The sequence below is a fragment of the Flavobacterium sp. genome, assembly GCF_040402895.1.
Classification (GTDB): domain Bacteria; phylum Bacteroidota; class Bacteroidia; order Flavobacteriales; family Flavobacteriaceae; genus Flavobacterium.
This window is the reverse complement of sequence record NZ_JBBALR010000001.1, coordinates 1-55,732: the sequence shown is the minus strand read 5'-3', so window position 1 is coordinate 55,732 and position 55,732 is coordinate 1. Positions and strand designations below refer to the sequence as shown.

The following is a 55,732-nucleotide window of genomic DNA, read 5'->3' as shown; positions in this document are numbered from 1 at the left end:
ATTTTTTTGTTGTAAATTTTATAAATAAAACGTCTGAATTCTTTAGTAAAGTAGCCTGCTTTTACACAAATAAAAAAAATATAGATTACTATTGTAATTCTAATGCCCCACCTTTTTATAAACTCTATTCTCAACTTATTTTTTACGCATAATTTATATCGTTTTTAGTTTTTTTAAATTATAAACTTTATTAATTAAATTATGTATAAACTTTTATTTTTGGCATTACTGCCAATATTTTCTTTAGCTCAAAGTAGTGTACGAGGAAAAATTATTGATAATGAGAACCATCCTATCTCAAATGTAAAAATCACAATTCAGGAATTAAACACCATTTTGTATTCTGATGAAAACGGCTCGTTTACTTTAATTCAAGGAAACCGAAACCTAATATTAATTTTAGAAAAAGTGGGTTTTCAGACACTTGAAATACAACAAAGTGTTACATCTGATTTTTCTATTCAATTAGAAAAATCAGCTTCTGAAAGCAATATTGCGACAGTAACTATTGTAAAGAAGCAAAATACCTTGGGGAGAAAACAAAAAGCAGTTACCAATACGCAACATTTATCGCAAGGTGAATTACAAAAAGCGGCTTGTTGCAATTTATCGGAAAGTTTTGAAACCAATCCGTCTATAGATGTAAATTTTTCTGATGCCGTAACGGGAAACAAGCAAATTAAAATGTTAGGATTAACCAGCCCGTATATTTTAATGAGTGAAGAAAATATTCCAGCGATTCGCGGCGCTCTACAAGCAACAGGTTTAAACTTTATTCCAGGAACTTGGGCAGAAAGCATACAAATTACTAAAGGCGCCGGAAGTGTGGTCAATGGCTACGAAAGTATTTCGGGTCAAATAAATTATGAGTTAATTAAACCACAAAAAGAAGATCCGTTTTTTGCCAATGTTTATGCCTCCAATGATGGCAGATATGAATTGAATACTCATTTTGCTAATAAATATTCAGATAAATTGAGTTCATTAGTTTTAGTACACGGCAATACTAGAAATAGTAAAAATGATATGAATCATGATGGATTTTTAGACAATCCGTTAGGAAAACAAGTTAATATTTTAAATCGTTGGCAATACAATAATGCAGAAAAAGGAATTGTATCATTCTTAAATATAAAATATTTTTCTGACGAAAAAACAGGAGGAACTATCAATGATAATTCGCACGAAATGGTAATGAATCCAAATTTATGGACGAGCCAGGTCAATACAGATAAAATAGAAATTTCCAACAAGATAGGCTATGTATATCCTGATATGCCTTTTCAAAGTATTGGATTTCAACAAGCCTTTCAGTACAATAAAATGCATTCGGAATTTGGCGATAAGGTGCATCATATTCATCATAAAAATTATTTTTCAAATCTTATTTTTAATTCGATTATTAACAATACTAAACATAAATTTATTACGGGTTTGAATTTTAATTTTGATAAATTTCAAGAACATTTAGAAGCCAATTTTATGGCAGAATATGACAGAATAGATACTTCAATTGGTTCGTTTTTTGAATATTCTTTCGATAATTTAAATAATTTCAGTTTTGTTTTAGGTGCCAGAGCGGACAATCATAACAGATTGGGCTTGTTTTTTACCCCTAGGGCTCATATTAAATACAATCCGTTTGAAAAAACCACGCTTCGTTTTTCTGCAGGAAGAGGAAAAAGAGCCTCAAATATTTTTGCAGAAAACATAAATGTTTTAGCCAGTTCTAGAGATATTATTATTAAAAATGATAACGGAAAATTATATGGTTTAAACCCAGAAATAGCATGGAATTATGGCACAAGTTTTATTCAGAAATTCTATCTTTTTGGAAAAGAAAATGAACTGGTTGTGGATTATTATAAAACGGATTTCAGCAATCAAATTGTGGTAGATTTAGAAAATGCAAGACAAGTAACTTTCTCTAACTTAAAAGGGAAAAGTTTTGCAGAATCATTTCAAATAGAATGGAATATTAATTTAATGACGCATTTAAATGTAAGAACGGCTTATAAATATTTAAATGTAAAAAACGATTATGCGACTGGATTATTAGATAAACCTTTACAAGCAAAAAATCGTTTCTTTGCTAATATTGCTTATGAAACGCATATTTTAGAAAAAGGACAGCAATGGAAATTTGATGCTACTTATAATTGGATTGGTCAGCAAAGATTGCCAAATACACTAGCCAATCCAATTGAGTATCAATTATCAGAGAATACGCCAAGTTATCAGCTTGTAAATGCACAAATAACTCGAACATTTTCAAGTACATTTGAAATGTATTTTGGAACTGAAAATTTAGGTAATTTTAAACAAAAAAACGCTATAATTGCATCGGATAATCCCAATAGTCCCTATTTTGATAGTACCATGATTTATGGACCTGTTTTTGGTACAATGTATTATGCAGGAATACGATTTAAAATAAAAGATAAAAAAGAACAAAATCATTAAAACTAAAATTATGAAAAAAATAGTATTAGTAGTATTTATTGCCTTTTTAGGTCTGAATACAAACGCACAAGAGCTACTAAATAAAAATAAAAAAGTAGATGTAGAAGTAAATGGCGTGTGTGATATGTGTAAAAAACGTATAGAAAAAGCCGCTTATTCTGTAAAAGGAGTTAAAAGCGCTGTTTGGCATGCAGAAGATCAAGTCATACATCTAATTATTGATGAAACAAAATGCACCGTTTTAGATGTAGAAAAAGCTATTGCAAAAGCAGGTCATGACACCAAAGATATCAAAGCTACTGACGAACAATATGCAAAAATTCATGGCTGTTGTTTGTATCGAACTGAAGCAAAGCATTAATTTTATAAAAAATTATTATATTTGAATTATTAACCAATTAAATATTTCATTATGCCTTTTAATTTTTATGCAATTTTAGCGGCAACTTTTGTATCATTAGTTGTTGGTTTTATTTGGTACAATCCAAAAGTATTTGGTACAATTTGGATGAACGAAACAGGAATGACTGAAGAGAAAGCACAACAAAGTAATCTACTTAAAGTCTTCGGATTAACCATCTTTTATTCTTTTCTAATTTCATTGACATTATCATCAATTGTAATTCATCAAATAGGAGCTTTAGGAATGATTGGTGGTCCTGATAATGTAGCTAAAGCCTTACCATCATACGCAGCGTTTATCGCAGACTACGGAAATGCATTTAGGAGTTTTCAACACGGAGCATTACATGGTTTTTTTACAGGATTATTTTTTGTTTTACCAATTACAGCAATCAATAGTTTGTTTGAACAAAAATCTTGGAAATATATATTAGTAACTTCAGGATATTGGATGGTTTCATTAACTATTATGGGTGCAATTATTTGCGGATGGAAATAATTAACATTTATTTATAAAATAGAAGTCCTACATTTGTGGGACTTTTTTATGCCTTGAAAAAAATTACGGTAAAAATATTCGAATCCATAAAAGACGTTCCAGAAAATTGGAATGCAGTTGCAGTTGCCAATCATTTTTTACAACTTCCTTATTTAGAAGTTTTAGAACGTTCGGCGCCAACTAACATGCAATGTTTTTACATTGGTTTTTATGAAAATTCAGATCTTATTGGTGTTTCGTTAGCCCAATATTTGGATTTGAATAAGTTAGATTCGTTTGGAGAAAGAGACAACTATTTTAAAAAATGTATTCGAAATTTTATTTTTCGAAATTTTGCTTCACATACTTTATTTATTGGAAATAACATGATCACTGGTCAAAATGCTTTTGCTTTCAATAAAGAAATTAGTTTTAAAGAAATTAGTTTTATTTTGAGACAAAGTTCAAAACAATTGGAAGCGTATTTCAAACAAAAAAGAATTAAAATTCACTTGGTTTCTTTTAAAGATTTTTATCAGAATTGTGCTATTGAATTTAAAAAAAATGCTTTCGAAAAAGTGTACGAATTCAAAACACAACCTAATATGATTTTCGAAATACCAACGAATTGGTTATCAAATGAAGACTATTATAACGCCTTTTCAAAAAAATATAGAGATCAATATAAACGAGCCCATAAAAAATTCGAAGGAATTTTAGTTGAAGAATTAGATGTAGAAGCAGTTGTTTTTCATGAAAATAAAATCAATGAATTATATCATTATGTAGCTAAAAATGCTCCTTTTAATACTTTTTTCCTGGCAGAAAATCATTTCTCCACTTTTAAAAAACAATGTGGAGCTAGTTTTAGAATTTTTGGTTATTTTTTAGAAGAAAAATTAGTAGGATTTCATTCTGTTTTAGTAAACGATGATGTTTTAGAAACTTACTTTTTAGGATACGATGATCAAGTTCAAAAAGATAAAATGTTGTATTTAAATATGTTGTACAATATGACAGAATTTGGAATTGCCCATCAATTCAATAAAATTATTTTCGGAAGAACCGCTTTAGAAATTAAAAGTTCTATTGGAGCAACACCGGTTATGATGTCGGGTTTCATTTATCATAATAACAAATTAGTAAATACATTTTTAGGAAAAATATTTAGAAATTTAGAACCTGAAACCGTTTGGCAGCAGCGTCATCCGTTTAAATAAGTAAAACACGTATTTAGTACTACTTTTTTATTGAAAAAAACGAATTGTTTTCTTATTTTTGAAAATATTTTTAACCCATGAAAAAATACATTTTATTTTTATTGCTTTTTTCTCAATGCATGTTTTCTCAGACTTTATTTGAGAAAGCGGAAAAGTTATACAAAGAAAAAAAGTTTGAAGAAGCCAAAGTTTTATTTGAAAGTTATTTGAAAACCGTTCCAAATCATTTAAAAACTATAGAATATTTAGGTGATATAGCTGGTAACTCAAAAAAATGGGATGTAGCCATTACATATTACAAGAAATTAAAACAACAAATTCCAAATAGTGCTACTTATTGGTTTAAATATGGCGGTGCCCTAGGAATGAAAGCCAAATCGGTAAATAAATTTAAGGCGGTTGGTATGATAAGTGATATAGAAACAGCTTTTTTAACCGCGGCTAAATTAGATAAAAAACATCTTGAATCGCGTTGGGCATTAGTGGTTTTATATATTGAATTACCAGGCATTATTGGTGGTAGTGAAACCAAAGCAGCAAAATACGCTGATGAACTTTTAGCCATATCAAAAGTAGAGGGTTATTTAGCAAAAGGTTATATAGATGTGTATTACAAAAGATATAAAGCTGCAGAAGTAAATTTGATAAAAGCACATCAATTAGGTAAATCAGCCATAACATATACAAAATTATTTGATTTATACATGTATAAATTAAAAGACAAAGACAAAGCACAAAACATTAAAAAGTAATTAGGTAAAAGGTTCTGGGTAAATGGTAATTGTTACCTTTCACCAAATATCTTTCACCATTAATCATACAAAATGCGTACACATTTCATTGCTATTGGCGGAGCTGCCATGCACAATTTAGCATTAGCGTTACATAATAAAGGCTATCAAATCACTGGTAGCGATGATGCTATTTTTGAACCATCTAAATCCCGTTTAGAGAAAAAAGGATTATTGCCAATTGAAATGGGTTGGTTTCCAGAAAAAATCACTTCCGATATTGAAGCAGTTATTTTAGGAATGCACGCAAAAGAAGATAATCCAGAATTGTTAAAAGCGCAAGAATTAGGATTGAAAATTTATTCGTATCCAGAATTTTTGTACGAACAATCTAAAAACAAAACTAGAGTAGTAATTGGTGGTTCTCATGGAAAAACAACGATTACGTCTATGATTTTACACGTAATGCATTATCATAATATTGAAGTAGATTATATGGTTGGCGCCCAATTAGAAGGTTTTGATACGATGGTGCATCTTACAGAAAATAACGATTTTATAGTTTTAGAAGGTGATGAATATTTATCTTCTCCAATGGATAGACGTCCGAAATTTCATTTGTATCAACCAAATATTGCCTTGCTTTCTGGTATTGCTTGGGATCATATTAACGTGTTTCCTACGTTTCAAAATTATGTAGAACAATTTAGTATTTTTACTTCACTAATTACAAATGGTGGTATTTTAGTTTATAATGAAGAAGATACAGCAGTAAAACAAGTAGCTGAAGAAACCACAAATCCAATTCGTAAAATGGCGTATCAAACTCCAAGTTATACGGTTGAAAATGGAACTACATTATTAGATACGCCAGAAGGACCCATGCCAATTGAAGTTTTTGGCGCACACAATTTAAATAATTTAGCAGGTGCCAAATGGATTTGCCAATGTATGGGTGTAGATGAGGTTGATTTTTATGAAGCCATAGCTACTTTTAAAGGTGCAAGCAAACGATTAGAGAAAATTGCAGAAAGCAGTAATAAAGTAGCTTACAAAGATTTTGCCCATTCACCAAGTAAAGTTTCAGCCACTACAAAAGCTGTAAAAGATCAGTATCCTGACAGAAAATTAATTGCCTGTTTAGAATTACATACTTATAGCAGTTTAAATGCAGAATTTCTAAAAGAGTACGAAAGTGCCTTAGACGCAGCAGATGTAGCTGTGGTTTTTTATTCGCCAGATGCGGTAAAAATTAAACAATTAGATGAAGTTTCTTATGAACAAATTGCACAAGCATTCAACAGAAAAGATTTAATCATTTATACCAATCCAACAGAATTTAAAAATTATTTATTTGCTCAAGATTTTAATAATTCCGCTTTACTTTTAATGAGTTCTGGTAATTACGGCGGATTGAATTTTGATGACGTGAAAAATTTGATGCATTAATTTAAGAATTTGAAGATTTGGGTCACATTTTCAAACCTTCAAATTAACCAATTTTCAAATCATTTCCCATATTGAAAATGCCCCACAATCGTATAACTAAATAAACAATCTTCTAACACTTGTCCACCGCCAACATTGTGAACAATTAAATTACGTTTGCCATCTTTCGATTTTAAATGGGTAATAATTCCAATATGCGGTAGTTTATCATTGATCATCCAGGATACAATTTCGCCCGTTTTATAATCGTTAGCGTTTTGAGTAATTGATAACGTTTTTCCTTTTCTACTAAAGAAAACTTCTAAATTTGGGACTCTTCTATGATCAATATTTTTATCTGTAGTTTTCAATCCCCATTTTTTTAAATTAGGATATTTTGTGAAATTTGCCACCATATCTTCATGAACTTCTTTTTGTAAATCGATATTTAATTTTCTGTATGCTCGAATAATCACATCTGTGCAAACACCAGTTTTGGCAGGAACATCGCCATTTGGATATTTTAATTTTACATAATTTGGGGTATATATTACTTCTTTATCAATAATTTGAATCGCTGCATTTGATAACTTTTCTGAAAAAGTATTAGGTTTTTTTATCGAACTAATTTCTTGATTTTTGGAAATGAAATTAGTGCTTTCCGAAACCGATTCATGTTTTTTACAGGAAGCAAAACTTAAAAATAAACTTAAAATGAAAAAGTGATTCATAATTTTGTGTTTTAATTGCTAACGTAATTACAATCATTTTATTTTGAAAAACTTAAAAATAATTTTAAATTTGATTTTTATAAACGCCAAAATATTTTTTATGTATACGCCAATTAATCAGTGGGCTGAAGATGATCGTCCACGAGAAAAACTACAACTAAAAGGTAAATCTACTTTATCTGATTCCGAATTATTAGCTATTTTAATAGGTTCAGGCTCTAGAAATGAAAGCGCAGTTCAATTGTGTCAGCGTATTTTAGCAGCATCAAACAACAATCTCAATCAACTTAGTAAACTCTCTATTCATCAATTAATTCAATTTAAAGGCATCGGCGAAGCTAAAGCCATAAGCATTGTCGCTGCTTTGGAATTAGGAAGAAGGAGAAGGCTAGAAGAAGCTACAGAATTACCTAAAATCACTTCCAGTAAAAATATATTTGAAATTATGCAACCCCTAATTGGCGAATTACCTCATGAAGAATTTTGGGTGTTGTATTTAAACAATTCTAACAAAGTAATTCATAAATCGCAAATCAGTAAAGGCGGCATCACAGGAACAGTTGTAGATAACAGAATGGTTTTTAAAACCGCATTTGAATACCATGCCACATCAATAATCTTATGTCACAACCATCCTTCTGGAAAACTTCAGGCAAGTGAGCCCGATTTGCAATTAACTAAAAAGCTAAAATTAGCAGGTCAAACTTTAGATGTTTTAGTTTTAGACCATATTATTATTACTGAATTTGGTTATTTGAGTTTTAGAGATGCTGGGATTTTTTAGAATAGGTACACAGATTTTAAGGATTTAACAGATTGAAAAGGATTATTATGGATAACTTTAAGCATAAATTTATTACTGAAAAAATATTAAAAGCTTATTTTAATGTTTACAATTCGTTAGGATTTGGCTTTTTAGAAAAAGTGTATGAAAAAGCTTTGTTGATTGAATTACAAGAATTAGGTTTAACTGTCGAGTCTCAAAAACAGATAAGTGTTTATTATAAACATAAATTAGTTGGAAATTATTTCGCTGACATTATTGTTGAAGAAAAGGTAATTTTAGAATTAAAAGCTGCCGAATTTTTATTAAGTTCACATACAAGTCAATTGTATAATTATTTAAAATCTACTGAAATAGAAGTTGGTTTGATACTTAATTTTGGAGAAAAACCTGAATTTAAAAGAATTGTATTTACTAATGACAGGAAAATTAATTTGAATCAAATACGAAAATAAATCTGCGAAACAATTTTTTAAAAATTGCAAATCAATTTTCCGTAATGTTATATTAAATGAATCAGCAAAATCATATAAATCTGTGTACCTATTTAATAATTAAGATAAATAGTTAATGTACTTTTGCAAAATAAATTTACAATTAATACAATGAACGAATTATATCAATTTTCCAATTCCGATTTAGCATTGGTTTCACAGATTAAACAACATCAAAATATTTCGGCTATTTTTTATCATTTTTGGATTAATTTAGTCAATCCGGAAGAAAAATTTGTTTTTGTAGATACTATTGAAATTGTTTTTGATAAAACCAATACTTATTTTTTCAAAATTAATGAGGAAGATACGGGTTATATAATTTCTTTAAACTACAATTTTGAAGAAGAACAAAAAATGTTGGCCGAAAAATTTCAAGACGTGCTTTCGTTAAAAAGAGTAGATGTTAGCGCAGCTACTATTTGGAAAAATAAAATTAAAACCCCACTTTTATCTGTAAATACTATTATTGATTACGAAAACAGAAACGAAAACTTCATTCATTTTGATTTTATTGATGGCTCATTAGCCATTTATTACAACGAAGAAAAAGGTTTATTAGTGGAAGATTACGAAGCATAACTGACTTTTAGTTGATTGAGATAAAATTTTGTTAATACGTTTTCAATCTTATTCAATATTCTTATCTTGCAACATAATATTATACAAAATGATAAGCACTAAAAATATCACGTTTTCTTACAATAAAGATCAAAATTTCATTATGCCTGATTTGTTTTGCCAGGCAGGAAGTACCATTTTGGTTACAGGAAATTCTGGTAAAGGAAAAACTACCTATTTGCATATTTTAGCTGGATTGCTAAAGCCAAAATCAGGTGAAATTTTTATTGATAATAATGAAATTTCGCAACTAAAAGGAAGTAAGGGTGACAAATTTAGAGGCAAAAATATTGGTGTGGTTTTTCAAAAATCGCATTTTATTGCATCACTTTCTGTTTTAGAGAATTTAGAAATGGCAAGTTGGTTAGCCACAGGAAAAAAACATACAAAACGCGCCAAAGAATTATTAAACAAATTAGATATTTTAGAACAAGCGCACAAGCAACCAAGTCAATTGAGTGTTGGACAACAACAGCGTGTTTCTATTGCAAGAGCATTAATAAATGAGCCTAAAGTGTTGTTAGCCGATGAGCCAACATCCAGTTTAGATGATAAAAATGCAGACAATGTAATTGAGTTATTGGAAACTTTGTCTAAAGAATATAAAGCTGCTTTAATTATTGTTACACACGATAGTCGTATTAAAGCCAAATTCACCAATCAAATTACAATGGTATGATCGGAAAATTAGCATGGAAAAATATTTGGTTTAAACCATTAAATACCATTTTGAGCATTTTGTTATTAACAGCTTCGGTAGCCATTATAACCGTTTTAATTTTAGTTGAAAAACAGTTTGAGGAAAAATACCAAAGCAATTTAGATGGTGTCGATTTGGTGTTGGGTGCTCAAGGTAGTCCTTTACAACTTGTGCTGTCATCCGTATATCAAGTAGATGATCCAACAGGAAATATTAGTTATGATTCGGTAAAAGTTTGGATGCAACATCCGTATGTAAAAAAAGCTATTCCGTTAGCGTATGGGGATAATTATGTAGGATTTAAAATTGTTGGAACTACTCCAGATTATATAGAAAAATATCAAGCTAAAATGGCGGAAGGCAAAGTGTTCGAGCATAATTTTGAAGTAGTTGTTGGAGCTGATGTGGCTGAAAAATTAAATTTAAAATTAGGAGATACTTTTAAAGGAACACACGGTAGTGCTGCTGAAGGTGAAGTTCATGACCACGGTGAATATATAATTGTAGGAATTGCCTCTAAAACTGGAAAAGTCATTGATAATTTAATTTTATCAAATATTCCAACCGTCTGGCAAATGCACCACGAAGAAGGTCACGAAGAAGGTCACGAAGAAATTGCCGAAAATCCTGCACACGGAGAACCTGGACATGTACATGAAGATGAAGAGCATGTTCATTCTGAGGTATGCAATCATGACGAACACGAATCTGATATGACTATCGATGAGCCAAACATGGAAATCACCTCGGTGTTAATCGAATTTAAGAATAAAATGGGTGTTTTTATGTGGCCAAATATTATCGCACAGAATACAAAAATGCAAGCCGCTTTACCTACTTATCATATGAACAGATTGTTTGATATGTTTGGTGTGGGATTAAATGCCTTGAAATATTTAGCATTCGGAATTATGTTAATTTCTGGAATTTCTATTTTCATTGCATTATTCAATACCTTGAAAGAGAGAAAAGCCGAATTTGCTTTAATGCGCGTAAACGGAGCCAAAAAACACCAACTGCTTTTAGTAGTATTACTGGAAAGTATTTTACTTTGTATAGTTGGCTATTTTTTCGGAACTATTATAGGTAGATTAGGAATAGTGCTGTTGTCAAAAGCATCAGAGTCAGATTTTAAATTAGGATTTGATCCTATGGAAATTATTTGGGAAAAAGAAAGTCTTTTATTTGGTTTAACTTTGTTAGTTGGATTAATAGCAGCGGGTATTCCTGCCATAAAAGCCTATACATTAAACATATCAAAAACGTTAGCAAATGCGTAATTCAGTAAAAATAATAATGGCCTTATTAATAGGCGTTTTCTTATTCAGTTTTCAAAATCAAAGCCAAGTAACGTCGTTTACTTCTTCAAAAAAAGTTGTTGCAGCAGATACGTTAACTTGGAAATTGTTAGGCGAAATTAAATATTTGAAGAAAAAACACGCTTCGTATGGCGAAGTTGATTTTCCGATTATCAATTCCAAATTAAAAAAATTAGCTAAGAAAACAATTGTAATGAGTGGGTTTATTGTCCCAATTGATAATAAAAATTATGCCTTAAGCAAAAATGTTTTTGCGTCTTGTTTTTTCTGCGGAAAATCAGGACCAGAAACCATTATGGGCATAAAATTTAAAGGCGCTACACCAAAACTAAAAACGGATACGTATTTAACAATAAAAGGTACCTTTCGACCAAATGAAGACGATGTAGAAGATTGGATTTATAATTGTGATAATGCCGAAATTGTAAAAGGAAAATAAATTTGGAAGCTATAAAACATATTTTTTTCGATTTAGATCATACGCTTTGGGATTTTGAAAAAAATTCGGCTTTAGCATTTGAAAGAATATTTCAAGAACTAAATTTCGACATCAATTCTCAACAATTTATGGATATTTATAATCCAATTAATGTTGCGTATTGGAAATTATATGAGAAAAACGAGATTGATCAAGAAACACTTCGAGTGAGTCGCGTTAAAGATGCTTTTGAAGCGTTGAACTATTCCATTACATTAGATGAAATTAATATCATTTCGAATTTATTTATTGACTATCTAACTTCAAATAATCATTTAATTAAAGGCACAATTGAAACGTTAGAATATCTAAAAGATAAATATGTTTTACATATTATTACCAACGGATTTTCATTTGTTCAAGATGTGAAATTACAAAAAAGTAATTTGGATAAGTATTTTGTTTCCATTACAAATTCTGAAGCTGCAGGGCATAAAAAACCGCACGAAAATATTTTCAAACACGCACTAACTACTGCAAATGCCTCTAAAAATGAAAGCATTATGATTGGTGATAGTTTTGAAGCAGATGTTTTAGGTGCAATAAATTTCGGAATTAACGCCGTTTATTTTAATCCAAAAGCGGAAATGATTTCGCAAAATCAAATAATTCAAATACAAAGTTTAACCCAATTAAAAAATATATTATGATGAAAAATTTCGCAATTTTAGTTTTAGTTTTATTTTCAATAAATTTAGTTGCTCAACAAAATAAAGTAATTATTATTTCTAATAAATACGAATTTCAAAAAGAAAAAAACACGTATAATATTAATACTATGCTAAAAGCAATTTTAGTTTCCAATAATTATCAAGTATTTTTTGATGATGAAGAATTGCCATTTGAGATTGCTCAAAATAAATGTAATGCTTTAACAGGCGTTTTAATTGACAATAGTAATTTGCTTGTAAGAAAAATTAAATTTCAAATTAGAGATTGTCAAAACAATTTGTTGTATGAAACGGCAGAAGTAAAAACAAGAGAAAAAGATATTCAAAATGCTTATATTGAAACAATTAAGTTATTAAGTCCAGAGTTAAAAAAATATGATGCCACAGTAATTCAAGAGAAAGAAGTTGTTGCAACTGAAGAACTAGTTGATGTACCAAAAATTTCAGAATTTAAAACCTATTTAAATTGTAAATTAAAACAAACATTTGGTAATCCTCAAGCTGAAGTAACAGATTCTAATGATAATATTCTTTTGTCATTGCAAAAAACTAAAAACCCTAACGTTTTTATTGCTGTAAACACTAATGTTATTAATACAAATAAAGAGTTTGTAACTGGTATATTTACTAAAACAGGAAATAAAGGTGTGTTTGAGTATTATTTGAATTATGAATATATGGTTGAAGAATATTTATTTTAGTAAAAAGATTAATTTCCCTAAAACCCAACACCCAATTAATACCCATATTTATTTCTCCATCGGTTTTTTAAAAACTGACGAATTTCTTTTTCTCTAGCGTTTTCTCCAGGTTCAAAGAAAGTAGTTTCAGAAATTTCGTTTGGTAAAAATTCTTGTTCGGCAAAATTATTAGCAAAATCGTGCGAATATTTGTATTCCTCGCCATACCCTAATTCCTTCATTAATTTAGTTGGGGCATTTCTTAAATGTATCGGCACAGATAAATCTCCGGTTTGTTTTACTACTTGTTGCGCTTTTCCAATAGCCATATAACTGGCGTTGCTTTTTGCAGAAGTAGCCAAATAAATCGCACATTGACTCAAAATAATTCTGCTTTCTGGATAGCCAATGGTACTTACCGCCTGAAAGGCATTATTTGCCATAATAAATGCTGTTGGATTGGCATTTCCAATATCTTCACTAGATAAAATTAACATTCTTCGTGCGATAAACTTTACATCTTCGCCACCTTCGATCATTCGAGCTAACCAATATACTGCTCCATTTGGATCGCTTCCACGAATTGACTTAATAAATGCTGAAACAATATCATAATGTTGTTCACCTGTTTTGTCGTACAATACCGTGTTTTTTTGAACCAATTGCATTACTTTTTCATTTGTAATTTCAATGGTGTTGCCTTCTGTAGCATTAATAACCAATTCGAAAATATTTAGTAATTTCCTGCCATCACCGCCTGACAATCTTAATAATGCTTCTGTTTCTACTAAATTTATTTTTTTCGTTTGCAAGTATTCGTCAGAAGAAATTGCTCGCTGTAAGATGTTTTCTAAATCTTCCTTTGTAAACGCATTTAATATATATACCTGACATCGTGACAAAAGTGCAGGTATGACTTCAAAACTTGGATTTTCAGTAGTAGCGCCAATTAAAGTTATCCAGCCTTTTTCTACTGCCGCTAAAAGCGAATCTTGTTGCGATTTACTAAAACGATGAATTTCGTCAATAAATAAAATAGGATTTTTTGTTGTGAATAAACCACCACTTTGTTTGGCTTTTTCAATTACGTCTCTTATGTCTTTTACACCTGAATTAATAGCACTCAACTCGTAAAACGGACGTTTACTTTCCTGTGCCATAATTTGCGCCAAGGTAGTTTTTCCTGTTCCTGGAGGTCCCCATAAAATTAAACTCGGAATAAATCCTTTTGAAATTTGTTGGGTCAAAGAGCCGTTTTCGCCTATCAAATGTGATTGGCTAACGTAATCAGATAAAGTTTTCGGACGAATTCGTTCTGCTAAAGGTATTGTCATAAAGCAAATTTAAACAATGCAATCTTCTCAACCAATTTTTTTTAATTTTAATATAATATGCCAAATTTTCATACCTTGTGCTTTGGCTTCATTTTTGATTTTGATTTGTTATGATAAAATCGTCCATAGATAAGAATTTTTATTTTTCACTTTCCGTGTTACTATTTCCGTTACTCTTTTTAATGTTATTATGGATGACGTATTATTTGAATTTGCATTATTTTCCAGAAATGTATCAATACGGAATTTTACCTAAAACTATTAAAGGTTTACGAGGCATTCCATTGCATATTTTTATTCACGGAAATTTCAAACATGTACTTAATAATTCTATCCCGATTTTCTTTTTGGTGATGGCTTTGAAGTATTTTTACCGCCAACAGTTTTTTAAAGTGTTGTTTTTAGGTGTATTATTTACAGGGTTAGGAACTTGGCTTTTGGGTAGAAATTCGTATCACATTGGCGCCAGTGGATTGGTGTATTGTTTGGTGAGTTTTATCTTTTTCAAAGGAATTTTAACCCATTATTACCGATTAGTTGCTTTGTCTTTAACCGTTGTTTTGGTGTATGGTGGAATTATATGGTATATGTTTCCCAATGCAGAAACGTTAAATGGAGGCGTGTCTTGGGAAGGGCATTTTGCTGGTTTTGTAACAGGAATGGTCATGGCGGTTTTTATGAAAACAGCTCAATTTTCAACACCTATTTTTTACGATTGGGAACATCCAGATTTTGATCCAACGGACAAACCTTTCTTCAAACAATTTGACGAAAACGGTAATTTTATCAATCCTCCAAAACCTAAAATTGATGAAGAAACAGAAGTGGATTCGTATTTTAAATCTTCAGTAAAAGTGATTTATGATTTTTTGAAAATGAAAAATAATTAGATGATTTTCTAATTATACAAGACGCTGCCTTATTACTTCGTATAAAAAAGCACCACAGGCAACAGAAACATTTAAAGATTCAATAGTTCCATACATTGGTAGTTTTGCTTTTTCATCTACCACTTTTAATACAGAAGGGTTTACACCGCGTTCCTCGTTACCCATAATAATCGCTACAGGAACTTTAAAATCGATATCATAAATGGTGTTTTCTGTTTTTTCTGTTGCTGCTACGGTTTTGATATCGCAACTTTGTAAATGAAAAACAGCATCTTTAATATGGTCTACTTTACAAATAGGTATATTAAAAACAGCACCAGCACTTGTTTTTACAGTATCGCCATTTACTGGTGCGGAACCTTGTTTTTGAACAATAATTCCATTAACGCCTACACATTCTGCCGTTCTAATAATTGCTCCAAAATTTCTCGCATCAGATAATTGGTCTAAAATTAAAAACAAAGGCGTTTTACCACTTTCTAAAGTTTGTTCAATTAAAGTATCTAAATCGTGAAAAGCAATTGGCGAAATAGTTGCCACAGCTCCTTGATGATTTAATGAAGTAAAACGATTCAGTTTTTCTACAGGGACATAACTAAAGTTTATATTATTTGCCTTTATAGCTTTCATTAAATCTTTCATTAAGTCGCCCTGAGCTTCTTTCTGAATAAATACTTTGTCTATAACTGCGCCCGAATGTATGGCTTCAATAATGGCTCTAATTCCAAAAATCTGATTGTCGTTTTTCATAGGTGCAAATATAGGTAAGTTTATTCAAATTTATTTTAAAAATACGTTTTAAAACTAATTTGCACGATAGAATTAGAAAGCTTTATGGTTTGATTTCCTGTATTTCCATTGGCATACACTAAATTAAACAAACCGCCATTGCTTAGTAACCCAAAGCCAAAACCCAATCCATAAAGTTGGTCTTTTGTGCTGCTGGCTTTATCTTGAAAATATCCGAAATCAGTAATGCTATAAAAATACAAATTTGGCGAGGCAACATATCGGTACTCGGCAAAAAGACCAGTAAAGACGTTTCCTTGCAAGCTATTTTCGTTAAAACCTCTTATGGATTGAATGCCTCCAAATCGATACAATTCATTAGTGAAATAATCATTGCTTTGAAGATAATAGGTGTCTGATTTTATATGGATAAAATTCTTTTTGTTAAGTTCTAGCAATTTTTGGAGTTGAATTTGAGCAAAAAACTGATTGGTTTTTACAGCGCTTGTTGTTCGATTACCCATTCCGAATTTTGTAAAAAAGGTAAACTTATCTGGAAATAATGAATCATCAAAGCTGACTTTTTTGTGTTCATAACCAGAGGTAATAAATGTGGATTTTAAATCTTTAATTGTAGAAGATGTAATTTTTTGAATGGCTTCTGAAACATTATCTTTATATCCTATAAAAACTTTGGTGTTGTAATTGATCATATAACCCAAATCAAAATCGAAACTACTATTTTGAAAAATGGTATCTTGTTTAAAAATTCTTAAATTTGATTTCAACGCCATTGGACTCTTAAAAATGTAAGCCAAATCTAAATTGACATTAAACGTACTTTGTTTATTTCCGTCATTTTTCCAATACAAATTAAAGCGTTCTCCAGAATTTAAATTGTTGTATAAGTTCAAATCTACATAGCCATTAAATTGTAATTTCTGTGTGGCTTCTTTATTTCCAAATCCTAAAAAACCATCAAACGTATTGTTCTTTCTTTTTTCTAAATACAAATATACTTTTGTAGAATCTGTTGTTAGTAAAACTTCTGGATATTTTATCTGTGATACAAAAGGTAAGGCATTAAAATCGGTATGGATTTTTTTAATCACCTCTTTGTTAAAAGGTTTAGCATTGTATTTTCTTAAAAATACTTTTTTAATGCCTACCGGAAATTGGTTGTATCCTTGAAAAACCAATTCGTTTATCTTTCTGATTTTGTTTAATTCAATTACTAAATCAGCTTGTAACAGGTTGTTAGTTTTGGTAAAATTTCTTAGTTGCATTTTCGATTGGGCAAAACCTTTCTTTTCTAAAACATTTAATTTTTCATTAATGAAATTTTCTGTATTCGAAAGTAAAATGATTTCAGAAGTGGTTAAGCCTAAAATATCTTTTACTTCATTTGACAAGCTATCGGTTTTTATTTCAATATTTCGAGTTAAATTTCCTAATCTATATATAAAGGTAAAACTACTGTCGTTATTTTTTTTGGTTTGTTGTAATTCGTTTTCTAAATACCCAATTTTTAATAAGTTTTCATTGAATTTTCTTTGTGTTTCTAGAATGCTCTTTATTTCGATATGTTTTTTTATGTAGCCAATACTATCAATTATTTTATTTTCAAAGGAAGAGCTTCCTTCAATTTTTAAATAAAATTGCTGACTATAAATATGAGGAGAAAGGAATAATAGAAAAAACAAATATTTCATACTCCAAATATAACGTAATTTTTTTTGAATTTATTTTGTTGTTAAATTATAAAAGTAATACAAATTTGAGACTTTGGACATTTAAACTTTAAGACATTCGACTATATCTGGTTATCAAAAAGTTAGAAAATTAAAAATAAATAATATAGAGTTTGGATAATTAAAAATAATTTCTACCTTTGCATCCCTTTAAATAAGGTAACAATAAACAAAGTTTAATTAAAATTTAATTATGCCAACAATTCAGCAGTTAGTTAGAACAGGAAGAACCAAAATAACTAAGAAGAGTAAATCGGCGGCTTTAGATTCATGTCCTCAAAGAAGAGGTGTATGTACTCGTGTTTACACAACGACTCCAAAAAAACCAAACTCAGCAATGAGAAAGGTAGCTAGGGTTCGTTTAACAAACGGAAACGAAGTAAATGCATACATTCCTGGAGAGGGGCATAATTTACAAGAGCACTCGATAGTATTAGTTAGAGGTGGAAGGGTAAAAGATTTACCAGGAGTTAGATACCACATTGTGCGTGGAGCTTTAGACACAGCAGGTGTTAAAGACAGAACACAACGTAGATCTAAATACGGTACAAAACGCCCTAAAGAAGCAGCTAAAAAGTAATTATTTAACACTTTTAAAGAAAAGACATGAGAAAAAGACAGGCCAAAAAAAGACCTCTTTTGCCAGATCCAAAATTCAACGATCAGTTGGTAACACGTTTTGTAAACAACTTAATGTGGGATGGTAAAAAATCAGTTGCTTTTAAAGTATTTTATGATGCTTTAGAGATAGTTGAGACAAAAAAACAAGATGCAGAGAAATCAGCATTAGAAATTTGGAAAGATGCTTTAACAAACGTTATGCCTCACGTAGAAGTTCGTTCACGTAGAGTGGGTGGAGCTACATTCCAAATTCCAATGCAAATTCGCCCAGATAGAAAAGTATCTATGGCAATTAAATGGTTAATTCTTTACACTAGAAAAAGAAATGAAAAATCTATGGCTGGTAAATTAGCTGCAGAAATTTTAGCTGCGGCCAAAGAAGAAGGTGCAGCCGTTAAGAAAAGAATGGATACTCACAAAATGGCAGATGCTAACAAAGCATTCTCTCACTTTAGATTTTAATTCGTAAAGAAATGGCTAGAGATTTAAAATTCACAAGAAATATTGGTATTGCTGCACACATTGATGCGGGTAAAACTACCACTACAGAACGTATTTTGTTCTACACTGGAAAATCACACAAAATTGGTGAAGTACATGATGGTGCTGCAACAATGGACTGGATGGCTCAGGAACAAGAAAGAGGTATTACAATTACTTCTGCTGCAACTACTTGTACATGGAATTTTCCAACAGAACAAGGAAAGTTATTGCCAGAAAGTTTACCATACCACTTTAATATTATTGATACTCCAGGACACGTTGATTTTACTGTTGAAGTAAACAGATCGTTACGTGTATTGGATGGTTTAGTTTTCTTATTTAGTGCAGTTGATGGTGTAGAACCACAATCTGAAACCAACTGGAGATTAGCGGATCAGTATAGAGTGCCTCGTATGGGATTCGTAAACAAAATGGACCGTCAAGGTTCTAACTTCTTAGGAGTATGTCAACAAGTTAGAGATATGTTAAAATCTAATGCAGTTGCCATTACTTTACCAATTGGTGAAGAATTAGATTTTAAAGGAGTAGTTGACTTAGTTAAAAATCAAGCTATTGTATGGCATGATGAAACACAAGGTGCTACTTTCGATATTATCGATATTCCTGCTGATATGGTTGATGAAGTAAAACAATACAGAGATATTCTTATCGAAGCAGTTGCTGATTATGATGAGAATTTACTTGATAAATACATGGAAGATCCAGATTCTATCACAGAAGAAGAAATCAACAATGCGTTGAGAGCTGCTACTATGGATATGGCAATTATTCCTATGATTGCAGGTTCATCATTCAAAAACAAAGGAGTACAATTCATGTTAGATGCAGTATGTAAATACTTACCATCTCCAATGGATAAAGAAGGTATTACAGGAATTCACCCTGATGATGCTGAATTATTAGAAGAAGATCAAACTAAAATATTACGTAAGCCAGATGTTAAAGAGCCTTTTGCTGCTTTAGCATTTAAAATTGCTACTGACCCATTCGTAGGTCGTTTAGCTTTCTTCCGTGCTTACTCAGGTCGTTTAGATGCTGGTTCTTATGTGTTGAATACACGTTCTGGAAGTAAAGAAAGAATTTCTCGTATCTATCAAATGCACGCAAACAAACAAAATCCAATCGAATATATTGAGGCTGGAGATATTGGAGCAGCAGTAGGTTTTAAAGATATCAAAACTGGAGATACCTTGTGTGATGAAAAACACCCAATCATTTTAGAGTCTATGAAATTCCCTGCGCCAGTAATTGGTATCGCTATTGAACCAAAAACAAAAGCAGATGTGGATAAAATGGGTATGGCTTTAGCAAAATTAGCTGAAGAAGATCCAACATTTACAGTTAGAACTGATGAAGCATCAGGACAAACTATTATTTCAGGGATGGGTGAGTTACACTTAGATATTCTTGTAGATAGAATGAAGCGTGAATTCAAAGTTGAAGTGAACCAAGGTGAGCCTCAAGTAGAATACAAAGAAGCGTTTACAAAATCAGCTACTCATAGAGAAACATACAAAAAACAATCTGGAGGTCGTGGTAAATTCGGTGATATCGTATTTACATTAGAACCAGCTGATTTAGTTGATGGTAAAGCTCCTGTAGGATTACAGTTTATTAATGCGGTAAAAGGTGGAAACGTTCCTAAAGAATATATTCCATCTGTTGAAAAAGGTTTCCGTGAAGCTATGAAAACTGGTCCTTTAGCAGGATACCAAGTAGATAGTTTAAAAGTAACTTTAACAGACGGATCTTTCCACCCTGTCGATTCAGATGCACTTTCTTTTGAATTAGCAGCAAGAATGGGGTATAGAGAAGTAGCAAAAGCTGCTGGAGCAATCGTATTAGAGCCTATCATGAAAATGGAAGTTATTACACCAGAAGAAAACATGGGAGATATCGTAGGTGATATTAACCGTCGTAGAGGTCAGGTGAATGACATGGGTGATAGAAACGGTGCTAAAACTATCAAAGCAGATGTGCCATTATCAGAAATGTTCGGTTATGTAACTACATTAAGAACATTGTCTTCAGGTAGAGCCACTTCAACTATGGAGTTCTCACACTACGCTGAAACACCTTCTAATATTTCAGAAGCGGTAATTAAAAAAGCAAAAGGTAACGCTTAATTCTTAAGAAAATGAGTCAAAAAATCAGAATAAAATTGAAATCTTACGATCACATGTTGGTAGACAAGTCTGCTGAAAAGATTGTAAAAACTGTAAAAAGTACAGGTGCTGTAGTAACGGGTCCTATTCCATTACCAACACACAAAAGAATTTTTACAGTATTACGTTCTCCACACGTAAACAAAAAATCTAGAGAGCAGTTTGAATTAATGTCATACAAAAGGCTTCTAGATATTTATAGTTCTTCTTCAAAAACGATTGATGCGTTGATGAAATTAGAATTACCAAGTGGTGTTGAAGTAGAAATTAAAGTATAACTTTATTTCAATATATTTAAAAAACCGAGTTGAAATACTACTCGGTTTTTTTATATTTTAAAGGGAAAAATATTAGATTTTTGTTGTTTTTAAAAATAAGTTAATATTTATTTTTGAGAATAATAAAATATTTATATATTTGCACCCTTGAAAAAATTCAGCAATCGTGCTGAAAATCAATGTTTAATTAAATAATATGTATTTATGTCTGGGTTAATCGGAAGAAAAATCGGTATGACTAGCATCTTTGACGAGAATGGAAAGAACATTCCATGTACCGTTATTGAAGCTGGACCATGCGTTGTAACCCAAGTCAGAACCAATGCAGTTGATGGGTATGAAGCCCTTCAATTAGGTTTCGATGACAAAACGGAAAAGCATACAGTAAAAGCTGAAGAAGGTCACTTCAAGAAAGCTGGAACTGCTGCTAAGAAGAAAGTTGTTGAATTCCACGGTTTTGATGAGGAGTTTAAGTTAGGAGATTCAATTGATGTAAACTTATTCGCTGAAGGTGAATTTGTTGACGTAGTTGGTACTTCAAAAGGTAAAGGATTTCAAGGTGTTGTAAAACGTCATGGTTTCGGTGGGGTAGGTCAAGCCACTCACGGTCAACATAACCGTTTACGTGCACCAGGATCTGTTGGAGCGTCATCTTATCCTTCTAGAGTATTTAAAGGAATGAGAATGGCAGGAAGAATGGGTGGAGATAATGTAACCGTTCAAAACTTAAAAGTATTGAAAGTTGTTGCAGAGAAAAATCTTTTAGTAATTAAAGGGTGTGTACCAGGGTGCAAAAACTCTTATGTAATCATTCAGAAGTAATGGAAGTAAAAGTTTTAGATATCAACGGAAAAGAAACAGGTCGTAAAGTAAATCTTGACGATACCGTTTTCGCTATAGAACCTAACAAACATGCTGTATATTTAGATGTTAAGCAATACTTGGCTAACCAAAGACAAGGAACGCATAAAGCTAAAGAAAGAGCAGAAGTTGCAGGTAGTACACGTAAAATTAAAAAACAAAAAGGTACAGGTACTGCTCGTGCAGGATCAAAAAAATCTCCTTTATTTAAAGGTGGGGGTACTGTTTTTGGACCAAGACCAAGAAGTTATTCATTCAAATTGAATAAAAACTTAAAAAGATTAGCACGTAAATCTGCTTTTTCTATAAAGGCTTTGGAATCAAATATTCTTGTTGTTGAAGATTTTACTTTCGACACGCCAAACACTAAAAAATTCATTAATGTATTGAGTTCTTTAGGGTTAGAAAACAAAAAATCTCTATTTATATTGGGTGATACAAATAAAAATGTATATTTGTCGTCGCGTAATTTAAAAACAACTTCTGTTGTAACTAGCTCAGAATTAAGTACTTATGCGATTTTAAACGCAAAAAGTTTGGTTCTTTTAGAAGGTTCAATTGAAGCGATAGAAGCTAATTTAAGTAAATAATTCAGATCATGAGTGTTATTATCAAGCCAATTGTAACTGAAAAGTTAACTAAAGATGGTGAAGTTTTTAACCGTTTTGGTTTTATAGTTGAAAAAACAGCTAATAAAGTACAAATCAAAAAAGCTGTTGAAACAGCGTTTGGTATTACTGTAGTTGCTGTAAGAACAATGAACTATAGAGCTGATAGAAGTGTAAAATACACGAAAAGCGGATTAATCAGTGGAAAAACAAATGCTTACAAAAAAGCAGTTGTTCAAGTTAAAGAAGGAGAATCGATAGATTTTTATACTAATATCTAATATACAACAATGTCAGTTAGAAAATTAAAACCTATTACCCCAGGTCAGCGTTTTAGAGTTGTAAATAGCTTTGACACTATTACAACTGATAAGCCGGAGCGTTCATTGATCGCACCGAAAAAAAACTCTGGAGGTAGAAATAGTCAAGGAAAAATGACCATGCGTTATACAGGTGGTGGTCATAAACAAAAGTATCGTATGATTGATTTTAAAAGAACAAAAGCTGGAGTTCCTGCTAATGTGAAAACAATCGAGTACGATCCAAATCGTTCTGCATTCATTTCATTATTATACTATGCAGATGGAGCAAAAACATATGTTATTGCACAGAATGGTTTACAAGTTGGGCAAACTATAGTTTCAGGAGAAGATGCTTCACCAGAAATTGGAAATGCGTTACCTTTAAGTAAAATTCCATTAGGAACAGTTATTTCTTGTATCGAATTAAGACCTGGTCAAGGTGCGGTAATCGCTCGTTCGGCAGGTACATTTGCTCAGTTAATGGCTAGAGATGGAAAGTATGCAACAATCAAAATGCCATCAGGAGAAACAAGATTAATCTTGTTAACTTGTTCGGCTACCATTGGAGCAGTATCTAACTCTGACCACCAATTAGTAGTATCTGGTAAAGCAGGTAGAACTAGATGGTTAGGAAGAAGACCTAGAACAAGACCAGTAGCTATGAACCCAGTTGATCACCCTATGGGAGGTGGAGAAGGACGCTCTTCAGGAGGTCACCCACGTTCAAGAAAAGGTTTACCAGCTAAAGGTTATAGAACTCGTTCTAAGGTGAACCCGAGTAACAAGTATATTGTAGAACGTAGAAAGAAATAATAAGATATGGCACGTTCATTAAAAAAAGGACCATTTGTACACTTTAAATTAGAGAAAAAAGTACAAGAGAATATAGAAGGTGGTAATAAAAATGTTGTGAAGACTTGGTCTAGAGCATCTATGATTATTCCAGATTTTGTAGGACAAACTATCGCTGTTCACAATGGCCGTCAATTTGTTCCAGTTTATGTAACTGAGAATATGGTTGGTCATAAATTAGGAGAATTCTCACCAACAAGATCGTTTAGAGGTCACGCTGGTGCGAAAAATAAAGGTAAAAAATAAGAAGTCATGGGAGTTCGTAAAAGAGAAGCAGCTGACGCAAGAAAAGAAGCTAATAAGCAAATTGCGTTTGCAAAGTTAAATAACTGCCCTTCTTCACCAAGAAAAATGCGCTTAGTTGCGGATCAAGTAAGAGGTCAGAAGGTAGAAAATGCTCTTAATATATTAAGATTCAGTCCAAAAGAAGCTTCAAAAAAATTAGAGAAATTAGTTTTATCAGCTATCGCCAATTGGTCAGCTAAAAACGAAGGATCTAGTATGGAAGACGCGGGCTTATTTATTAAAGAGATTAGAGTTGATGGTGGTATGATGTTAAAAAGATTACGTCCTGCGCCTCAAGGTAGAGCACACAGAATTAGAAAACGTTCTAATCACGTAACCGTGGTTTTAGGAGCTATCAATAACACACAAAGTAATTAATTAACAGTATGGGACAAAAGACAAATCCAATAGGAAACAGACTTGGTATCATCAGAGGATGGGACTCAAACTGGTATGGTGGAAATGATTACGGGGATAAAATCGCCGAAGATTATAAAATCAGAAAGTATATCCATGCACGTTTAACGAAAGCTAGTGTATCAAAAATAATTATCGAGAGAACTTTAAAACTTGTAACCGTTACTATCACTACTGCTAGACCTGGTATTATTATCGGAAAAGGTGGACAAGAGGTAGACAAGTTAAAAGAAGAACTTAAGAAAATTACAGATAAGGAAATTCAAATCAACATTTTCGAAATCAAAAGACCAGAATTAGACGCTTACTTAGTCGGTAACTCTATTGCTCGTCAAATCGAAAGTCGTATTTCTTACAGAAGAGCTATCAAAATGGCTATCGCAGCAGCAATGAGAATGAACGCAGAAGGAATTAAGGTTCTTATTTCTGGTCGTTTAAATGGTGCAGAGATGGCGCGTTCTGAAGGTTTCAAAGAAGGAAGAATTCCATTATCAACTTTCAGAGCAGACATTGATTATGCATTAGCTGAAGCACATACTACTTATGGTAGAATGGGTATCAAAGTATGGATAATGAAGGGCGAAGTTTATGGTAAAAGAGATTTATCTCCATTAGTAGGTATGGACAAAAAAGGTCCAAAATCTACTGAAAGAGGTGGTTTTGATTCAAAAGGAAAAGGCGGTAAACCAGCTCCACGCAAAAGAAAGTAATTTTTTAAATTAAAGACAAAATGTTACAACCTAAAAGAACAAAATATCGTAAGGTACAAAAGGGAAGAATGAAAGGGAACTCGCAAAGAGGTCACATCCTTTCAAACGGAATGTTTGGTATTAAATCTATGGATTCTTCTTTTATCACGTCTCGTCAAATTGAAGCATCTCGTATTGCTGCAACTCGTTACATGAAAAGAGAGGGTCAATTATGGATTAAAATATTTCCAGACAAACCTATTACAAAGAAACCACTTGAGGTACGTATGGGTAAAGGAAAAGGGGCAGTTGAATATTGGGCTGCTGTTGTAAAACCAGGAAAAATTATGTTTGAAGTAGGTGGAGTGCCTATCTCAGTTGCTAAAGAGGCTTTACGTCTTGCAGCACAAAAACTTCCTGTAAAAACTAAGTTTATCGTTGCTAGAGATTTCGAAGCATAATAAAAATTAATTATGAAACAATCTGAAATAAAAAATCTATCTGTAGCTGACTTACAAGCAAAGCTTGTTCAGGTAAAGAAAACGTATAACGACCTTAAAATGGCTCATGCTATTTCTCCAATCGAGAATCCGCTTCAAATGAGAACATTAAGAAGATCAGTAGCAAGAATTGCAACTGAAATTACTAAAAGAGAGTTACAATAATTGTATTCTGCTGAAAGATGGAAAAAAGAAATTTAAGAAAAGAAAGAGTTGGTGTTGTTACTAGTAATAAAATGGATAAATCTATTGTTATTTCAGAAACAAAAAGAGTAAAACACCCTATGTATGGTAAGTTCGTGTTAAAAACTAAGAAATATGTTGCACACGACGAAACAAACAACTGCAATATTGGTGATACGGTAAGAATAAGCGAAACGCGTCCTTTAAGTAAAACTAAATGTTGGAGATTAGTTGAAATCATTGAAAGAGCTAAGTAATTATGGTACAACAAGAATCAAGATTAAAAGTAGCAGATAACACGGGAGCAAAAGAAGTTTTAACTATCCGTGTTCTAGGTGGAACGAAACGTCGTTACGCATCTGTAGGTGATAAAATTGTAGTTTCAATCAAAGATGCAGCTCCTAACAGTAATGTTAAAAAAGGATCTGTTTCAACTGCAGTTGTAATACGTACCAAAAAAGAAGTGAGAAGAGCCGATGGTTCATACATTAGATTTGATGATAACGCTTGCGTATTATTAAATGCTGGTGGTGAAATGAGAGGTACTCGTGTTTTTGGTCCAGTAGCTAGAGAACTTCGTGAAAAACAATTCATGAAAATTGTATCATTAGCACCTGAGGTGCTTTAATTCTCAAAGAAATGATGAAAATTAAAATAAAATCAGGAGACCTAGTACGTGTTAATGCTGGTGATCATAAAGGACAAGAAGGTAAAGTTTTACGTGTAATTCGCGATAAAAACAAAGCTGTTGTGGAAGGATTAAACATGGTTTCAAAACATACGAAACCAAGTGCAAAAAGCCCACAAGGTGGAATCGTGAAAAAAGAAGCTCCTATCCATATTTCAAATTTAGCATTAGTAGACGCTAAAACTAAAGAGACTTCTAAAGTAGGATTTAGAATGGATGGAGAAACAAAAGTAAGATTTTCAAAAAAATCTAATCAAGTTATATAGTTATGGGATACTTACCAAGACTAAAGGAAGAATATAAAAGCAGAATAGTTGCTGCTTTGAAAGAAGAATTTGGTTACAAAAATGTAATGCAAGTTCCAAAATTGGAAAAGATTGTTATTAGCCGTGGTGTAGGTGCTGCTGTGTCTGACAAAAAATTAGTAGATTATGCTGTTGATGAGTTAACTAAAATTACTGGTCAAAAAGCCGTTGCTACAATTTCAAAGAAAGACGTTGCATCATTTAAACTAAGAAAAGGTATGCCTATTGGTGCTAAAGTTACTTTACGTGGTGAAAGAATGTATGAGTTTTTAGATAGACTTATTACATCATCTTTACCTCGTGTAAGAGATTTTAGTGGAATTAAATCTACAGGATTTGACGGAAGAGGTAATTATAACCTAGGAGTTTTAGAACAAATCATTTTTCCTGAAATTGATATTGATAAAGTAAACAAAATTTCTGGAATGGATATTACTTTTGTTACTTCTGCTGAAACAGATAAAGAAGCAAAATCATTATTAACTGAATTAGGTTTACCTTTCAAAAAGAACTAAGTTATGGCTAAAGAATCAATGAAAGCCCGTGAGGTTAAAAGACAAGCTGTTGTAGATAAATATGCTGAAAAAAGAAAAGCTTTGAAAAAAGCCGGAGATTATGAAGCATTACAAAAATTACCTAAAAACGCTTCGCCAATTCGTTTACACAATCGTTGTAAATTAACGGGTAGACCAAGAGGGTATATGCGTCAATTTGGTCTTTCACGTGTAACATTCCGTGAAATGGCAAATCAAGGTTTAATACCAGGAGTTAAAAAAGCTTCTTGGTAATCTCGCAAAAAGTTATTACTTTTGCAAACCAAAAAATAATTTTAATTGATTAAAGGTTCAGGAAGTGAGTGCTTTTTGAAAACCATAATCGCAAATTTATACATATGTATACAGATCCAATTGCCGATTATCTTACTAGAGTAAGAAACGCAGCTAGAGTAAATCACAAAGTGGTTGAAATTCCTGCTTCGAACTTGAAAAAAGAAATCACAAAGATTTTATTCGATCAAGGATATATCTTAAGTTACAAATTTGAAGATGCTACCGTACAAGGTACTATCAAAATCGCTTTAAAGTATGATAAAGATACTAAAGAGTCAGTAATTAAAGATATCCAAAGAATTAGTAAACCAGGTTTACGTAAGTACGCAAGTTCTACAAACATCCCAAGAATTTTAAATGGTTTAGGTATTGCTATCGTGTCAACTTCTAAAGGAGTTATGACAGGTAAAATGGCTAAACAATTAAATGTAGGTGGTGAAGTAATTTGTTACGTATACTAATTTTAAAGACTATATAAGATGTCAAGAATAGGTAAAAATCCAATTGCAATTCCAGCAGGAGTAACTGTAGAAGTGAAAGATGCTGTAGTTACAGTAAAAGGAAAATTAGGCGAGCTTACTCAGGAATATTCTGATGTAACGATCAAAATTGAAGATAACAATGTTATCGTTGAACGTGCAACAGATCATAAAAATGAGAGAGCGAAACACGGACTTTATCGTTCATTAATCAATAACATGATTGTTGGAGTAGCAGAAGGTTTCACAAAACAATTAGAATTAGTTGGAGTAGGATATAGAGCATCAAACCAAGGGCAAAAATTAGATTTAGCTTTAGGTTTTTCTCACAATATAGTACTTGAAGTAGTTTCTGAAGTAAGTGTGGAAACCATCTCGGAAAAAGGTAAAAATCCGATAGTGAAATTAACTTCATTTGACAAACAATTATTAGGACAGGTTGCTGCTAAAATCAGAGCTTTCCGTAAACCAGAACCGTACAAAGGTAAAGGGGTTAAGTTTGTGGGTGAGGAAGTAAGAAGAAAAGCAGGTAAATCAGCTTAAAATATAAAGTTATGTCATTAACAAAATCTGAAAGAAGACAAAGAATACAGTTCAGAATCAGAAAGACTGTAAGCGGAACTGCTGCTCAACCTAGACTTTCTGTTTTTAGAAGTAATAAGGAAATCTATGCACAAATCATAGATGATGTAAACGGTGTTACTTTAGTTGCTGCTTCATCGAGAGATAAAGAAGTTACTACAGGTACTAAAATCGAAACTGCAAGCGCAGTTGGTAAATTGATCGCTGAAAAAGCGCTTAAAGCTGGTGTTTCTACTATCACTTTTGATAGAGGAGGAAACTTATACCATGGACGTGTTAAATCGTTAGCTGAAGGAGCTAGAGAAGCGGGACTTAAATTCTAAGGTATGTATCAAAATTATAAAAACGTAGAATTAGTGAAACCAGCAGGTCTTGAATTAAAAGATCGTTTGGTTAGTGTTAATCGTGTTACTAAAGTAACTAAAGGTGGTAGAGCTTTTGGTTTTTCAGCTATTGTTGTAGTTGGAGATGAAAACGGAGTAGTAGGTCACGGTTTAGGAAAATCTAAAGATGTTTCTGAAGCAATTGCGAAAGCAGTAGAAGATGCTAAGAAAAATTTAGTAAAAATTCCTTTGAATGGACAATCAGTTCCTCACGAACAAAAAGGAAAATTTGGTGGTGCACGTGTATTCTTAATTCCTGCCTCTCATGGTACAGGAGTTATTGCTGGTGGAGCTGTTCGTTCAGTTCTTGAATCAGTAGGGATCCACGATGTATTATCAAAATCTCAAGGATCATCAAATCCTCACAACGTAGTAAAAGCAACTTTTGATGCTTTGTTACAAATGAGAAGTGCTCTTACTGTTGCAAAACAAAGAGGAGTATCTTTAGATAAAGTATTTAAAGGATAAATCAAGGAGATATGAAAATTTTAGTAAAACAAGTTAGAAGTAAAATCAACTGTCCATTAGACCAAAAGAGAACATTAATCGCTCTTGGTATAAAAAAAATGGGTCAAGTTGTTGAGCACGATGCAAGTCCTGCTGTCCTTGGAATGGTTAATAAAGTTAAACACTTAGTTTCTGTAGAAGAAACTAAATAACAATATACATGTTATGAATTTAAGTAATTTACAACCAGCAGAAGGTTCTGTTCACAACCAAAACAAAAGAGTAGGTAGAGGTGAAGGTTCTGGTAAAGGTGGTACCTCTACAAGAGGTCACAAAGGAGCCAAATCTCGTTCTGGTTATTCAAAGAAAATTGGTTTTGAAGGAGGTCAAATGCCTCTTCAACGAAGAGTACCAAAATTTGGTTTTAAAAACATCAATAGAGTAGAATATCAAGGTATAAATCTTGATACGTTACAAGGTTTAGTAGAAAACGGTGTAATCTCAGAAGCTGTAGATTTTACAGTATTTGTAGATACTCGTTTGGCTACCAAAAATAGCTTAGTAAAGATTTTAGGAAGAGGTGAGCTAAAAACAAAGTTAAAAGTTAGTGCTCACAAATTTACTGCAACTGCAAAAGCGGCTATCGAAGCTGCTGGAGGAGAAGTAGTAATTCTTTAATTAGTATCACTATGAAGAAATTTATAGAATCATTTATCAATGTTTGGAAAATAGAAGAACTAAAAAATAAAATTTTAGTTACTCTTGGAATTTTACTTGTGTATCGTTTTGGTTCACAAGTAACATTGCCAGGTATTGATTCAACAAAATTGCAAAGTCTTTCTAATCAAACAGAAGGAGGTATTGGTTGGTTAATCAATGTATTTACAGGTGGTGCTTTCTCGGAAGCTTCTATCTTTGCATTAGGAATTATGCCTTATATCTCTGCATCGATTGTAGTTCAATTAATGGGGATTGCTATTCCTTATTTACAGAAACTTCAAAAAGATGGCGAAAGTGGTAGAAAAACTATTAACCAAATTACACGTTGGTTAACAATAGCAATCACATTGGTTCAAGGGCCAGGTTATATTTTTAATTTAAAACAAACCTTACCTGCTGAAGCATTTGTAAATCCAGATTTCTTTTCTTTCTTTCCTTTATTTGGGTCCGTATTAATAATCGTTTCGGGAACTATTTTCGCAATGTGGTTAGGAGAAAGAATTACAGAAAAAGGAATTGGTAACGGAATATCATTATTAATTATGGTAGGAATTTTAGCTAGAATGCCAGAAGCATTTATGCAAGAATTTGCAACTGCAATTAACAATGGTGGACCAATGAAAATCATTATTGAAGTAATTATTTGGTTATTAGTTATTATAGCTACTATATTATTAGTAATGGCTTTAAGAAAAGTTCAGGTTCAATACGCAAGAAGATCAGTTTCTGGTGATTTCGAATCGGATGCAATGGATGATAATAGACAATTTATTCCATTAAAGTTAAATTCTGCAGGTGTTATGCCAATTATTTTTGCGCAAGCAATTATGTTTATACCTGCTGCATTAGCTGGATTATCTAAGTCTGATACGGCTTTAAGCATTTCAAATATGTTTAAAGATCCTTTCGGTTTAGTTTATAATGTAGTTTTTGCCTTATTAATTGTTATTTTTACGTATTTTTACACCGCTATTACGGTGCCTACCAATAAAATGGCAGATGACTTAAAAAGAAGTGGAGGTTTCATACCAGGTATTAAACCAGGAGCAGAAACTGGAGATTTCTTAGATAAGTTAATGTCTCTAATCACATTTCCAGGTTCATTATTCTTGGCTTTAATTGCAGTGTTCCCTGCTATTATTCACGGATTGTTAGATGTTCAAGGTGCATGGGCTTATTTTTATGGTGGTACTTCGTTAATTATTATGGTCGGAGTTGCAATCGATACGATTCAACAAATCAATTCATACTTGTTAAACAAACATTATGATGGTTTAATGAAAAGTGGTAAAAATAGAAAAGCTGTCGCTTAATTAATTATGGCAAAACAATCAGCAATAGAACAAGACGGAAGCATTGTAGAGGCATTATCTAATGCAATGTTTCGAGTGGAATTAGAAAACGGACATGTTGTAATTGCTCACATCTCAGGTAAAATGCGAATGCATTACATTAAGTTGTTACCAGGAGACAAGGTTAAACTTGAAATGAGTCCTTATGATTTGTCTAAAGCTAGAATTACTTATAGATATTAAATAAGCCATAGGCGATAGGCAATAAGCAGTTAGCTTAAAGCATAAAGCATATAGCATAAAGCAAATTAAGATGAAAGTAAGAGCATCAGTTAAAAAAAGAAGCGCAGAATGTATTATCGTGCGTAGAAAAGGAAGATTATACGTTATTAACAAAAAGAATCCTAGATTTAAACAAAGACAAGGATAATTATGGCAAGAATAGCAGGGGTCGATATCCCAAAAAACAAAAGAGGAGTTATCGCTTTAACATACATTTTTGGTATGGGTAAAAGTAGAGCTATAGAGGTTTTAGAAAAAGCCAATGTAAGCCAAGATAAAAAAGTATCTGATTGGAATGATGACGAAATCGGAGCAATCCGTGAAGCGGTTTCATCATTTAAAATCGAAGGTGAATTACGTTCAGAAATTACATTAAACATCAAACGTTTAATGGATATTGGATGTCAAAGAGGTATTCGCCATAGAGCTGGATTACCTTTAAGAGGTCAAAGAACGAAAAACAACTCGAGAACAAGAAAAGGTAAAAGAAAAACTGTTGCTAACAAGAAAAAAGCAACTAAATAGTAAATAATATGGCTAAGGCAACTGCAAAAAAACGTAAAGTTATCGTTGAGTCTTCTGGAGAAGCACATATTAGTGCTACTTTTAACAACATCATCATTTCTTTAACAAACAAGAAAGGGGAAGTTATTTCTTGGTCATCAGCCGGTAAAATGGGTTTCAGAGGTTCTAAAAAGAATACTCCGTACGCGGCCCAAATGGCTGCTGAAGATTGTGGAAAAGTAGCTCTTGAAGCTGGACTTAAAAAAGTAAAAGTTTACGTTAAAGGTCCTGGAAATGGTAGAGAATCTGCTATTAGATCAATCCATAACAGTGGAATTGAAGTAACTGAAATTATTGATGTTACTCCAATGCCTCATAATGGATGTCGTCCTCCAAAGAGAAGAAGAGTATAACAATTAGTATAAAACAAAGGTAGGAATTTAGATTATCGAAGGAAAGACCTTAATTCATAATCCCTACCTTAAATTAAAATTTGTAAAATGGCAAGATATACTGGTCCAAAAACAAGAATCGCCCGTAAGTTTGGTGAAGCAATTTTCGGAGAAGATAAAGCTTTCGAAAGAAGAAATTATCCTCCTGGTCAACATGGTTTGGCAAAAAGAAGAGGTAAAAAATCTGAATATGCTGTCCAGTTAATGGAAAAGCAAAAAGCAAAATATACCTATGGTATTTTAGAGCGTCAATTCAGAAATTTATTTGAAAAAGCAGCTGCTGCTTCAGGTGTAACAGGTGAAATCTTGTTACAACTTTGTGAAGCTCGTTTAGATAATGTAGTGTACAGAATGGGTATTGCACCTACTCGTAGATCTGCTCGTCAATTCGTTTCTCACAGACATATCACCGTAAATGGTGAATTGGTAAATGTACCTTCTTACCACTTAAAACCTGGAGATGTTGTTGCAGTTCGTGAAAAATCTAAATCACTTGAAGCAATTGAAAGCTCTTTAGCTAACAATTCTGCTGTATATGAGTGGATTACTTGGAATAATGATACAAAACAAGGTACGTTTGTAACGGTTCCTCAAAGACTTCAAATTCCAGAAAATATTAAAGAGCAACTAATCGTTGAGTTGTATAACAAATAATAATTGACATTAGTCGAAGATATGGCAATATTTAATTTTCAAAAGCCCGATAAAGTTATCATGATCGATTCTACCGATTTTGAAGGTAAATTCGAATTTAGACCTTTAGAACCTGGTTATGGATTGACAGTTGGTAACGCTTTAAGAAGAGTTTTACTTTCTGCATTAGAAGGTTTTGCTATTACATCTGTAAGAATAGAAGGGGTTGAACATGAATTTTCAACAATTTCTGGTGTAGTAGAAGATGTAACAGAAATTATCTTAAATCTTAAACAAGTACGTTTCAAACGTCAAATTGAAGATGTAGATAACGAATCAGTTTCTATCTCTCTTTCTGGTAAAGATCAAATTACAGCTGGTGATTTCCAAAAATTTATTTCTGGTTTTCAAGTTTTAAATCCAGATTTAGTAATTTGTAATTTAGATAGCAAAACAACTATCAACATGGAACTTTCTATCGAAAAAGGTAGAGGATATGTTCCTGCTGAAGAAAATAAAAAACCAAATGCTCCAATTGGAACAATTTTTACAGACTCTATTTACACGCCTGTAAAAAATGTGAAGTATTCAATTGAAAACTTCCGTGTGGAACAAAAAACAGATTACGAAAAACTAGTTTTCGAAATCAAAACGGATGGTTCAATTAATCCTAAAGATGCATTGACAGAAGCAGCTAAAACGTTGATTCACCATTTTATGTTGTTTTCTGACGAAAGAATCACGCTTGAGGCTGATGAAATTGCTCAAACGGAGTCCTATGATGAGGAATCATTACACATGAGACAACTTTTGAAAACTAAATTAGTTGATATGGACTTATCAGTAAGAGCATTAAATTGCTTAAAAGCGGCTGAAGTTGATACATTAGGAGACCTAGTTTCTTTCAATAAAAACGATTTAATGAAATTCCGTAATTTCGGTAAAAAATCACTAACTGAATTAGATGAGTTAGTGGCAAATAAAAACCTTACTTTTGGAATGGATTTAGCAAAATACAAGTTAGATAAAGAATAATTCATTCATATTTTGCTCTCCAAAGCGGATTGATGCAAGATGAAGATAAAATAATTACGTCATGAGACACGGAAAAAAATTCAACCATTTAAGTAGACAAACAGGTCATAGAAAAGCAATGCTTGCTAATATGGCATGTTCTCTAATTGAACACAAGCGTATCAATACTACTGTTGCTAAAGCAAAAGCTTTAAAACAATTTATTGAGCCTCTTGTAACAAAATCAAAAGAAGATACAACGCACAACAGACGTATTTGTTTTTCTTATTTAAGAAGTAAATATGCGGTAACAGAATTGTTCAGAGAAGTAGCTGATAAAGTAGCTGATCGTCCAGGAGGTTATACTCGTATTATTAAGTTAGGAAACCGTTTAGGGGATAACGCAGATATGGCTATGATTGAACTTGTAGATTTTAATACAATTTATTCAACTGCTAAAAAAGAAGTTAAAAAAGCATCTACTCGTAGAGGTAAATCTAAAAAAGCAGAGGAAACTGTAGCGGAAGAAACTCCTGCTGCTGAATCAACTGAAACAACAGAAGCTTCTGAATAATCATGAAGCCATTGATTTAAAATAATTAAAAAAGGATAAACAAATTTTTGTTTATCCTTTTTTTTTATAAATACTATAACGTAATTTTGCAATATAAATAAGGTAACTCAAAATTTGAAGCTTATCTATTTTTTAAAACTACAACAACTGATGAAATACAACAACAAACAACAAGCAGTACTGTTACTTAAAGACGGAACTATTTTCTACGGAAAATCAATTGGAATTTCAGGTACAACTTTTGGGGAAATTGCATTTAATACCGGAACAACTGGCTATCAAGAGATATTTACTGATCCTTCATATTTTGGGCAAATTATGGTTACAACCAATGCTCATATAGGTAATTATGGCGTAAATGTTAATGAAGTAGAATCAGATTCTGTAAAAATTTCTGGATTAGTTTGTAAAAATTTTAGCATGAATTATTCTCGAGTAGACGCTTCTGAAAGTTTGTATGACTACCTAGAAAAACAAAATTTAATAGTAATTTCTGATGTTGACACACGTGCTTTAGTAAGTTATATTAGAGATAACGGCGCTATGAATGCAATTATTTCTACAGACGGCACTTCAATTGAAGATTTGAAAATAAAATTGGAACAAGCACCAAATATGGAAGGTTTAGATTTGGCTTCAGTAGTTTCAACGAAAGAACCTTATTTTTTCGGAGATGAAAACGCAACTTATAAAATTGCCGCTTTAGATCTAGGAATCAAAACAAATATTTTAAGAAATTTAGCCAAACGTGATTGTTATATTAAAGTGTTTCCATATAATGCCACTTTTAGCGAAATGAAAGCCTTTAATCCGGATGGATATTTCTTATCAAATGGTCCTGGAGATCCAGATCCTTTAGCATCTGCGCAAGAAGTAGCAAAAAATATATTATCTGAAAACAAACCATTATTTGGAATTTGTTTGGGACATCAAGTAATTGCTTTAGCAAATGGAATTTCTACATATAAAATGTTCAACGGACACAGAGGAATCAATCATCCGGTGAAAAACCTGGTAACAGGGAAGGGTGAAATTACTTCTCAAAACCATGGATTTGCTGTGAATAAAGAGCAATTAGAAAATCATCCTGATTTTGAATTAACACATGTTCATTTAAATGATGGAACTGTTGCAGGTATGAAAATGAAATCAAAAAACTGTTTTTCGGTTCAATATCATCCAGAAGCGAGTCCTGGACCTCACGATTCTAGTTATTTATTCGATGAATTTATCGAAAATATCAAAACATCAAAAAACTAAAACGTTATCGTTGATAATTTTAAATTATTTATACACATTCAATCTCAATTAATAATATATTTGTAATTCACAATTTATAATTCACAATTCAAAATTCATAAATATGAGCATTATAATTAAAGTTCACGCAAGACAAATATTAGATTCCAGAGGTAATCCTACTATTGAAGTTGATGTAATTACAGAAAATGGAATTTTAGGAAGAGCAGCAGTTCCATCTGGTGCTTCAACTGGTGAACATGAAGCAGTTGAATTACGTGACGGGGGAAAAGCTTATATGGGCAAAGGTGTTTTAAAAGCTGTTGAAAATGTAAATGCAACTATAGCTTCAGAATTGGTAGGAATGTCAGTTTTTGAACAAAACGCTATCGATAAAATGATGATTGAATTAGACGGTACGCCTAATAAATCTAATTTAGGTGCAAATGCTATTTTAGGTGTTTCTTTAGCGGTAGCGAAAGCAGCTGCAAACGAATTAGGCATGCCTTTATATAGATATGTAGGAGGTGTTTCGGGAAATACATTACCCGTTCCAATGATGAATATTATCAACGGTGGATCACATTCAGATGCGCCTATTGCCTTTCAAGAATTTATGATTATTCCTGTAAAAGCTACTTCATTTACGCACGCCATGCAAATGGGAACGGAAATTTTTCATAACCTGAAAAAAGTGTTACACGACAGAAACTTATCAACAGCAGTTGGTGACGAAGGGGGTTTTGCACCCAATTTAGCTGGTGGAACAGAAGATGCTTTGGATACGATTAAACTAGCAGTGGAAACTGCGGGTTATTCTTTTGGTGAGGATGTTAAGATAGCTTTAGACTGTGCCGCTTCAGAGTTTTATGTAAATGGAAAATACGATTATACAAAATTTGAAGGTGCTGGTGGAAAAATCAGAACGTCTGAAGAACAAGCCGATTATTTAGCTGAATTGGCTTCAAAATATCCAATTATTTCTATTGAAGATGGTATGTATGAAGACGATTGGAGTGGTTGGAAGTACTTAACAGATAAAATTGGTAACAAAGTACAATTAGTAGGTGACGATTTATTTGTAACAAACGTAGATAGACTTTCTCGTGGTATCAATGAAGGAATCGCCAATTCAATTTTAATTAAAGTAAACCAAATCGGTACGTTATCTGAAACAATTGCAGCTGTTAATATGGCTCATAATGCAGGGTATACTTCTGTGATGAGTCATCGTTCTGGCGAAACAGAAGATAATACAATTGCAGATTTAGCTGTGGCGTTAAACTGTGGACAAATTAAAACAGGGTCAGCCTCTCGTTCAGATCGTATGGCAAAATACAATCAATTGTTGCGTATTGAGGAAGAATTAAACGAAGTAGCGTACTTTCCAGGTGCTAATGCTTTTAAAGTAAAATAAAACTTTTACTTTGTTGAACTCGTTTCAGCATTTTATGAATATACTATATATAACACCTTAAAGGTTTCAATAACCTTTAAGGTGTTTTTTTTACTTTTTTCTTTAATAAATTTATATATACCTACTGTGTAATTTAACTATATATTAATTTTAAAATTCAAAAATTATTGATTAAATTCGCATCTAAGATTGTTATACTTATAAAATATACATATTATCATGTCAAAAAATGCAATTATAGAGATTAATGGTAACAAATTTGAACTTCCTATTTTGGTGGGAAGCGAAAACGAAACGGCTATTGATATTAGTAAATTAAGAGATTTATCAGGCGTAATTACTTACGACCCAGGTTATAAAAATTCAGGAGTTTGTAAAAGTGATATTACCTTTCTTGATGGTGAAGAAGGAATTTTAAGATATCGAGGGTATTCTATAGAAGATTTAGCAGATAAAACAAGTTTTTTAGAAGTTTCCTACTTAGTAATTTTTGGTGAATTACCATCAAGAGAACAACTATCAGATTTTGAAACCAACATCCGAAAATATACTTTAGTTAATGAAGAAATGAAAAACATCATTGATGGTTTTCCAAAAACAGCTCACCCAATGGGCGTTTTATCTGCATTAACAAGTGCACTTACGGCTTTTAATCCAAAAGTAGTAAATGTTGAAAATGAAAAAGAAATGTATGAAGCCATTTGTAAAACTATGGGTAAATTCCTTGTTTTAGCAACTTGGACATACAGAAAAAGCATGGGATTCCCATTAAACTATTATGACAATACTATTGGGTATGTAGATAATTTTATGCAATTAATGTTTAAATTACCTACGGGACCATACAATGTTAATCCAACAGTAGTAGCTGCTTTAGATAAATTGTTTATTTTACATGCAGATCATGAGCAAAACTGTTCAACATCAACAGTTCGTATGGTAGGTTCATCTCATGCTGGATTATTTGCATCAATTTCTGCAGGTGTTTCAGCGTTATGGGGACCACTACATGGTGGTGCTAATCAAGCTGTTTTAGAAATGTTAGAAGCCATACAAAAAGATGGTGGCGATGCGGATAAATATTTAGCAAAAGCAAAAGATAAAAATGATGAATTCCGATTAATGGGATTTGGGCATAGAGTATATAAGAATTTTGATCCGAGAGCCAAAATCATTAAAAAAGCGGCTGATGAAGTTTTAGCTGAGTTAGGTGTGAATGACCCAATTTTAGCTATAGCCAAAAAATTAGAAGAATCTGCTTTAGTAGATCCGTATTTCGTAGAAAGAAAATTATATCCAAATGTTGACTTCTATTCGGGTATTATATATCGTGCTTTAGGAATTCCTACAGATATGTTTACGGTTTTATTTGCAATTGGTCGTTTACCAGGTTGGATTGCACAATGGAAAGAAATGCGAATAAACAAAGAACCTATTGGTCGTCCAAGACAAGTGTATACAGGCCATCCTTTAAGAGAGTTTCTTAAGTTTGAAGACAGAAAATAAAATTAAAAGTCCCGATTTTTCGGGACTTTTTTATTTCAACTTATTTGTAATTTTCAATAAGTATTTTACGGGTGAAATTTGATTTTCTATAAGTTTACTTACTTTGTTCATTAAATATACCTTGCGAATTGCCGTCTTTGTGATGAATTTAAAAATATATACGTTTTTACTTGACATCGCCTATCTCACAATCGTATATTTGCACACGGTTTAAAAATCTAACAAGTTTTAAATCATAATCTCTTAAACTCAAAATATGAAATTATCACACTTCCAGTTCAATTTACCAGAAGAATTACTAGCAGAATTTCCTTCAGAAAATAGAGATGAATCTCGCTTAATGGTGATTCATAGAAAAACCGGAGAAATAGAACATAAGATGTTTAAAGATATTATTGACTATTTTGATGATGGAGACGTAATGGTGTTAAACAATTCTAAGGTTTTTCCTGCTCGTTTGTATGGTAATAAAGAAAAAACGGGTGCAAGAATTGAAGTTTTCTTATTAAGAGAATTAAATGCAGAGCAACGTTTGTGGGATGTTTTAGTAGACCCAGCTCGTAAAATTAGAATTGGAAATAAATTGTATTTTGGCGACGACGATTCGTTGGTTGCTGAAGTTATTGATAATACAACTTCCCGTGGAAGAACATTACGTTTTTTATATGATGGTTCTTATGAGGAATTTAGAGAAAAATTAATTGAGTTAGGAGAAACACCTATCCCTAAATATATTAATCGTGAAGTAACTCCAGAAGACGCGGAACGTTATCAAACAATTTATGCGAAAGAAGAAGGTTCTGTAGCCGCACCAACTGCCGGATTGCATTTTTCTAAGCATTTAATGAAACGTCTTGAAATTAAAGGAATTAATTTTGCGGAAGTTACTTTACACGTAGGATTGGGTACTTTTAATCCAGTTGAAGTGGAAGATTTATCAAAACATAAAATGGATTCTGAAGAAATGGTGGTTACACAAGAAGCGTGTGATATTATTAACGGAGCCAGAACTAAAAAAAATAAAGTTTGTTGTATCGGTACTACATCTATGCGTGCGATGGAGAGTACAGTATCTTCTATGCGAACGTTAAATCCATATTCAGGTTGGACAAATAAATTTATTTATCCGCCATACGATTTTAGTTTAGCAGATGCGATGGTTTCTAACTTTCATACACCAAAATCTACACTTTTAATGATGGTTTCTGCATTTTGTGGACATGATTTAATGAAAAAAGCATATGAAATTGCCATAAAAGAAAAATATAATTTCTACTCTTACGGTGATGCGATGTTAATTTTATAATTGATTAACTGAACTTATTTTAGATTTTTAAAATATAAACCCAACGAAATGTTGGGTTTTTTATATCTTATTTTTTTGTTACTTTTACGCTTTAATACCTACTAAACATGAACTTTCAAAATACTAGAGAATTCGCAATAAGCTTAGATGCAAAGGATGAATTAAAATCGTATAAAAACGAATTTTATTTTCCTCAACATAATAATCAAAATGTAATTTATTTTACTGGAAACTCATTAGGATTACAACCAAAAATCACCAAAAAATATGTGGATGATATTATGGATGATTGGGCAAATATGGCTGTAGAAGGTCATTTTTATTCGGAAAAGCCATGGTGGGATTATCATGAAAGATTTTGCGAACCCTTATCAAAAATTGTAGGAGCAAAGCCTTCAGAAGTTGGTGTAATGAATACATTAACTGTGAATTTACATTTACTTTTAGTTTCTTTTTACCAACCAAAAGGCAAGAGAATTAAAATTCTTTGTGAAGAAAAAGCCTTTCCTTCGGATCAATATATGTTGCAAAGTCAGGTGAAATTTCACGGCTTTGATCCAAAAGATGCTATTGTTGAAATCAAACGCAGAGATGGTGAATTAACCACTCGTTCAGAAGATATTATAGCAAAAATTGAAGAATTAGGAGACGAGTTAGCACTTGTTTTTATAGGTGGAGTTAACTATTATACAGGTCAAGTTTTCGATATGAAAACTATCACCGCAACTGGACATAAAGCAGGTGCACTTGTAGGTTGGGATTTAGCACATGCTGCAGGAAATATTGAATTAAATTTACACGATTGGAATATTGATTTTGCCGCTTGGTGTAGTTATAAATACATGAATTCAGGTCCAGGAAATGCTTCGGGTTACTTTGTACACGAAAAACATCATACAAATAAAGACTTAAATCGATTTGCAGGATGGTACGGTCACAATAAATTACGTCGTTTTTTAATGGAACCTAATTTTGATGCTGTTGAAGGTGCAAATGGCTGGCAAGTTAGTAATTTACCGGTTTTATCTTTAGCGCCCTATTTAGCAACTGTCGAAATGTTTGCCCAAGTAGGTATGGAAAAATTAATTGCAAAAAGAAATGTTATTACTTCTTATCTAGAATTTATTCTACATGAAATAGATAAGGAAATTCCACAAGCGAATTTTGAAGTCATCACGCCTTCAAATCAATCCGAAAGAGGTTGTCAGTTGTCAGTATATTTACACGGACAAGGAAAAGAATTATTTACTTATTTAATGCAAAATGGTGTAATTACAGATTGGCGCGAGCCTAATGTTATTCGTTTAGCACCCGTTCCATTTTATACGTCTTTTGAAGATATTTATAATTTTGGACAAATTTTAAAAAAAGGAATATTAAAATAGAATATCCAAAATGAATAAACAACAAAAAATAGAAAATTTTGATCCATCACAACCTGGTTTAGCCGATGCTACCGTTTTTGGATTACCATTTACTGCAGAAGAATCTGATATTATTATTATTCCTGTGCCTTGGGAAGTTACAGTAAGTTATGGGGCAGGTGCTTCTGAAGGTCCTGCAGCTATTTTCGATGCTTCTTTTCAAGTTGATTTATTGCATCAAGATTTTCCAGAATTATGGAAATTAGGTATTTATATGGATGAAGCTTCAGATCAATGGGCAAAAAACTCTGAAAAATATAAAGACTTAGCCCAGCCTATTATTGAAGCTCTTGAAAATGGTGAAGATTTAGAAACGTTTCCTTCTTTACAAGAAGATTTACATAAAATTAATACAGCATGCAGAACGTTACATTCCGAAGTAAAAGAAAAAGTAATATTTTGGCAAAATAAAGGAAAAAAAGTAGCGCTTTTAGGAGGTGATCACAGTACGCCACTTGGTTATTATGAAGCTCTGGCAGCACAACATGATAGTTTTGGTATTTTGCATTTAGATGCTCATATGGATTTACGTGTGGCATACGAAGGCTTTACTTATTCCCATGCTTCAATAATGTATAACACCCTACAAATTCCTCAAGTATCAAAAATTGTTCAAGTCGGAATTAGAGATTTTTGCGAGCAAGAAGTAAATATTGTAAAAGAAGCCAAAGGAAGAGTTATAGTCCACACGGATGCTGATATGAAAGCGAAAGCATTTGAAGGACAAACTTGGAAACAGCAATGTGAAGAAATCATCTCGCAGTTACCACAAAAAGTTACCATTTCTTTTGATATTGATGGAATGTACCCTTGGTATTGTCCAAATACAGGAACACCAGTTCCAGGGGGTTTTTCATTCGAACAAGCTACTTATTTATTTAATTTATTGGTTCTTTCTGGGAAAGAAATTATTGGTTTTGATTTAGTGGAAGTGGCTCCTGGAGAAAATGACGATTGGGATGGAAATGTAGGAGCAAGAATGTTGTTTCACATGTGTGGTATTCTTGCAAAATCACAAAAACTAAACGTTGGTAGCCGCGTTCAGTTTTAATAATAAAACAAAAACGTTTTTATAAAACTACATAAGTAGTATATTGTATATGTCAAAGCAAACACCAAAAAAAATTGCAATAGTAGGTTCCGGATTAGTGGGAACTTTATTAGGAATTTATCTAAAAAAAAGAGGTCATACTGTTCATGTGTATGATAGAAGTCCGGATATTCGAAAAATCAATTTTTCAGGACGTTCTATTAATCTTGTTTTATCAGATAGAGGTCTAAAAGCGTTACGTGATGTTGGTTTGGATCAAGAAGTTTTAAGTATTGGTATTCCAGTTGAAAAACGTGCCATTCACACTGAAAAAGATACTGTTAACGAACAGTTTTATGGAAAAGACGGCGAAGTGATTTATTCCCTTTCAAGGGGATTGTTGAATAAAAAAATGGTGGATTTAGCCGAAGAAGCTGGAGTCGTTTTTTTCTTTGAAGAAAAAGTTTGGGATGTAGATTTGACAACAGCAACGATTTCTATTGGTGATTCTGAAAAAGGCGAGTGGACCACTCATGATTATGATATAACTTTTGGTGCCGATGGGGCTTTTTCTCGAATCAGGCATAAAATGCAGCGTCAAAGCATGTTTAATTATTCGCAAGAATTTTTAAATGTAGGTTATAAAGAATTAAATATTCCTGCCAATTCGGATGGTACACATAAATTAGATAAAAATTCACTGCATATTTGGCCTAGAGGCAATTTTATGCTAATGGCATTGGCTAATTTAGATGGAAGCTTTACCTGCACACTTTTTATGCCGCATGATGGAGAAAATTCCTTCGAATCCATTAAAAGTAAAGAACAATTAGTGAATTTCTTCGCCAGTCATTTTCCTGATACTAAAGAAGTAATTCCAAATTTAGTAGAAGATTTCTTTAAAAATCCAACTAGTTATTTAGTTACAATGAAGTGCTTTCCATGGACCTTTAGCGATAAAGTGGCACTTATTGGTGATGCTTGTCATGCGATTGTTCCTTTTTATGGTCACGGTATGAATGCGGGATTTGAAGATATTACCGTTTTAGAGGAAATGTTTAAAAAATATGGAGATGATTGGGCTAATTTATTAAACGATTACGAAAACTCTCGAAAACCAAATGCAGATGCTATTGCTGAACTTTCCTATAGAAATTTTATGGAAATGAGTTCAAAAACAGCAGATGCTAATTTCTTGTTACAAAAGAAAATAGAAAAATGGTTTTCAGATAAACACCCTCAATTGTGGGTACCTTTATATTCTCGAGTTACATTTAGTCATCAGCCGTATTCAGAAGCGTTAGCTATTGGCGATAGACAAAACGAAATCATGCAAGAAGTATTGAAAATGGAAAATATTAACCAAAATTGGAACAGTAAAACTGTAGAAAATAAAATTATTGAACTGTTAAAAAATAAGTATTAAATATTTTTAGAAAACGTTTATTTGATTTAGAACTAAAAAATTAGCTTCTCTGCATTGTTTTGAATCATTAATTCTATTTGTTTTAATTAAAATAAAATAGAACACAAAAAACTTTACAATCTCTTAACATTAGAAAAATATTATTTTTCTTAAATTTATTGAATAATTATTAAAAAATACCCATAAATACTGAAGATAATTTTATCATATTACTTTTTCGGTATGATTGTTGTATAATTACAAAAAGTTAATATAAATTTTATGAAATTAGTTTTTTTTTCAAATCTAATTCACATAAATTTGCGACTATCAAAATAAAATTGAAATCAAATAATTAATCAATTCAAACTAAAAATTTTAAAAAAATGGGACAGGATTTAAACGTTTCTGTAGAGAACAAAGGAAGCAAAGGAAGTAGTGTTTTTGCAGCTTTAACTATTGTTATTTGTATAGTTATTGGAGCATTATTATGGAAATTTGTAATGGGAGCACCAGCAAACTTCATTAAAGGTGATCCAAATGGACAACCTTTACCAGGGAACTATTTGGGTATGGTTTTTAAAGGAGGTATGATTGTTCCTGTGTTAATGGGATTATTATTAATGACTATCGTTTTCTCTGTAGAAAGATTTATTGTTTTGAAAAAAGCAGCTGGAAAAGGAAATTTAGATAATTTCGTTAAAGGAGTGTTATCGCAAATTAAAACGGGTGATGTTCAAGGTGCAATTGCTGCTTGTGATGAACAAGAAGGTTCTGTTGCCAATGTTATAAAAGCAGGTTTATTAAAATCGGAGCAAGTTAAAAAAGACGGTTTAGATGTTGATACAGCTACTGAAAATATTACTAAAGAAGTAGAACAAGCAACTTCATTAGAAATGCCAATGTTAGAAAAACACTTAACTATTATTTCTACTTTAGTATCTATTGGTACATTATTAGGATTATTAGGAACTGTATCTGGTATGATTAAAGCATTCGCTGGATTAGCAGAAGGTACTCCAGACCAAGCGGAATTAGCAAATGGTATTTCTGAGGCGTTAATTAATACAGCTACAGGTATTTCTACTTCAACTTTAGCGGTTATCGCTTACAACTATTTTACTTCAAAAATTGATACTTTAACTTATTTTATTGACGAAGCTGGTTTCGCAATTTCTCAAGCTTACAAAAGAGCTAAAGGAGGCAACTAAGATTTCATTAAATAAATAATAAAGTTTAAATAAAGTAAAATGGCAAATATAAAAACATCTAAAAAAAGCACAAGAATCGACATGACGGCCATGTGTGACGTTGCGTTTTTGTTATTGTCCTTTTTTATCATGACAGCAACATCAAAAGTACCTGAGCCTAAGCCAGTAGATACGCCTGCGTCAACCATAAAAGCAAAATTGCCAGAAAGAAACTTATTTACTATTACAGTTGGTGATAGTGCAGTATATATTGGAATGTCGGATAGAGAAACCAGAATTGCTGCTTTAGAAGCGATGTCATTAAAATATGATATTGCTTTTACACCACAAGAAATAAATGAGTTTTCATTATTAGATTCATTCGGTGTTCCTTTGGAACAATTAAAGTCTTTATTAGCGTTAAAAAATGCGGAGAGAAATAAACCAGGTACTCAAGCTGGTATTCCTTACAAAGGAGATATTTCTGAGAATGAATTGTCGTACTGGGTTTATTATGCAAATGCAGCAGTTGTTATGGAACAACAAGCTAAAGGTGCTGAGAAAATCAAGGAAATTGAAATAGCTATAAAAGGAGGTTCTAAAGAAAAATATCCAGTTGTTAAGAATGTTTTTGATATTCTTCAAAAGCAAAACATGAATGATTTTTATTTAGTAACTTCTCTAAGAGATGAAGATTTTTAATTATAATAAAAAAATAACATGGCAGAATTAAATACCGGTGGCGGTGGCGGTAAAGGCGGTAAAGTAAGAAGTAAAAAATCGAATCCAGGAGTTGATTTAACAGCGATGGTAGATTTGGCTTTCTTGTTAATTACTTTCTTTATCCTAACAACCACATTGTCTAAGCCACAATCTATGGATTTAGCTTTACCAGATAATACTAAAAACAATGATGACGCTAATCCACCAGAGACTCCAGCTTGGAGAACATTAACGGTTGTTTTAGGTAAAAATGATAAGTTAGTGTATTATATTGGTATGACGGATGCTCCTTATGTTGATGCAGATATTGATGGTAAACCAAAGTTAGATAATTATGGTGGAAAAGGTATCAGAAAAGCACTTATTGCGCACAATAAATATGTTTTAGAACATGTAGACGATACTAAAAAGCAAGGAATGATTGTACTTATCAAAGCAAGTAAATCAGCAAATTACAAAAATTTAGTTGATATTCTTGATGAAATGGCAATAGTGAAACCCTTTTCCTACTCGATTGTTGATGTAACTCCAGGCGATTTAAAAATGCTTGAAGACAAAAAGATAAAATAATATAACTTTAATTATAGAAAAATGAGTGGAAATGTAAACCTTAGCGAAGCTAGTTTAATTGACAATATATTCGAAGGACGTAATAAAAGTTATGGAGCATACGAATTACGAACAAATAGTTCAAAGAGAACCGTTTTAGCATTAATTTTCTCTTCCATATTTTTTATTGGATTGGTTTATGTTTTATATCTTTCAATGAAAAGTAAAGATAAGGAAGAAACAAAAATTACCAAGGTAGAACTTAAGAAAGTGAAAACTCCAATTAAAAAGGAGGAAAAGAAAATTTTAGAACAAAAAAAGGTCGAGCCTATTAAAAAGGTAAAATCTGTGGTTGACATTGTAAAAAATGTACCACCAGTTGTTGTAAATAAGAAAACTGTTGAAAATGAAATCCCACCTGTGGATCCAGATAAAAAATCAGGTTCAGAAACAGCCAAAGGGGATGCTAATGCTAATCTTGAAAAAACAGGTGAATTATCTAAAGATGATCAAAAAGGTGATGATACGGATTACAACCAAATCTTTACTTCAGTTCAAGTTCAGGCTTCTCCTCCAGGTGGTATGAATGCTTTTAGAAAGCAAATTGCAAGTTCATTCCGTTTGCCAGAAGTTGATGAAACTACTACAGGTACTGTTGTTGCCAAGTTTGTGGTTTGGGATGATGGTTCAATTAGAGACATTCAAATTGTAAAAGAAAGTCCTGCAGGACTAGGTTTAGGAAAAGAGGCAACTAGAATCTTAACTAAGTCTCCTAAATGGACTCCAGGAGTATACAATGGTAGAAGTGTTAAACAATACTATACATTACCTATTTCAATTGAAATTACAGCAAACGAGTAATATGAATTGGTTAAATAAATTAAAACAGAAATCGCCCAAACAGCGATTTCTGTTTATTTTAGGACTTTTAATATTTTGTTTTTATTTAGTTTTAGCCTATCTGGTTACTTTTTGGGATAATTTTCCGTTAGAAATAGCTATGATAAGAAGAAGAATATTTGGGGGTTTATTAGTTTTATACGCTAGTTTTAGATTTTACAGATTAATAAAAAAAGAGGATGAGGACTAATATAAAAAAAATGACTGCTATTGTTGTGTTAATTATTTTAGTAATTTTCGCATGTAAAAAATCTGAAAATAGCTATGAAGACGAATCTTATGTAAAAGGAAAAGCCGAAATATATGTAGACGAATCTTTATTGCCCATTGTGGAAGACCAAGAATTGGTTTTTGAAAGTAAGTATCCAAAAGCCAATATTAAACTTATTCCTAAAGCAGATTCGGATATAGTAAATTTAATATTACAACGTAAAATTGATATTGCCGTTCTTTCACATGAATTGACAAAATCACAAGAAGATAAATTAAACGCTATTGATGTAATTGGCAAAAGCACGCCTTTTTGTACTGACGCTATTGCACTGGTCGTAAATCAAAAATCTTCAAAAACTGCAATTACAGTTTCTGAAGTTTTTGAAATATTAAAAGGCAAAAACACCGATGTTCAATTTGTTTTTGATAACGAAAATTCCAGCACTTTAAGTTATTTGATGCAAAAAGCAAATGTTAAATCATTGTCAAAAAATGTAACGGCTTTAAAAAGTAATTTAGAAGTTATTAAATTTGTTTCTGAAAACTATAATTCAATAGGTTTTGTAGGAGTAAATTGGTTACTTAATCCATCAATTGAATTAGAAAGTACAATAAAAGAAGTTAAAGTTTTAGCTGTAGGCGAAAGCATTCAAAAAGCGATAAAACCTACTCAGTCATATATTGAAACAAAAGAATTTCCATTTATAAGAAAAATATATTTGTTAAATTACCAAGGAAGAACAGGTTTAGGCATGGGTTTTGCTTCCTTTGTAAAAAGCGAAGTTGGACAGCGAATTATTCTAAAATCTGGATTAGTGCCTGTTAAAATTCCAACAAGAGAAATAAGAATTGTAAAAAGTAATAAAAAGAAATAAAAAGAAAAAATGAGAACAATTATTTTATCAAGTTTTGTCACTATTTTATCTGCAGTTGCAGTAAATGCTCAAGATTTAGAGCAAGTAAAGAAAACAATCGATGCGGAAAAATTTTCAGAAGCTAGAAAAACATTAAAATCAATGGTTGAAACAGCGCCAGATAAAGGTAAAAATTACTTTTATTTAGGACAAGTTTATCTAGCGTTAGAAAAACAAGATTCTGCAAAAGTTTATTTTGATAAAGGTAAATCCGCTAAAGATGCAGGACATATAAATTTAATTGGTTTAGGTCAGTTAGAGTTGTTAGATGGAAAAGTTTCAAATGCTGAAGCGAATTTTTCGGCAGCATTAGCTATTGCTAAAAAGAAAAATACTGAAGAACAAATTTTTATTACTCAAGCTTATTTAAAATCGGTTACACCAGATGTTTCTAAAGCATTAGCGGCAGCTAAATTAGCAGTAGCAAGTGATCCAAAATCAGCTTTAGCGCAAATTGCTTTAGGTGATGCATTGGTTGCCAATAAAAATATTAACGATGCTTATGTGGCTTATAGAACTGCTGGAGAACTTGACAAAACATCCTTAAGAGCTCCATTGCAATTAGCAATTATCACAAGAAATGCGCAAGCTTTTCCAGAAGCGTTAAAAGCATTTAATGATATATTGGCAATTAATCCAAGTTACGGACCAGCATTTCGTGAAAAAGCAGAAACTAATTTAGCTTGGGCGTATGCAAAAAAATCACTTTTCGAAGAAAAAATTGCAGCTGCTTTAGAAGATTATAAAAAGTATATGAGTTTGACAGATGTTTCTACGGATGCAAAAATGAAGTATGCCGATTTCTTAATCTTATCAAAAAAATGGAAAGAATTAGAAGCGGAAGCCCTAGCGATTCAGAAATCTGACAAAGTAAATCCAAAGGTTTTTAAATATTTAGGGTATGCATATTCTGAAAACGGAAATCCTGAAGGCGCAATAAAATCTATTAGCGAATATATGTTAAAAGTAGATGCTAAAAAGATAAATGGTAAAGACTACTTATATTTGGCTAAAGCAAAATTAGCTACTTCCATGGATGATAAAGGAATTATTTCTAATCAAACTAAATTTAATGAAGCTATATCAGATTTAACAAAAGCAGCAGAATTAAATCCAAATTTAAATACAGAATTTACTGAAATTGGAATTAAATTATATTCTGGAAAAGCATATTTAGAAGCTGCAAAATTATTTGAATTGGCGGTGAAAAATACAAATTCAAAAAGTTATAGTCGAGATAATTTTTTATTAGGAAATTCAATTTTATTCTATGCAGAAAGTAAAACAGCGGCTCAAAAAGCAGCATTAACTGCAGAATTTGTAAAAGCGAATAATGCCTATGCAGAAGCAATCAGAATCTCTCCAAATACTCAAGATGTTTATTTTTACAAAGGACAATTGAATAGAGTGATTGGTACTCCAGAAGCTAATGCTCAAGCAGTTTTAGATTATGAAGGATATGTAAAAACGGTAACTGCAAAAGGCGAAACAGAATTGGCAAAAGCAGCAGTAAAAGAAAATCTTTTTGAGACCTATTCGTTTATTGGAGCAAATTATGCTACTACTGATAAAGCTAAAGCGATTGAAAATTTCAAAAAAGCCGCAGAAATTAATCCAAATGATGTGTTCGTAAAAGAATCATTACAAGCATTAAATAAATAATAATACCATTGAAATTTTAAAAACCGATAGCGAAAGTTATCGGTTTTTTTATGAGATATTTCCAACTCATTAACTTTTATCTTTTACTCTTTCCCTTTTACACTAAATAAATTACCTTTGCACCCAATACATAAAACATGCTTGATAAAGAAACTCAAATATTAGTAGACAAAGGCGAAATGCTTCCTTTAATGGAAGAATTTTATACCATTCAAGGTGAAGGATTTCATACCGGAACTGCAGCCTACTTTATTCGTGTGGGGGGTTGTGATGTAGGCTGTCATTGGTGCGATGTTAAAGAGAGTTGGAATGCAGATTTACATCCTCCAACTGCTGTAGAAAATATAATTACGAATGCAAAAAAATATGCAGAGACGATTGTGATAACTGGAGGAGAACCTTTAACTTGGAATATGAATCCAATAACCACGCAATTGAAAAATGCTGGATTAAATGTTCATATTGAAACTTCTGGAGCTTATGATGTAACAGGGACATGGGATTGGTTTTGCTTATCACCAAAAAAAAATAAACTACCAGTAGAATCTGCTTACGCAATAGCAAACGAGTTAAAAGTGATTATTCATAACAAACACGATTTTATTTTTGCCGAAGAACAAGCAGAAAAAACTAATAAAAATGCCATTTTATTCTTACAACCCGAATGGAGTAAAAAAGAAGAAATGACACCGCTAATTGTTGAGTATGTAATGAACAATCCAAAATGGCGAGTATCTCTACAAACTCATAAATATTTGAATATACCGTAATAAATTCCAATATTAAAAATTACAAATTCCAAAATTGAAACTTATATTTTTACTATTTTTCAACACGGATTCAACAGATTTTTAAAATTTCTTTGATCTGTGTTTCAAAAAATAGATTTTGTGTTTTTTCGGATTTTAAGTATTGGAATTTGGAATTTTTTTATTGAAACTTACAATGAAAGTTTTGCCAAATAATCAAAATGATCGCCTTCTAAAACTAATTCACAATTTAAACCATTTGCAATTGCTGCATTTTGAAGGGTATTGTAATCCAAATACAACCAAGGAAAAGTGTCTTCTGTTTCACCTTTGTAGTGTACCGTAAAAGTCAATTCGCCATAATAGCCATCTGCAGGAATGCTATAGGCACCTTCTTCATCTTGATCATACATGTAAATTAAATCAGAAGAGTCTATTAATATCTGACCATTTTTATTTAGTAACGATTTTAATTTTTGTAAATAGTTGTCTGTTTCTTTTAATGTTCCAAAGATTCCTGTGCCATTCATTAAAAGTAGTATGGTGTCAAATTTGGTTGATGGGTTTAAATCTAAAAGATGCATTACAAAAACATTTTTCAGACCTCTATGATGACATGCTTTCACGGCATTTTCCGAAATATCAATAGCAGTAACCTCTAGATTTCTTTCGTTTTGTAATGCTAATGAATGACTTCCAGCACCACAACCTACATCTAAAACATTTCCTTTTGCTAATTGTAACGCTTTTTGTTCCAATTTTGGCATTTCATTATAGGTTCTAAACAAATAAGAAACAGGCATTTCATCAGCTTCAGAAATTGACGTTTCGGTAATTAAATCTTCTGATGCATCTTTCGTTTGATAATCTAAAATGGCTTTTCCGAAAAGGTCTTTCATAGTTCTATTTCAAAATTCAACATTCGTTATTCTTAAATCTATATTCAAAATCGTAACTTTGTAGTTCATTCAGACAAATAAATAATGAAACCATCATTAAACGAAATTCAAAAGTTAGCCAAAGATACACATATTGAAACTAAAAAATATTTCGATAGGTTAAAAAAACGGGTGCCTAAAAATTTAGATTATGTGATGCAAGATTTGCATGATGCCGAATTTAAAAAAACCGATTGTTTAGAATGTGCCAATTGTTGTAAAACTACTGGACCACTATTTACAGATGCAGATGTGGAAAGAATTTCCAAACATTTTAAGCAGAAACCACAACAATTCATTAATCAGTTTTTACGTGTAGATGAAGATAATGATTATGTGTTGAAATCAGTTCCATGTACGTTTTTAGATTCTGATAATAAGTGTTTTATCTACGATGTTCGACCAAAAGCGTGTAGAGAATTTCCGCATACCGATAGAAAAAAGTTCAATCAAATTACCGATTTAACTTTGCTAAACGTTGCCATATGTCCTGCCGCTTTTAATATTGTGGAGAAGATGAAAGCAAAACTACCTTTGTAATTTAGTTGTAAATTAAATATTTCTTTCTCATTTCCTTAAAAGCATTCAAATTAGTTTCCCATGAATGTCTAATTTCTTTCTCGGATAGGTCACTTTCAATTTGCTTTTGAAGCAATTTAGTTCCTGCTAATTTGGTAAAAAAATCATTAAAAAAGATAGCTTTATCAGAAGTATTGGCATATGCTTTTATTAGCCATTTCAACTCTAAACGATTCACTTTTTTGATTTTAGACAAATCTTCTCCAAAACATAAAATATCTTTATGCATCGGTTCTTTTGCTCCAAAATTAGGTTGTGGCGTAAATGAAAATTCTGTTTTCAGTAAAAATGGTGAACCGTAAATTTGAAATTGTTTTTCTGTGCCTCTTCCAACACTTACATTAGTGCCTTCAAAAAAACATAAACTTGCATATAGATTTATGGATTGATCATTTGGTAAATTTGGCGAGGGTTTCACAGGTAAACTATACGACATATCTCTTTTGTAATTGGAACAAGGAATTACGGTTAAATTACACGTTACACCATTTGCTAACCATTTTTCTCCATTAATCATTTTTGCATATTCACCAATAGTCATACCATGTAAAACAGGAATGGGGTGCATGCCAACAAAACTTTTTTGATCTATTTCTAATACGGGTCCATCAATAATACTTCCATTTGGATTCGGCCTGTCTAAAACTAAAAGTTCAATATTATTTTCTGCGCAAGCTTCCATCACATAATGCAAAGTAGATATATAAGTATAAAATCGTGCACCTACATCTTGTATGTCAAAAACAATAATATCAATATTTTCTAACTGTTCGGGTTTAGGTTTTTTATTATTTCCATATAAAGAAATAATAGGTAAATTGGTTTTTATGTCTTTACCATCTTTAATAACTTCGCCTGCGTCAGCGGTTCCTCTAAATCCATGTTCAGGAGCATAGATTTTTTGTAAATCAACTTTATTTTCTAAAAGAAAATCAACCAAGTGTTTTTTGTTTTCAACAATTCCAGTAGGATTTGTAACAATTCCAATTTTTTTATTCTCAAATATAGGTAAATAGGCATTATAGTTTTCAGCACCTGTTTTTAGGGCTAAGTTTTTGATTTTTTGATTTGTTGTTTCGGTTGCTTTTGACTTTTGACTTTTGACTTTTGACATTTTCACAGAAGAACATCCAAAAGAAAATAATAGTATTAAAATAAATAAAAACGTATTTTTGAACTCAAATTTCATAAAAGTATATTTTGAATTTAGAATATTTTGTTGCGAAACGACTTATAGTTTCTAAAAGTTATAAAAGTAATGTTTCTTCACCAATTATAAAAATCGCTATTTTGGCTATTGCCTTAAGTATTTTTATGATGATCATTTCTGTGGCTACAGGTATAGGATTGCAACAAAAAATTCGCGAAAAAGTAGCTGCTTTTAACGGGCACATTATAGTCTCAAATTTCGATGACAACCAGTCTCAAATTACTGCTGAACCAATTGATTCTAAATTGCTTACTGTTTCTCAACTAAAAAAAAATGGATTTATAACACATGTACAACCCATTATTACAAAAGGCGCTCTAATTAGGACGGAAACGAATGTGGAAGGTATTGTATTTAAAGGTGTAGATGCAACTTATCAATGGCGAAATTTAGAAGAATTTTTAGTAGAAGGAAAAATACCAACTTATAAAGATGGCGATATTAATGAAGTGTTGATTTCTCAGTTTTTAGCAAATCGATTAAAATTGAAAGTTGGCAATTCATTTCATACTTTTTTTATGAAAGAACAAGGCAAATTGCCAAGTGTACGAAAGTTTAAAATTGCCGGAATCTATAATTCAGGTTTTCAAGAATTCGATTCCTCTTATATAATAGGGAATATACAACATCTGCAACGTATAAATAAGTGGCAGCCCAATCAGTTTGGTGCGTATGAAATTTTTATAGACGACTTTTCAAAATTAGATCAGCATGCACAAGAAATTTACAAAAACATACCGCCTACATTTAATAGTGTATCTATTGCTGAAAAATATTTTAGTATTTTCGAATGGTTAAAGCTTTTCGATTTCAATATTCTAGTCATTTTAATCATTATGATTGGTGTTGCAACAATAAATATGGTAGTAGCCCTTTTGGTATTAATTCTCGAACGCACTCAACTAATTGGAATGTTAAAAGCACTTGGCGCTAATAATTGGTCTGTCAGAAAAATATTTTTATATAACGCTGCACATTTAATTTCAAGAGGATTACTCTGGGGTAATGGAATTGCAATTGTATTATTATTTATTCAAAAGAAGTTCGAAATTATTAAACTCAATCCAGAAAGTTATTACGTGTCTTCGGCTCCGGTTGATATTAATTTTTTACATATAGCACTTTTAAATTTAGGTACTATTTTAATATGTGTATTGATTTTATTAATTCCATCTTACCTAATTACAAAAATATCACCAATTAAAGCGTTGAAGTTTTTTTAACACCAACTTCCTAATCTACTCGATTTTTTTGTTAGTACCTTTCGAAAACACAAAAAGGTTGTTGCTCTTTTCTGTCTTATTTAGCTAATTTTTTTAGATACATTACGCTACTTATTTTTCTTATCAAAAAACATTTACATGTAACCTCTTGTTTTTCAATAGTTAAGAAAATACTTTAAAAAAAGATTATTATAAGGTTAG

At 31.8% G+C, this 55,732-nt stretch carries 70 protein-coding genes (1 of these 70 cut by a window edge); 64 read left to right on the top strand and 6 right to left on the bottom strand.

The features are described 5' to 3' along the window. The 7 genes from ABWP60_RS00350 to ABWP60_RS00320 form a co-directional block, all read left to right on the top strand. A protein-coding gene (locus tag ABWP60_RS00350) for an HYC_CC_PP family protein (protein WP_353146924.1) crosses the window boundary here: on the top strand, positions 1-152 show its final stretch. The gene continues 268 nt to the left of window position 1, outside the view; the window shows 152 of its 420 coding nt (coding positions 269-420); the start codon falls outside the window, past its left edge; its stop codon occupies positions 150-152. A 49-nt stretch (positions 153-201) separates the two neighbouring features. Next, positions 202-2,463 (top strand): TonB-dependent receptor, encoded by a 2,262-nt coding sequence (locus tag ABWP60_RS00345; RefSeq protein WP_353146921.1) that lies wholly within the window; start codon positions 202-204, stop codon positions 2,461-2,463. A 10-nt stretch (positions 2,464-2,473) separates the two neighbouring features. Next, positions 2,474-2,824 (top strand): heavy-metal-associated domain-containing protein, encoded by a 351-nt coding sequence (locus ABWP60_RS00340; RefSeq protein WP_353146919.1) that lies wholly within the window; start codon positions 2,474-2,476, stop codon positions 2,822-2,824. Between the two features lie 51 nt (positions 2,825-2,875). After that, positions 2,876-3,364, top strand: a complete 489-nt coding sequence (locus tag ABWP60_RS00335; protein WP_353146916.1) for a DUF1761 domain-containing protein — start codon at positions 2,876-2,878, stop codon at positions 3,362-3,364. A gap of 53 nt (positions 3,365-3,417) precedes the next feature. Next, entirely contained in the window at positions 3,418-4,563 is a 1,146-nt protein-coding gene (locus ABWP60_RS00330; protein WP_353146913.1) for an 8-amino-7-oxononanoate synthase, read from the top strand. Between the two features lie 77 nt (positions 4,564-4,640). Then, positions 4,641-5,315, top strand: coding sequence for a tetratricopeptide repeat protein (locus ABWP60_RS00325; RefSeq protein WP_353146910.1), 675 nt, complete (start codon positions 4,641-4,643; stop codon positions 5,313-5,315). A 72-nt stretch (positions 5,316-5,387) separates the two neighbouring features. Then, a complete protein-coding gene (locus ABWP60_RS00320) occupies positions 5,388-6,743 on the top strand; it encodes a UDP-N-acetylmuramate--L-alanine ligase (protein WP_353146907.1) in 1,356 nt (451 codons plus the stop codon). A gap of 59 nt (positions 6,744-6,802) precedes the next feature. Here ABWP60_RS00320 and ABWP60_RS00315 read toward each other — a convergent pair whose 3' ends face one another. Next, positions 6,803-7,453 carry a DUF1287 domain-containing protein gene (locus ABWP60_RS00315; RefSeq protein WP_353146904.1) on the bottom strand — a complete coding sequence of 217 codons (651 nt, stop codon included), beginning with the start codon at positions 7,451-7,453 and terminating at the stop codon, positions 6,803-6,805. Between the two features lie 100 nt (positions 7,454-7,553). On the opposite strand from ABWP60_RS00315, the gene radC reads away from it, so the two are divergent. The 8 genes from radC to ABWP60_RS00275 all read left to right on the top strand — a co-directional run bounded on the left by radC (position 7,554) and on the right by ABWP60_RS00275 (position 13,221). Then, on the top strand, positions 7,554-8,237 hold the full coding sequence (gene radC / locus ABWP60_RS00310) for a RadC family protein (RefSeq protein ID WP_353146901.1): 684 nt from the start codon (positions 7,554-7,556) through the stop codon (positions 8,235-8,237). Positions 8,238-8,284: 47 nt separating this feature from the next. Next, entirely contained in the window at positions 8,285-8,692 is a 408-nt protein-coding gene (locus ABWP60_RS00305) for a GxxExxY protein (protein WP_353146898.1), read from the top strand. A gap of 150 nt (positions 8,693-8,842) precedes the next feature. Further along, positions 8,843-9,313, top strand: a complete 471-nt coding sequence (locus ABWP60_RS00300; RefSeq protein ID WP_353146895.1) for a hypothetical protein — start codon at positions 8,843-8,845, stop codon at positions 9,311-9,313. 88 nt (positions 9,314-9,401) lie between these two features. Further along, positions 9,402-10,031, top strand: coding sequence for an ABC transporter ATP-binding protein (locus tag ABWP60_RS00295; RefSeq protein WP_353146892.1), 630 nt, complete (start codon positions 9,402-9,404; stop codon positions 10,029-10,031). Beyond that, positions 10,028-11,332: an ABC transporter permease gene (locus tag ABWP60_RS00290; RefSeq protein WP_353146889.1), complete on the top strand. Its 1,305-nt coding sequence runs from the start codon at positions 10,028-10,030 to the stop codon at positions 11,330-11,332. Before ABWP60_RS00295 ends, ABWP60_RS00290 begins: the two co-directional genes overlap by 4 nt. Then, the gene (locus ABWP60_RS00285; protein WP_353146886.1) at positions 11,325-11,810 is read left to right on the top strand and encodes a hypothetical protein; all 486 of its coding nucleotides are present in this window, start codon (positions 11,325-11,327) and stop codon (positions 11,808-11,810) included. Before ABWP60_RS00290 ends, ABWP60_RS00285 begins: the two co-directional genes overlap by 8 nt. A gap of 2 nt (positions 11,811-11,812) precedes the next feature. Further along, positions 11,813-12,499, top strand: coding sequence for a YjjG family noncanonical pyrimidine nucleotidase (locus ABWP60_RS00280; RefSeq protein ID WP_353146883.1), 687 nt, complete (start codon positions 11,813-11,815; stop codon positions 12,497-12,499). Continuing rightward, the gene (locus ABWP60_RS00275; RefSeq protein WP_353146880.1) at positions 12,496-13,221 is read left to right on the top strand and encodes a hypothetical protein; all 726 of its coding nucleotides are present in this window, start codon (positions 12,496-12,498) and stop codon (positions 13,219-13,221) included. The genes ABWP60_RS00280 and ABWP60_RS00275 overlap by 4 nt, the downstream gene beginning before the upstream one ends. Positions 13,222-13,256: 35 nt before the next feature. Here the strand turns inward: ABWP60_RS00275 and ABWP60_RS00270 are convergent, their stop codons facing one another. After that, the gene (locus ABWP60_RS00270) at positions 13,257-14,534 is read right to left on the bottom strand and encodes a replication-associated recombination protein A (protein WP_353146877.1); all 1,278 of its coding nucleotides are present in this window, start codon (positions 14,532-14,534) and stop codon (positions 13,257-13,259) included. 110 nt (positions 14,535-14,644) lie between these two features. Between ABWP60_RS00270 and ABWP60_RS00265 the strand changes: the two genes are divergently transcribed. Beyond that, entirely contained in the window at positions 14,645-15,424 is a 780-nt protein-coding gene (locus ABWP60_RS00265; RefSeq protein WP_353146874.1) for a rhomboid family intramembrane serine protease, read from the top strand. Positions 15,425-15,436: 12 nt separating this feature from the next. Here ABWP60_RS00265 and rlmB read toward each other — a convergent pair whose 3' ends face one another. Together rlmB and ABWP60_RS00255 are read right to left on the bottom strand one after the other, a co-directional pair. Continuing rightward, positions 15,437-16,174 (bottom strand): 23S rRNA (guanosine(2251)-2'-O)-methyltransferase RlmB, encoded by a 738-nt coding sequence (gene rlmB / locus ABWP60_RS00260; RefSeq protein WP_353146871.1) that lies wholly within the window; start codon positions 16,172-16,174, stop codon positions 15,437-15,439. A gap of 35 nt (positions 16,175-16,209) precedes the next feature. After that, positions 16,210-17,865: a BamA/TamA family outer membrane protein gene (locus ABWP60_RS00255; RefSeq protein ID WP_353146868.1), complete on the bottom strand. Its 1,656-nt coding sequence runs from the start codon at positions 17,863-17,865 to the stop codon at positions 16,210-16,212. Positions 17,866-18,097: 232 nt separating this feature from the next. Between ABWP60_RS00255 and rpsL the strand changes: the two genes are divergently transcribed. From rpsL to ABWP60_RS00025, 46 genes are all read left to right on the top strand, one after another. Continuing rightward, positions 18,098-18,484, top strand: a complete 387-nt coding sequence (rpsL, locus tag ABWP60_RS00250; protein ID WP_091314384.1) for a 30S ribosomal protein S12 — start codon at positions 18,098-18,100, stop codon at positions 18,482-18,484. Positions 18,485-18,510: 26 nt separating this feature from the next. Then, the gene (rpsG, locus tag ABWP60_RS00245; RefSeq protein WP_353146865.1) at positions 18,511-18,987 is read left to right on the top strand and encodes a 30S ribosomal protein S7; all 477 of its coding nucleotides are present in this window, start codon (positions 18,511-18,513) and stop codon (positions 18,985-18,987) included. Between the two features lie 11 nt (positions 18,988-18,998). Beyond that, complete coding sequence (gene fusA / locus ABWP60_RS00240) at positions 18,999-21,155, top strand: elongation factor G (RefSeq protein WP_353146862.1); 2,157 nt, start codon at positions 18,999-19,001, stop codon at positions 21,153-21,155. Positions 21,156-21,166: 11 nt separating this feature from the next. After that, complete coding sequence (gene rpsJ / locus ABWP60_RS00235) at positions 21,167-21,472, top strand: 30S ribosomal protein S10 (protein ID WP_091314374.1); 306 nt, start codon at positions 21,167-21,169, stop codon at positions 21,470-21,472. A gap of 204 nt (positions 21,473-21,676) precedes the next feature. After that, positions 21,677-22,294 (top strand): 50S ribosomal protein L3, encoded by a 618-nt coding sequence (gene rplC / locus ABWP60_RS00230; RefSeq protein ID WP_353146858.1) that lies wholly within the window; start codon positions 21,677-21,679, stop codon positions 22,292-22,294. Next, entirely contained in the window at positions 22,294-22,923 is a 630-nt protein-coding gene (gene rplD / locus ABWP60_RS00225; protein WP_353146855.1) for a 50S ribosomal protein L4, read from the top strand. Before rplC ends, rplD begins: the two co-directional genes overlap by 1 nt. An 8-nt stretch (positions 22,924-22,931) precedes the next feature. Further along, entirely contained in the window at positions 22,932-23,222 is a 291-nt protein-coding gene (gene rplW, locus ABWP60_RS00220; protein WP_353146852.1) for a 50S ribosomal protein L23, read from the top strand. A 9-nt stretch (positions 23,223-23,231) separates the two neighbouring features. Further along, positions 23,232-24,056, top strand: coding sequence for a 50S ribosomal protein L2 (gene rplB, locus ABWP60_RS00215; RefSeq protein WP_353146849.1), 825 nt, complete (start codon positions 23,232-23,234; stop codon positions 24,054-24,056). A gap of 6 nt (positions 24,057-24,062) precedes the next feature. Next, positions 24,063-24,341, top strand: a complete 279-nt coding sequence (gene rpsS / locus ABWP60_RS00210) for a 30S ribosomal protein S19 (RefSeq protein WP_091314356.1) — start codon at positions 24,063-24,065, stop codon at positions 24,339-24,341. Between the two features lie 6 nt (positions 24,342-24,347). Then, complete coding sequence (gene rplV, locus ABWP60_RS00205) at positions 24,348-24,758, top strand: 50S ribosomal protein L22 (RefSeq protein ID WP_091314353.1); 411 nt, start codon at positions 24,348-24,350, stop codon at positions 24,756-24,758. 8 nt (positions 24,759-24,766) lie between these two features. Further along, the gene (rpsC, locus tag ABWP60_RS00200; RefSeq protein WP_353146845.1) at positions 24,767-25,507 is read left to right on the top strand and encodes a 30S ribosomal protein S3; all 741 of its coding nucleotides are present in this window, start codon (positions 24,767-24,769) and stop codon (positions 25,505-25,507) included. Positions 25,508-25,527: 20 nt separating this feature from the next. Then, a complete protein-coding gene (rplP, locus tag ABWP60_RS00195) occupies positions 25,528-25,947 on the top strand; it encodes a 50S ribosomal protein L16 (RefSeq protein WP_291241490.1) in 420 nt (139 codons plus the stop codon). Between the two features lie 12 nt (positions 25,948-25,959). Then, positions 25,960-26,151, top strand: coding sequence for a 50S ribosomal protein L29 (gene rpmC / locus ABWP60_RS00190; protein WP_291241489.1), 192 nt, complete (start codon positions 25,960-25,962; stop codon positions 26,149-26,151). 17 nt (positions 26,152-26,168) lie between these two features. Further along, on the top strand, positions 26,169-26,426 hold the full coding sequence (gene rpsQ, locus ABWP60_RS00185) for a 30S ribosomal protein S17 (protein ID WP_353146841.1): 258 nt from the start codon (positions 26,169-26,171) through the stop codon (positions 26,424-26,426). 2 nt (positions 26,427-26,428) lie between these two features. Beyond that, positions 26,429-26,797, top strand: a complete 369-nt coding sequence (gene rplN / locus ABWP60_RS00180) for a 50S ribosomal protein L14 (RefSeq protein ID WP_091314332.1) — start codon at positions 26,429-26,431, stop codon at positions 26,795-26,797. Positions 26,798-26,808: 11 nt separating this feature from the next. Further along, positions 26,809-27,123 carry a 50S ribosomal protein L24 gene (rplX, locus tag ABWP60_RS00175; RefSeq protein ID WP_353146837.1) on the top strand — a complete coding sequence of 105 codons (315 nt, stop codon included), beginning with the start codon at positions 26,809-26,811 and terminating at the stop codon, positions 27,121-27,123. Between the two features lie 2 nt (positions 27,124-27,125). Beyond that, positions 27,126-27,677, top strand: a complete 552-nt coding sequence (rplE, locus tag ABWP60_RS00170) for a 50S ribosomal protein L5 (protein ID WP_353146835.1) — start codon at positions 27,126-27,128, stop codon at positions 27,675-27,677. Between the two features lie 3 nt (positions 27,678-27,680). Continuing rightward, complete coding sequence (rpsN, locus tag ABWP60_RS00165; protein WP_091314321.1) at positions 27,681-27,950, top strand: 30S ribosomal protein S14; 270 nt, start codon at positions 27,681-27,683, stop codon at positions 27,948-27,950. Positions 27,951-28,054: 104 nt separating this feature from the next. Then, positions 28,055-28,453, top strand: coding sequence for a 30S ribosomal protein S8 (rpsH, locus tag ABWP60_RS00160; RefSeq protein ID WP_353146832.1), 399 nt, complete (start codon positions 28,055-28,057; stop codon positions 28,451-28,453). Between the two features lie 18 nt (positions 28,454-28,471). Beyond that, entirely contained in the window at positions 28,472-29,014 is a 543-nt protein-coding gene (gene rplF / locus ABWP60_RS00155) for a 50S ribosomal protein L6 (RefSeq protein ID WP_353146829.1), read from the top strand. An 11-nt stretch (positions 29,015-29,025) separates the two neighbouring features. Beyond that, positions 29,026-29,376: a 50S ribosomal protein L18 gene (gene rplR, locus ABWP60_RS00150; RefSeq protein WP_353146827.1), complete on the top strand. Its 351-nt coding sequence runs from the start codon at positions 29,026-29,028 to the stop codon at positions 29,374-29,376. 3 nt (positions 29,377-29,379) lie between these two features. Further along, positions 29,380-29,904, top strand: coding sequence for a 30S ribosomal protein S5 (gene rpsE / locus ABWP60_RS00145; RefSeq protein WP_353146824.1), 525 nt, complete (start codon positions 29,380-29,382; stop codon positions 29,902-29,904). An 11-nt stretch (positions 29,905-29,915) separates the two neighbouring features. Continuing rightward, positions 29,916-30,095, top strand: coding sequence for a 50S ribosomal protein L30 (gene rpmD, locus ABWP60_RS00140; protein WP_353146821.1), 180 nt, complete (start codon positions 29,916-29,918; stop codon positions 30,093-30,095). 13 nt (positions 30,096-30,108) lie between these two features. After that, the gene (gene rplO / locus ABWP60_RS00135; protein WP_291241483.1) at positions 30,109-30,561 is read left to right on the top strand and encodes a 50S ribosomal protein L15; all 453 of its coding nucleotides are present in this window, start codon (positions 30,109-30,111) and stop codon (positions 30,559-30,561) included. 11 nt (positions 30,562-30,572) lie between these two features. Continuing rightward, a complete protein-coding gene (gene secY / locus ABWP60_RS00130; RefSeq protein ID WP_353146818.1) occupies positions 30,573-31,916 on the top strand; it encodes a preprotein translocase subunit SecY in 1,344 nt (447 codons plus the stop codon). A gap of 6 nt (positions 31,917-31,922) precedes the next feature. Continuing rightward, positions 31,923-32,138, top strand: a complete 216-nt coding sequence (infA, locus tag ABWP60_RS00125; protein WP_091314296.1) for a translation initiation factor IF-1 — start codon at positions 31,923-31,925, stop codon at positions 32,136-32,138. Positions 32,139-32,208: 70 nt separating this feature from the next. Then, positions 32,209-32,325 (top strand): type B 50S ribosomal protein L36, encoded by a 117-nt coding sequence (gene ykgO / locus ABWP60_RS00120; RefSeq protein WP_002987490.1) that lies wholly within the window; start codon positions 32,209-32,211, stop codon positions 32,323-32,325. Positions 32,326-32,327: 2 nt separating this feature from the next. Then, a complete protein-coding gene (gene rpsM, locus ABWP60_RS00115) occupies positions 32,328-32,702 on the top strand; it encodes a 30S ribosomal protein S13 (RefSeq protein ID WP_353146814.1) in 375 nt (124 codons plus the stop codon). 8 nt (positions 32,703-32,710) lie between these two features. Next, the gene (rpsK, locus tag ABWP60_RS00110; RefSeq protein WP_091314282.1) at positions 32,711-33,094 is read left to right on the top strand and encodes a 30S ribosomal protein S11; all 384 of its coding nucleotides are present in this window, start codon (positions 32,711-32,713) and stop codon (positions 33,092-33,094) included. A gap of 87 nt (positions 33,095-33,181) precedes the next feature. Beyond that, positions 33,182-33,787, top strand: a complete 606-nt coding sequence (rpsD, locus tag ABWP60_RS00105; protein ID WP_353079293.1) for a 30S ribosomal protein S4 — start codon at positions 33,182-33,184, stop codon at positions 33,785-33,787. 21 nt (positions 33,788-33,808) lie between these two features. Beyond that, the gene (locus tag ABWP60_RS00100; protein WP_291241516.1) at positions 33,809-34,801 is read left to right on the top strand and encodes a DNA-directed RNA polymerase subunit alpha; all 993 of its coding nucleotides are present in this window, start codon (positions 33,809-33,811) and stop codon (positions 34,799-34,801) included. A 61-nt stretch (positions 34,802-34,862) separates the two neighbouring features. Further along, the gene (gene rplQ / locus ABWP60_RS00095) at positions 34,863-35,354 is read left to right on the top strand and encodes a 50S ribosomal protein L17 (protein WP_353146810.1); all 492 of its coding nucleotides are present in this window, start codon (positions 34,863-34,865) and stop codon (positions 35,352-35,354) included. A 150-nt stretch (positions 35,355-35,504) separates the two neighbouring features. Then, on the top strand, positions 35,505-36,614 hold the full coding sequence (gene carA, locus ABWP60_RS00090) for a glutamine-hydrolyzing carbamoyl-phosphate synthase small subunit (protein ID WP_353146807.1): 1,110 nt from the start codon (positions 35,505-35,507) through the stop codon (positions 36,612-36,614). A 103-nt stretch (positions 36,615-36,717) separates the two neighbouring features. Then, positions 36,718-38,010 (top strand): phosphopyruvate hydratase, encoded by a 1,293-nt coding sequence (eno, locus tag ABWP60_RS00085; RefSeq protein ID WP_353146805.1) that lies wholly within the window; start codon positions 36,718-36,720, stop codon positions 38,008-38,010. A 219-nt stretch (positions 38,011-38,229) separates the two neighbouring features. Then, positions 38,230-39,516: a citrate synthase gene (locus tag ABWP60_RS00080; protein WP_353146803.1), complete on the top strand. Its 1,287-nt coding sequence runs from the start codon at positions 38,230-38,232 to the stop codon at positions 39,514-39,516. 256 nt (positions 39,517-39,772) lie between these two features. Beyond that, the gene (queA, locus tag ABWP60_RS00075; protein WP_353077972.1) at positions 39,773-40,822 is read left to right on the top strand and encodes a tRNA preQ1(34) S-adenosylmethionine ribosyltransferase-isomerase QueA; all 1,050 of its coding nucleotides are present in this window, start codon (positions 39,773-39,775) and stop codon (positions 40,820-40,822) included. A gap of 107 nt (positions 40,823-40,929) precedes the next feature. Continuing rightward, complete coding sequence (gene kynU, locus ABWP60_RS00070) at positions 40,930-42,207, top strand: kynureninase (protein WP_353146800.1); 1,278 nt, start codon at positions 40,930-40,932, stop codon at positions 42,205-42,207. 10 nt (positions 42,208-42,217) lie between these two features. Next, complete coding sequence (locus ABWP60_RS00065) at positions 42,218-43,297, top strand: agmatinase family protein (RefSeq protein ID WP_353146797.1); 1,080 nt, start codon at positions 42,218-42,220, stop codon at positions 43,295-43,297. A gap of 49 nt (positions 43,298-43,346) precedes the next feature. After that, positions 43,347-44,702, top strand: a complete 1,356-nt coding sequence (locus tag ABWP60_RS00060) for an FAD-dependent oxidoreductase (RefSeq protein ID WP_353146794.1) — start codon at positions 43,347-43,349, stop codon at positions 44,700-44,702. Between the two features lie 365 nt (positions 44,703-45,067). After that, entirely contained in the window at positions 45,068-45,892 is an 825-nt protein-coding gene (locus ABWP60_RS00055; protein WP_353146791.1) for a MotA/TolQ/ExbB proton channel family protein, read from the top strand. Positions 45,893-45,931: 39 nt separating this feature from the next. Beyond that, entirely contained in the window at positions 45,932-46,573 is a 642-nt protein-coding gene (locus tag ABWP60_RS00050) for an ExbD/TolR family protein (RefSeq protein ID WP_353146788.1), read from the top strand. A gap of 18 nt (positions 46,574-46,591) precedes the next feature. Next, positions 46,592-47,164, top strand: coding sequence for an ExbD/TolR family protein (locus ABWP60_RS00045; protein WP_353146785.1), 573 nt, complete (start codon positions 46,592-46,594; stop codon positions 47,162-47,164). Positions 47,165-47,185: 21 nt separating this feature from the next. Further along, positions 47,186-48,004: an energy transducer TonB gene (locus ABWP60_RS00040; RefSeq protein ID WP_353146782.1), complete on the top strand. Its 819-nt coding sequence runs from the start codon at positions 47,186-47,188 to the stop codon at positions 48,002-48,004. A gap of 239 nt (positions 48,005-48,243) precedes the next feature. Beyond that, positions 48,244-49,131, top strand: a complete 888-nt coding sequence (locus ABWP60_RS00035; RefSeq protein WP_353146779.1) for a PstS family phosphate ABC transporter substrate-binding protein — start codon at positions 48,244-48,246, stop codon at positions 49,129-49,131. A gap of 9 nt (positions 49,132-49,140) precedes the next feature. Next, a complete protein-coding gene (locus tag ABWP60_RS00030) occupies positions 49,141-50,832 on the top strand; it encodes a tetratricopeptide repeat protein (protein WP_353146777.1) in 1,692 nt (563 codons plus the stop codon). A gap of 137 nt (positions 50,833-50,969) precedes the next feature. Beyond that, positions 50,970-51,602 carry a 7-carboxy-7-deazaguanine synthase QueE gene (locus ABWP60_RS00025; RefSeq protein ID WP_353146775.1) on the top strand — a complete coding sequence of 211 codons (633 nt, stop codon included), beginning with the start codon at positions 50,970-50,972 and terminating at the stop codon, positions 51,600-51,602. A 170-nt stretch (positions 51,603-51,772) separates the two neighbouring features. Here ABWP60_RS00025 and ABWP60_RS00020 read toward each other — a convergent pair whose 3' ends face one another. Then, complete coding sequence (locus ABWP60_RS00020) at positions 51,773-52,480, bottom strand: class I SAM-dependent methyltransferase (protein WP_353146772.1); 708 nt, start codon at positions 52,478-52,480, stop codon at positions 51,773-51,775. 84 nt (positions 52,481-52,564) lie between these two features. On the opposite strand from ABWP60_RS00020, the gene ABWP60_RS00015 reads away from it, so the two are divergent. Next, positions 52,565-53,059: a YkgJ family cysteine cluster protein gene (locus tag ABWP60_RS00015; protein ID WP_353146769.1), complete on the top strand. Its 495-nt coding sequence runs from the start codon at positions 52,565-52,567 to the stop codon at positions 53,057-53,059. A 1-nt stretch (position 53,060) separates the two neighbouring features. Here the strand turns inward: ABWP60_RS00015 and ABWP60_RS00010 are convergent, their stop codons facing one another. Then, positions 53,061-54,287: an exo-beta-N-acetylmuramidase NamZ family protein gene (locus ABWP60_RS00010; RefSeq protein ID WP_353146766.1), complete on the bottom strand. Its 1,227-nt coding sequence runs from the start codon at positions 54,285-54,287 to the stop codon at positions 53,061-53,063. An 11-nt stretch (positions 54,288-54,298) separates the two neighbouring features. Between ABWP60_RS00010 and ABWP60_RS00005 the strand changes: the two genes are divergently transcribed. Beyond that, the gene (locus ABWP60_RS00005) at positions 54,299-55,531 is read left to right on the top strand and encodes an ABC transporter permease (protein WP_353146763.1); all 1,233 of its coding nucleotides are present in this window, start codon (positions 54,299-54,301) and stop codon (positions 55,529-55,531) included. Positions 55,532-55,732: the final 201 nt, after the last annotated feature.

Bases quoted from the DNA above. Each gene is read 5' to 3' on its own strand.
- ABWP60_RS00340 (WP_353146919.1), top strand. From the start codon at position 2,474: ATGAAAAAAATAGTATTAGTAGTATTTATTGCCTTTTTAGGTCTGAAT.
- ABWP60_RS00290 (WP_353146889.1), top strand. From the start codon at position 10,028: ATGATCGGAAAATTAGCATGGAAAAATATTTGGTTTAAACCATTAAAT.
- ABWP60_RS00065 (WP_353146797.1), top strand. From the start codon at position 42,218: ATGAATAAACAACAAAAAATAGAAAATTTTGATCCATCACAACCTGGT.
- rplQ (WP_353146810.1), top strand. From the start codon at position 34,863: ATGAGACACGGAAAAAAATTCAACCATTTAAGTAGACAAACAGGTCAT.
- ABWP60_RS00320 (WP_353146907.1), top strand. From the start codon at position 5,388: ATGCGTACACATTTCATTGCTATTGGCGGAGCTGCCATGCACAATTTA.
- rpsK (WP_091314282.1), top strand. From the start codon at position 32,711: ATGGCTAAGGCAACTGCAAAAAAACGTAAAGTTATCGTTGAGTCTTCT.
- rpsE (WP_353146824.1), top strand. From the start codon at position 29,380: ATGTATCAAAATTATAAAAACGTAGAATTAGTGAAACCAGCAGGTCTT.
- rpsL (WP_091314384.1), top strand. From the start codon at position 18,098: ATGCCAACAATTCAGCAGTTAGTTAGAACAGGAAGAACCAAAATAACT.
- ABWP60_RS00300 (WP_353146895.1), top strand. From the start codon at position 8,843: ATGAACGAATTATATCAATTTTCCAATTCCGATTTAGCATTGGTTTCA.
- rpmD (WP_353146821.1), top strand. From the start codon at position 29,916: ATGAAAATTTTAGTAAAACAAGTTAGAAGTAAAATCAACTGTCCATTA.
- ABWP60_RS00305 (WP_353146898.1), top strand. From the start codon at position 8,285: ATGGATAACTTTAAGCATAAATTTATTACTGAAAAAATATTAAAAGCT.
- infA (WP_091314296.1), top strand. From the start codon at position 31,923: ATGGCAAAACAATCAGCAATAGAACAAGACGGAAGCATTGTAGAGGCA.
- ABWP60_RS00040 (WP_353146782.1), top strand. From the start codon at position 47,186: ATGAGTGGAAATGTAAACCTTAGCGAAGCTAGTTTAATTGACAATATA.
- ABWP60_RS00345 (WP_353146921.1), top strand. From the start codon at position 202: ATGTATAAACTTTTATTTTTGGCATTACTGCCAATATTTTCTTTAGCT.
- rpsJ (WP_091314374.1), top strand. From the start codon at position 21,167: ATGAGTCAAAAAATCAGAATAAAATTGAAATCTTACGATCACATGTTG.
- ABWP60_RS00100 (WP_291241516.1), top strand. From the start codon at position 33,809: ATGGCAATATTTAATTTTCAAAAGCCCGATAAAGTTATCATGATCGAT.
- ABWP60_RS00285 (WP_353146886.1), top strand. From the start codon at position 11,325: ATGCGTAATTCAGTAAAAATAATAATGGCCTTATTAATAGGCGTTTTC.
- rplF (WP_353146829.1), top strand. From the start codon at position 28,472: ATGTCAAGAATAGGTAAAAATCCAATTGCAATTCCAGCAGGAGTAACT.
- rpmC (WP_291241489.1), top strand. From the start codon at position 25,960: ATGAAACAATCTGAAATAAAAAATCTATCTGTAGCTGACTTACAAGCA.
- ABWP60_RS00295 (WP_353146892.1), top strand. From the start codon at position 9,402: ATGATAAGCACTAAAAATATCACGTTTTCTTACAATAAAGATCAAAAT.
- rplW (WP_353146852.1), top strand. From the start codon at position 22,932: ATGAGTGTTATTATCAAGCCAATTGTAACTGAAAAGTTAACTAAAGAT.
- ABWP60_RS00265 (WP_353146874.1), top strand. From the start codon at position 14,645: ATGATAAAATCGTCCATAGATAAGAATTTTTATTTTTCACTTTCCGTG.
- ABWP60_RS00015 (WP_353146769.1), top strand. From the start codon at position 52,565: ATGAAACCATCATTAAACGAAATTCAAAAGTTAGCCAAAGATACACAT.
- rplR (WP_353146827.1), top strand. From the start codon at position 29,026: ATGTCATTAACAAAATCTGAAAGAAGACAAAGAATACAGTTCAGAATC.
- rpsM (WP_353146814.1), top strand. From the start codon at position 32,328: ATGGCAAGAATAGCAGGGGTCGATATCCCAAAAAACAAAAGAGGAGTT.
- ABWP60_RS00055 (WP_353146791.1), top strand. From the start codon at position 45,068: ATGGGACAGGATTTAAACGTTTCTGTAGAGAACAAAGGAAGCAAAGGA.
- rplO (WP_291241483.1), top strand. From the start codon at position 30,109: ATGAATTTAAGTAATTTACAACCAGCAGAAGGTTCTGTTCACAACCAA.
- rpsQ (WP_353146841.1), top strand. From the start codon at position 26,169: ATGGAAAAAAGAAATTTAAGAAAAGAAAGAGTTGGTGTTGTTACTAGT.
- rplV (WP_091314353.1), top strand. From the start codon at position 24,348: ATGGGAGTTCGTAAAAGAGAAGCAGCTGACGCAAGAAAAGAAGCTAAT.
- eno (WP_353146805.1), top strand. From the start codon at position 36,718: ATGAGCATTATAATTAAAGTTCACGCAAGACAAATATTAGATTCCAGA.
- ABWP60_RS00275 (WP_353146880.1), top strand. From the start codon at position 12,496: ATGATGAAAAATTTCGCAATTTTAGTTTTAGTTTTATTTTCAATAAAT.
- rpsC (WP_353146845.1), top strand. From the start codon at position 24,767: ATGGGACAAAAGACAAATCCAATAGGAAACAGACTTGGTATCATCAGA.
- ABWP60_RS00080 (WP_353146803.1), top strand. From the start codon at position 38,230: ATGTCAAAAAATGCAATTATAGAGATTAATGGTAACAAATTTGAACTT.
- rpsG (WP_353146865.1), top strand. From the start codon at position 18,511: ATGAGAAAAAGACAGGCCAAAAAAAGACCTCTTTTGCCAGATCCAAAA.
- ykgO (WP_002987490.1), top strand. From the start codon at position 32,209: ATGAAAGTAAGAGCATCAGTTAAAAAAAGAAGCGCAGAATGTATTATC.
- radC (WP_353146901.1), top strand. From the start codon at position 7,554: ATGTATACGCCAATTAATCAGTGGGCTGAAGATGATCGTCCACGAGAA.
- ABWP60_RS00045 (WP_353146785.1), top strand. From the start codon at position 46,592: ATGGCAGAATTAAATACCGGTGGCGGTGGCGGTAAAGGCGGTAAAGTA.
- rpsS (WP_091314356.1), top strand. From the start codon at position 24,063: ATGGCACGTTCATTAAAAAAAGGACCATTTGTACACTTTAAATTAGAG.
- queA (WP_353077972.1), top strand. From the start codon at position 39,773: ATGAAATTATCACACTTCCAGTTCAATTTACCAGAAGAATTACTAGCA.
- carA (WP_353146807.1), top strand. From the start codon at position 35,505: ATGAAATACAACAACAAACAACAAGCAGTACTGTTACTTAAAGACGGA.
- fusA (WP_353146862.1), top strand. From the start codon at position 18,999: ATGGCTAGAGATTTAAAATTCACAAGAAATATTGGTATTGCTGCACAC.
- rplB (WP_353146849.1), top strand. From the start codon at position 23,232: ATGTCAGTTAGAAAATTAAAACCTATTACCCCAGGTCAGCGTTTTAGA.
- rplX (WP_353146837.1), top strand. From the start codon at position 26,809: ATGATGAAAATTAAAATAAAATCAGGAGACCTAGTACGTGTTAATGCT.
- ABWP60_RS00325 (WP_353146910.1), top strand. From the start codon at position 4,641: ATGAAAAAATACATTTTATTTTTATTGCTTTTTTCTCAATGCATGTTT.
- ABWP60_RS00050 (WP_353146788.1), top strand. From the start codon at position 45,932: ATGGCAAATATAAAAACATCTAAAAAAAGCACAAGAATCGACATGACG.
- ABWP60_RS00010 (WP_353146766.1), bottom strand. From the start codon at position 54,287: ATGAAATTTGAGTTCAAAAATACGTTTTTATTTATTTTAATACTATTA.
- kynU (WP_353146800.1), top strand. From the start codon at position 40,930: ATGAACTTTCAAAATACTAGAGAATTCGCAATAAGCTTAGATGCAAAG.
- secY (WP_353146818.1), top strand. From the start codon at position 30,573: ATGAAGAAATTTATAGAATCATTTATCAATGTTTGGAAAATAGAAGAA.
- rplN (WP_091314332.1), top strand. From the start codon at position 26,429: ATGGTACAACAAGAATCAAGATTAAAAGTAGCAGATAACACGGGAGCA.
- ABWP60_RS00060 (WP_353146794.1), top strand. From the start codon at position 43,347: ATGTCAAAGCAAACACCAAAAAAAATTGCAATAGTAGGTTCCGGATTA.
- ABWP60_RS00315 (WP_353146904.1), bottom strand. From the start codon at position 7,453: ATGAATCACTTTTTCATTTTAAGTTTATTTTTAAGTTTTGCTTCCTGT.
- ABWP60_RS00025 (WP_353146775.1), top strand. From the start codon at position 50,970: ATGCTTGATAAAGAAACTCAAATATTAGTAGACAAAGGCGAAATGCTT.
- ABWP60_RS00035 (WP_353146779.1), top strand. From the start codon at position 48,244: ATGACTGCTATTGTTGTGTTAATTATTTTAGTAATTTTCGCATGTAAA.
- rpsD (WP_353079293.1), top strand. From the start codon at position 33,182: ATGGCAAGATATACTGGTCCAAAAACAAGAATCGCCCGTAAGTTTGGT.
- rlmB (WP_353146871.1), bottom strand. From the start codon at position 16,174: ATGAAAAACGACAATCAGATTTTTGGAATTAGAGCCATTATTGAAGCC.
- ABWP60_RS00335 (WP_353146916.1), top strand. From the start codon at position 2,876: ATGCCTTTTAATTTTTATGCAATTTTAGCGGCAACTTTTGTATCATTA.
- rplD (WP_353146855.1), top strand. From the start codon at position 22,294: ATGGAAGTAAAAGTTTTAGATATCAACGGAAAAGAAACAGGTCGTAAA.
- ABWP60_RS00270 (WP_353146877.1), bottom strand. From the start codon at position 14,534: ATGACAATACCTTTAGCAGAACGAATTCGTCCGAAAACTTTATCTGAT.
- ABWP60_RS00020 (WP_353146772.1), bottom strand. From the start codon at position 52,480: ATGAAAGACCTTTTCGGAAAAGCCATTTTAGATTATCAAACGAAAGAT.
- ABWP60_RS00255 (WP_353146868.1), bottom strand. From the start codon at position 17,865: ATGAAATATTTGTTTTTTCTATTATTCCTTTCTCCTCATATTTATAGT.
- rplC (WP_353146858.1), top strand. From the start codon at position 21,677: ATGTCTGGGTTAATCGGAAGAAAAATCGGTATGACTAGCATCTTTGAC.
- ABWP60_RS00030 (WP_353146777.1), top strand. From the start codon at position 49,141: ATGAGAACAATTATTTTATCAAGTTTTGTCACTATTTTATCTGCAGTT.
- rpsN (WP_091314321.1), top strand. From the start codon at position 27,681: ATGGCTAAAGAATCAATGAAAGCCCGTGAGGTTAAAAGACAAGCTGTT.
- rpsH (WP_353146832.1), top strand. From the start codon at position 28,055: ATGTATACAGATCCAATTGCCGATTATCTTACTAGAGTAAGAAACGCA.
- rplP (WP_291241490.1), top strand. From the start codon at position 25,528: ATGTTACAACCTAAAAGAACAAAATATCGTAAGGTACAAAAGGGAAGA.
- rplE (WP_353146835.1), top strand. From the start codon at position 27,126: ATGGGATACTTACCAAGACTAAAGGAAGAATATAAAAGCAGAATAGTT.